This window comes from Nostoc sp. (assembly GCF_036917815.1).
Taxonomy (GTDB): Bacteria; Cyanobacteriota; Cyanobacteriia; order Cyanobacteriales; family Nostocaceae; genus Nostoc.
In genome coordinates this window covers 1-57671 of sequence record NZ_JBALEK010000054.1, presented here as the reverse complement: position 1 = coordinate 57671, position 57671 = coordinate 1, and the positions used below count along the sequence as shown (strand labels likewise).

At 41.7% G+C, this 57671-nt stretch carries 61 protein-coding genes and 2 pseudogenes (1 of these 63 running past the window's edge); 28 read left to right on the top strand and 35 right to left on the bottom strand.

Going from position 1 to position 57671, the window contains the following annotated elements:
• Window positions 1–100 carry the beginning of a hypothetical protein gene (locus V7K97_RS15875; protein ID WP_334801993.1) on the bottom strand. 167 nt of this gene lie to the left of the window's left edge, so the window shows 100 of its 267 coding nt (coding positions 1–100); the start codon lies at window positions 98–100; the stop codon falls past the left edge of the window.
• A 438-nt stretch (window positions 101–538) separates the two neighbouring features.
• On the opposite strand from V7K97_RS15875, the gene V7K97_RS15870 reads away from it, so the two are divergent.
• From V7K97_RS15870 to V7K97_RS15855, 4 genes and pseudogenes are all read left to right on the top strand, one after another.
• Entirely contained in the window at window positions 539–916 is a 378-nt protein-coding gene (locus V7K97_RS15870) for a DUF1823 family protein (protein WP_334801992.1), read from the top strand.
• Window positions 917–1622: 706 nt separating this feature from the next.
• Window positions 1623–3281, top strand: coding sequence for an alpha-amylase family glycosyl hydrolase (locus tag V7K97_RS15865; protein ID WP_334801991.1), 1659 nt, complete (start codon window positions 1623–1625; stop codon window positions 3279–3281).
• Window positions 3282–3642: 361 nt separating this feature from the next.
• Entirely contained in the window at window positions 3643–4701 is a 1059-nt protein-coding gene (locus V7K97_RS15860) for a 3-deoxy-7-phosphoheptulonate synthase (protein WP_334801990.1), read from the top strand.
• An 18-nt stretch (window positions 4702–4719) separates the two neighbouring features.
• A pseudogene (locus tag V7K97_RS15855) lies at window positions 4720–4974 on the top strand (helix-hairpin-helix domain-containing protein); the annotation flags it as partial.
• A gap of 149 nt (window positions 4975–5123) precedes the next feature.
• Here V7K97_RS15855 and V7K97_RS15850 read toward each other — a convergent pair.
• Window positions 5124–6317 carry an energy transducer TonB gene (locus V7K97_RS15850; protein ID WP_334801989.1) on the bottom strand — a complete coding sequence of 398 codons (1194 nt, stop codon included), beginning with the start codon at window positions 6315–6317 and terminating at the stop codon, window positions 5124–5126.
• Window positions 6318–6502: 185 nt separating this feature from the next.
• Window positions 6503–6922 (bottom strand): NADPH-dependent FMN reductase, encoded by a 420-nt coding sequence (locus V7K97_RS15845; RefSeq protein WP_334802015.1) that lies wholly within the window; start codon window positions 6920–6922, stop codon window positions 6503–6505.
• Between the two features lie 75 nt (window positions 6923–6997).
• Between V7K97_RS15845 and V7K97_RS15840 the strand changes: the two genes are divergently transcribed.
• Both V7K97_RS15840 and V7K97_RS15835 read left to right on the top strand, forming a co-directional pair.
• Window positions 6998–7165, top strand: coding sequence for a hypothetical protein (locus V7K97_RS15840; protein WP_334801988.1), 168 nt, complete (start codon window positions 6998–7000; stop codon window positions 7163–7165).
• Between the two features lie 101 nt (window positions 7166–7266).
• Window positions 7267–7449: a hypothetical protein gene (locus V7K97_RS15835; protein WP_334801987.1), complete on the top strand. Its 183-nt coding sequence runs from the start codon at window positions 7267–7269 to the stop codon at window positions 7447–7449.
• 44 nt (window positions 7450–7493) lie between these two features.
• On the opposite strand, the gene V7K97_RS15830 is transcribed toward V7K97_RS15835, so the two are convergent.
• The 3 genes from V7K97_RS15830 to V7K97_RS15820 all read right to left on the bottom strand — a co-directional run bounded on the left by V7K97_RS15830 (window position 7494) and on the right by V7K97_RS15820 (window position 8689).
• Window positions 7494–7982: a hypothetical protein gene (locus V7K97_RS15830; RefSeq protein WP_334801986.1), complete on the bottom strand. Its 489-nt coding sequence runs from the start codon at window positions 7980–7982 to the stop codon at window positions 7494–7496.
• A 245-nt stretch (window positions 7983–8227) separates the two neighbouring features.
• Window positions 8228–8416 carry a hypothetical protein gene (locus V7K97_RS15825; RefSeq protein ID WP_334801985.1) on the bottom strand — a complete coding sequence of 63 codons (189 nt, stop codon included), beginning with the start codon at window positions 8414–8416 and terminating at the stop codon, window positions 8228–8230.
• A gap of 51 nt (window positions 8417–8467) precedes the next feature.
• Window positions 8468–8689: a hypothetical protein gene (locus V7K97_RS15820; protein ID WP_334801984.1), complete on the bottom strand. Its 222-nt coding sequence runs from the start codon at window positions 8687–8689 to the stop codon at window positions 8468–8470.
• 38 nt (window positions 8690–8727) lie between these two features.
• Between V7K97_RS15820 and V7K97_RS15815 the strand changes: the two genes are divergently transcribed.
• The 3 genes from V7K97_RS15815 (at window position 8728) to V7K97_RS15805 (ending at window position 9739) form a co-directional block, all read left to right on the top strand.
• Window positions 8728–9126: a hypothetical protein gene (locus V7K97_RS15815; RefSeq protein WP_334801983.1), complete on the top strand. Its 399-nt coding sequence runs from the start codon at window positions 8728–8730 to the stop codon at window positions 9124–9126.
• 103 nt (window positions 9127–9229) lie between these two features.
• On the top strand, window positions 9230–9457 hold the full coding sequence (locus V7K97_RS15810) for a hypothetical protein (protein ID WP_334801982.1): 228 nt from the start codon (window positions 9230–9232) through the stop codon (window positions 9455–9457).
• Between the two features lie 87 nt (window positions 9458–9544).
• Window positions 9545–9739, top strand: coding sequence for a hypothetical protein (locus V7K97_RS15805; RefSeq protein ID WP_334801981.1), 195 nt, complete (start codon window positions 9545–9547; stop codon window positions 9737–9739).
• Here V7K97_RS15805 and V7K97_RS15800 read toward each other — a convergent pair.
• From V7K97_RS15800 to V7K97_RS15780, 5 genes are all read right to left on the bottom strand, one after another.
• Window positions 9713–10966, bottom strand: a complete 1254-nt coding sequence (locus V7K97_RS15800) for a DUF1501 domain-containing protein (protein WP_334801980.1) — start codon at window positions 10964–10966, stop codon at window positions 9713–9715. The two genes, V7K97_RS15805 and V7K97_RS15800, sit on opposite strands and share 27 nt — an antisense overlap.
• Window positions 10967–11185: 219 nt before the next feature.
• Window positions 11186–12703 (bottom strand): DUF1800 domain-containing protein, encoded by a 1518-nt coding sequence (locus tag V7K97_RS15795; protein WP_334801979.1) that lies wholly within the window; start codon window positions 12701–12703, stop codon window positions 11186–11188.
• A 4-nt stretch (window positions 12704–12707) separates the two neighbouring features.
• Entirely contained in the window at window positions 12708–13178 is a 471-nt protein-coding gene (locus V7K97_RS15790; RefSeq protein WP_334801978.1) for a Spy/CpxP family protein refolding chaperone, read from the bottom strand.
• Between the two features lie 12 nt (window positions 13179–13190).
• Window positions 13191–13541, bottom strand: coding sequence for a hypothetical protein (locus V7K97_RS15785; RefSeq protein WP_334801977.1), 351 nt, complete (start codon window positions 13539–13541; stop codon window positions 13191–13193).
• The gene (locus V7K97_RS15780; RefSeq protein ID WP_334801976.1) at window positions 13538–14134 is read right to left on the bottom strand and encodes a sigma-70 family RNA polymerase sigma factor; all 597 of its coding nucleotides are present in this window, start codon (window positions 14132–14134) and stop codon (window positions 13538–13540) included. The genes V7K97_RS15785 and V7K97_RS15780 overlap by 4 nt, the downstream gene beginning before the upstream one ends.
• A 1003-nt stretch (window positions 14135–15137) precedes the next feature.
• On the opposite strand from V7K97_RS15780, the gene V7K97_RS15775 reads away from it, so the two are divergent.
• Entirely contained in the window at window positions 15138–15392 is a 255-nt protein-coding gene (locus V7K97_RS15775; protein WP_334801975.1) for a hypothetical protein, read from the top strand.
• Between the two features lie 318 nt (window positions 15393–15710).
• Here the strand turns inward: V7K97_RS15775 and glgB are convergent, their stop codons facing one another.
• The 4 genes from glgB to V7K97_RS15755 form a co-directional block, all read right to left on the bottom strand.
• On the bottom strand, window positions 15711–18002 hold the full coding sequence (glgB, locus tag V7K97_RS15770; RefSeq protein WP_334801974.1) for a 1,4-alpha-glucan branching enzyme: 2292 nt from the start codon (window positions 18000–18002) through the stop codon (window positions 15711–15713).
• 186 nt (window positions 18003–18188) lie between these two features.
• A complete protein-coding gene (locus V7K97_RS15765; RefSeq protein WP_334801973.1) occupies window positions 18189–18521 on the bottom strand; it encodes a hypothetical protein in 333 nt (110 codons plus the stop codon).
• Window positions 18466–18780, bottom strand: coding sequence for a hypothetical protein (locus V7K97_RS15760; RefSeq protein ID WP_334802016.1), 315 nt, complete (start codon window positions 18778–18780; stop codon window positions 18466–18468). The genes V7K97_RS15765 and V7K97_RS15760 overlap by 56 nt, the downstream gene beginning before the upstream one ends.
• A 402-nt stretch (window positions 18781–19182) precedes the next feature.
• Window positions 19183–19398, bottom strand: a complete 216-nt coding sequence (locus V7K97_RS15755) for a hypothetical protein (RefSeq protein WP_334801972.1) — start codon at window positions 19396–19398, stop codon at window positions 19183–19185.
• 496 nt (window positions 19399–19894) lie between these two features.
• On the opposite strand from V7K97_RS15755, the gene V7K97_RS15750 reads away from it, so the two are divergent.
• The 6 genes from V7K97_RS15750 to V7K97_RS15725 all read left to right on the top strand — a co-directional run bounded on the left by V7K97_RS15750 (window position 19895) and on the right by V7K97_RS15725 (window position 30043).
• Window positions 19895–20575: a hypothetical protein gene (locus V7K97_RS15750; protein ID WP_334801971.1), complete on the top strand. Its 681-nt coding sequence runs from the start codon at window positions 19895–19897 to the stop codon at window positions 20573–20575.
• A gap of 77 nt (window positions 20576–20652) precedes the next feature.
• Window positions 20653–22491 carry a peptidoglycan D,D-transpeptidase FtsI family protein gene (locus tag V7K97_RS15745; protein ID WP_334801970.1) on the top strand — a complete coding sequence of 613 codons (1839 nt, stop codon included), beginning with the start codon at window positions 20653–20655 and terminating at the stop codon, window positions 22489–22491.
• A gap of 679 nt (window positions 22492–23170) precedes the next feature.
• Window positions 23171–24235 (top strand): vWA domain-containing protein, encoded by a 1065-nt coding sequence (locus V7K97_RS15740; RefSeq protein ID WP_334801969.1) that lies wholly within the window; start codon window positions 23171–23173, stop codon window positions 24233–24235.
• Window positions 24236–24300: 65 nt separating this feature from the next.
• A complete protein-coding gene (ligA, locus tag V7K97_RS15735) occupies window positions 24301–26343 on the top strand; it encodes an NAD-dependent DNA ligase LigA (RefSeq protein WP_334801968.1) in 2043 nt (680 codons plus the stop codon).
• A gap of 275 nt (window positions 26344–26618) precedes the next feature.
• Window positions 26619–28835 carry an FUSC family protein gene (locus V7K97_RS15730; RefSeq protein WP_334801967.1) on the top strand — a complete coding sequence of 739 codons (2217 nt, stop codon included), beginning with the start codon at window positions 26619–26621 and terminating at the stop codon, window positions 28833–28835.
• Between the two features lie 560 nt (window positions 28836–29395).
• Entirely contained in the window at window positions 29396–30043 is a 648-nt protein-coding gene (locus tag V7K97_RS15725) for a hypothetical protein (RefSeq protein ID WP_334801966.1), read from the top strand.
• A gap of 153 nt (window positions 30044–30196) precedes the next feature.
• On the opposite strand, the gene V7K97_RS15720 is transcribed toward V7K97_RS15725, so the two are convergent.
• Entirely contained in the window at window positions 30197–30415 is a 219-nt protein-coding gene (locus tag V7K97_RS15720; RefSeq protein WP_334801965.1) for a DUF433 domain-containing protein, read from the bottom strand.
• Here V7K97_RS15720 and V7K97_RS15715 point away from each other — a divergent pair.
• On the top strand, window positions 30414–30554 hold the full coding sequence (locus V7K97_RS15715) for a hypothetical protein (RefSeq protein ID WP_334801964.1): 141 nt from the start codon (window positions 30414–30416) through the stop codon (window positions 30552–30554). The genes V7K97_RS15720 and V7K97_RS15715 overlap by 2 nt on opposite strands.
• A 121-nt stretch (window positions 30555–30675) precedes the next feature.
• On the top strand, window positions 30676–30927 hold the full coding sequence (locus V7K97_RS15710) for a type II toxin-antitoxin system Phd/YefM family antitoxin (RefSeq protein WP_334801963.1): 252 nt from the start codon (window positions 30676–30678) through the stop codon (window positions 30925–30927).
• A 166-nt stretch (window positions 30928–31093) separates the two neighbouring features.
• Here the strand turns inward: V7K97_RS15710 and V7K97_RS15705 are convergent, their stop codons facing one another.
• Together V7K97_RS15705 and V7K97_RS15700 are read right to left on the bottom strand one after the other, a co-directional pair.
• The gene (locus V7K97_RS15705) at window positions 31094–31447 is read right to left on the bottom strand and encodes a DUF5615 family PIN-like protein (RefSeq protein ID WP_334801962.1); all 354 of its coding nucleotides are present in this window, start codon (window positions 31445–31447) and stop codon (window positions 31094–31096) included.
• A 2-nt stretch (window positions 31448–31449) separates the two neighbouring features.
• Window positions 31450–31776 carry a DUF433 domain-containing protein gene (locus V7K97_RS15700; protein WP_334801961.1) on the bottom strand — a complete coding sequence of 109 codons (327 nt, stop codon included), beginning with the start codon at window positions 31774–31776 and terminating at the stop codon, window positions 31450–31452.
• Between the two features lie 153 nt (window positions 31777–31929).
• Here V7K97_RS15700 and V7K97_RS15695 point away from each other — a divergent pair, with 153 nt between their 5' ends.
• Both V7K97_RS15695 and V7K97_RS15690 read left to right on the top strand, forming a co-directional pair.
• Complete coding sequence (locus tag V7K97_RS15695) at window positions 31930–32079, top strand: hypothetical protein (RefSeq protein ID WP_334801960.1); 150 nt, start codon at window positions 31930–31932, stop codon at window positions 32077–32079.
• 159 nt (window positions 32080–32238) lie between these two features.
• Window positions 32239–32490, top strand: a complete 252-nt coding sequence (locus tag V7K97_RS15690; protein ID WP_334711422.1) for a type II toxin-antitoxin system Phd/YefM family antitoxin — start codon at window positions 32239–32241, stop codon at window positions 32488–32490.
• Window positions 32491–32739: 249 nt separating this feature from the next.
• Here the strand turns inward: V7K97_RS15690 and V7K97_RS15685 are convergent, their stop codons facing one another.
• Together V7K97_RS15685 and V7K97_RS15680 are read right to left on the bottom strand one after the other, a co-directional pair.
• Window positions 32740–33375 (bottom strand): Uma2 family endonuclease, encoded by a 636-nt coding sequence (locus tag V7K97_RS15685; RefSeq protein WP_334801959.1) that lies wholly within the window; start codon window positions 33373–33375, stop codon window positions 32740–32742.
• A 57-nt stretch (window positions 33376–33432) separates the two neighbouring features.
• Entirely contained in the window at window positions 33433–33609 is a 177-nt protein-coding gene (locus V7K97_RS15680; RefSeq protein WP_334801958.1) for a hypothetical protein, read from the bottom strand.
• Between the two features lie 275 nt (window positions 33610–33884).
• On the opposite strand from V7K97_RS15680, the gene V7K97_RS15675 reads away from it, so the two are divergent.
• Window positions 33885–34832, top strand: a complete 948-nt coding sequence (locus V7K97_RS15675; RefSeq protein ID WP_334801957.1) for a glycosyltransferase family 2 protein — start codon at window positions 33885–33887, stop codon at window positions 34830–34832.
• A gap of 117 nt (window positions 34833–34949) precedes the next feature.
• Here the strand turns inward: V7K97_RS15675 and V7K97_RS15670 are convergent, their stop codons facing one another.
• Both V7K97_RS15670 and V7K97_RS15665 read right to left on the bottom strand, forming a co-directional pair.
• The gene (locus V7K97_RS15670; protein WP_334801956.1) at window positions 34950–35666 is read right to left on the bottom strand and encodes a ParB/Srx family N-terminal domain-containing protein; all 717 of its coding nucleotides are present in this window, start codon (window positions 35664–35666) and stop codon (window positions 34950–34952) included.
• A complete protein-coding gene (locus V7K97_RS15665; RefSeq protein WP_334801955.1) occupies window positions 35663–37048 on the bottom strand; it encodes a ParA family protein in 1386 nt (461 codons plus the stop codon). Before V7K97_RS15665 ends, V7K97_RS15670 begins: the two co-directional genes overlap by 4 nt.
• A gap of 232 nt (window positions 37049–37280) precedes the next feature.
• Between V7K97_RS15665 and V7K97_RS15660 the strand changes: the two genes are divergently transcribed.
• Window positions 37281–37649, top strand: a complete 369-nt coding sequence (locus V7K97_RS15660; protein WP_334801954.1) for a zinc ribbon domain-containing protein — start codon at window positions 37281–37283, stop codon at window positions 37647–37649.
• Between the two features lie 741 nt (window positions 37650–38390).
• Here the strand turns inward: V7K97_RS15660 and nblS are convergent.
• The gene (nblS, locus tag V7K97_RS15655) at window positions 38391–40337 is read right to left on the bottom strand and encodes a two-component system sensor histidine kinase NblS (protein WP_334801953.1); all 1947 of its coding nucleotides are present in this window, start codon (window positions 40335–40337) and stop codon (window positions 38391–38393) included.
• 219 nt (window positions 40338–40556) lie between these two features.
• Window positions 40557–40796 carry a XisI protein gene (locus tag V7K97_RS15650; RefSeq protein ID WP_334802014.1) on the bottom strand — a complete coding sequence of 80 codons (240 nt, stop codon included), beginning with the start codon at window positions 40794–40796 and terminating at the stop codon, window positions 40557–40559.
• 276 nt (window positions 40797–41072) lie between these two features.
• On the opposite strand from V7K97_RS15650, the gene V7K97_RS15645 reads away from it, so the two are divergent.
• On the top strand, window positions 41073–41882 hold the full coding sequence (locus V7K97_RS15645) for a prohibitin family protein (protein ID WP_334801952.1): 810 nt from the start codon (window positions 41073–41075) through the stop codon (window positions 41880–41882).
• Between the two features lie 101 nt (window positions 41883–41983).
• Here the strand turns inward: V7K97_RS15645 and V7K97_RS15640 are convergent, their stop codons facing one another.
• On the bottom strand, window positions 41984–42445 hold the full coding sequence (locus V7K97_RS15640; protein ID WP_334801951.1) for a hypothetical protein: 462 nt from the start codon (window positions 42443–42445) through the stop codon (window positions 41984–41986).
• Window positions 42446–42530: 85 nt separating this feature from the next.
• Here V7K97_RS15640 and V7K97_RS15635 point away from each other — a divergent pair, with 85 nt between their 5' ends.
• Window positions 42531–42800 (top strand): hypothetical protein, encoded by a 270-nt coding sequence (locus V7K97_RS15635; protein WP_334801950.1) that lies wholly within the window; start codon window positions 42531–42533, stop codon window positions 42798–42800.
• A gap of 267 nt (window positions 42801–43067) precedes the next feature.
• Here V7K97_RS15635 and V7K97_RS15630 read toward each other — a convergent pair whose 3' ends face one another.
• Window positions 43068–43625, bottom strand: a complete 558-nt coding sequence (locus V7K97_RS15630) for a DUF1634 domain-containing protein (protein ID WP_334801949.1) — start codon at window positions 43623–43625, stop codon at window positions 43068–43070.
• 1 nt (window position 43626) lies between these two features.
• Entirely contained in the window at window positions 43627–44463 is an 837-nt protein-coding gene (locus V7K97_RS15625) for a sulfite exporter TauE/SafE family protein (protein ID WP_334801948.1), read from the bottom strand.
• Window positions 44464–45211: 748 nt separating this feature from the next.
• Here V7K97_RS15625 and V7K97_RS15620 point away from each other — a divergent pair.
• Window positions 45212–45865 carry a hypothetical protein gene (locus tag V7K97_RS15620; RefSeq protein ID WP_334801947.1) on the top strand — a complete coding sequence of 218 codons (654 nt, stop codon included), beginning with the start codon at window positions 45212–45214 and terminating at the stop codon, window positions 45863–45865.
• 424 nt (window positions 45866–46289) lie between these two features.
• Here the strand turns inward: V7K97_RS15620 and V7K97_RS15615 are convergent, their stop codons facing one another.
• From V7K97_RS15615 to V7K97_RS15590, 6 genes are all read right to left on the bottom strand, one after another.
• Complete coding sequence (locus tag V7K97_RS15615; RefSeq protein WP_334801946.1) at window positions 46290–47057, bottom strand: phosphatase PAP2 family protein; 768 nt, start codon at window positions 47055–47057, stop codon at window positions 46290–46292.
• Between the two features lie 50 nt (window positions 47058–47107).
• A complete protein-coding gene (locus V7K97_RS15610; RefSeq protein ID WP_334801945.1) occupies window positions 47108–48535 on the bottom strand; it encodes a WGR domain-containing protein in 1428 nt (475 codons plus the stop codon).
• A 416-nt stretch (window positions 48536–48951) separates the two neighbouring features.
• Window positions 48952–49686 (bottom strand): redoxin family protein, encoded by a 735-nt coding sequence (locus tag V7K97_RS15605; protein WP_334801944.1) that lies wholly within the window; start codon window positions 49684–49686, stop codon window positions 48952–48954.
• 76 nt (window positions 49687–49762) lie between these two features.
• Entirely contained in the window at window positions 49763–50692 is a 930-nt protein-coding gene (locus tag V7K97_RS15600) for an alpha/beta fold hydrolase (RefSeq protein ID WP_334801943.1), read from the bottom strand.
• A gap of 22 nt (window positions 50693–50714) precedes the next feature.
• The gene (locus V7K97_RS15595) at window positions 50715–51539 is read right to left on the bottom strand and encodes an SDR family oxidoreductase (RefSeq protein ID WP_334801942.1); all 825 of its coding nucleotides are present in this window, start codon (window positions 51537–51539) and stop codon (window positions 50715–50717) included.
• Window positions 51540–51692: 153 nt separating this feature from the next.
• The gene (locus V7K97_RS15590) at window positions 51693–52178 is read right to left on the bottom strand and encodes a glutathione peroxidase (RefSeq protein ID WP_334801941.1); all 486 of its coding nucleotides are present in this window, start codon (window positions 52176–52178) and stop codon (window positions 51693–51695) included.
• Window positions 52179–52568: 390 nt separating this feature from the next.
• Between V7K97_RS15590 and V7K97_RS15585 the strand changes: the two are divergent.
• A pseudogene (locus V7K97_RS15585) lies at window positions 52569–53044 on the top strand (ammonium transporter); the annotation flags it as partial.
• A gap of 343 nt (window positions 53045–53387) precedes the next feature.
• Window positions 53388–53843, top strand: coding sequence for a DUF2141 domain-containing protein (locus V7K97_RS15580; protein ID WP_334801940.1), 456 nt, complete (start codon window positions 53388–53390; stop codon window positions 53841–53843).
• Between the two features lie 137 nt (window positions 53844–53980).
• Here the strand turns inward: V7K97_RS15580 and V7K97_RS15575 are convergent, their stop codons facing one another.
• The gene (locus tag V7K97_RS15575; RefSeq protein WP_334801939.1) at window positions 53981–55138 is read right to left on the bottom strand and encodes a peptidoglycan-binding protein; all 1158 of its coding nucleotides are present in this window, start codon (window positions 55136–55138) and stop codon (window positions 53981–53983) included.
• Between the two features lie 199 nt (window positions 55139–55337).
• Complete coding sequence (locus V7K97_RS15570) at window positions 55338–56405, bottom strand: DMT family transporter (RefSeq protein WP_334801938.1); 1068 nt, start codon at window positions 56403–56405, stop codon at window positions 55338–55340.
• A 357-nt stretch (window positions 56406–56762) separates the two neighbouring features.
• On the opposite strand from V7K97_RS15570, the gene V7K97_RS15565 reads away from it, so the two are divergent.
• On the top strand, window positions 56763–57050 hold the full coding sequence (locus V7K97_RS15565) for a hypothetical protein (protein ID WP_334801937.1): 288 nt from the start codon (window positions 56763–56765) through the stop codon (window positions 57048–57050).
• The last annotated feature ends 621 nt before the right edge of the window (window positions 57051–57671 follow it).

Genomic DNA, 57671 nt, shown 5'->3' with positions numbered 1-57671 from the left:
AGGTAAATGAAGCCCACTCTTCATCATCCACAGATGCCCACAACTCTGTAATTGTTTGTTCGGTATCATTGGTAACGGTAAAGGTGAATTGGTCTGACATAAATATCCTTTTAGCGATAAATAAATTGCAGATTGTCAGTCACCGATTATACTGCCACTTTTTAAAAAAAATTGTCATAATAACCGCCAGAACATTTACTCAGAAGAAGTTTCAAGCTTTTTTTGCTCAATTTAAATTTATTAAAGAGTATTAAAAATATCACCGACTCATATTGATTGAGGGGGCGCGGGTATCTTATAATACTTCCAACAGTGGAGCCGCAGGGGATATTAGATTTCAGACTGACCAACTCTTAATGGTGCTGGTACTGGGCTTTTGCCACTAAAACTGTGGGTTCTACGGGCAAAGGCGGTAACATTACGGTGGGAGCAAAAATGGCTTTATTCCAGGATGATGCCGCGATCGCAGTGGGTTGTTAACAAAACTGCTGTAATTTAATCAGTAGTCAATTTTTCAACTTAGAATTTTGAATTTCTTATGTCTAACCTGCCACCACTCAATACAGAAACAATTTGGGCAATTCTTGACGAAAAGCTTGATGATGCCACAGTTAACCAGTTGCTATGGCATTATTTAGGCTATCGCTATGATTCCTCAACTGCACAATGGGACACTAGCCAAGTTGCATCAGAATGGCAGAATGAGTACCCACAACCACCAGATTTCATTGAATCTCGCCCCGCAACAGTCAAGTTGACTCGTTCCATTCCTGCTGAAAATAAACAAATGCTAAAAGAAAAACTGGGCTTCAAAGGTTACAAAATTGGGGAATTTGGGCCTCGGCAAACTCGCAGGGCAACGGCGGCGAATTGGTTATTAAGTTATCTGCAACAAACTAACGGCAAAATAGAGTAATTTTATCAGGAGATATTTGGCAAAAAATATCCTAGTTTTACCGAATATCTGCTGTATTAGAATTTCATAAAAAACTATTAGTTTATTGCAGTTGTATCCAATAGTATTTAAAAATATTAGACAAGCATGCAAAAGTCCCCTAACACCCCACCCCCAACCCCTAAGAGCTTGCGGGGAGGGAAGACTTTGACGTAAGTTATAGCAGTTATCGTTTACGTGAGTTACACCCGTAGGGGCACGGCATTGCCGTGCCCCTACACCTCGTGATGTAACGTTGTACTGCATCTGAATGGGAACCGCTATAAAGGCGGGGTGGGGTTCTTTTTTTTGATTTATGCAAGAAGTCTATTAGTTTTAAGTAGCTAGGCGTAAATAATTAAAGTTTGTAGTCAGGACTTTAGTCCTGATAATTGTTGTTTCGAGCGATGAATCGCTCACTACGAAATAGGATTGTATTTTATGTTTAATTAATTATGCCTACCTACTTATAGGCAAAATTTGCAACATAGCAAATCTATCTATTAGTCAATTAATAAATGCTACAAAAAGCTAAAAAAAACCAACATAGTTAAATTTTATAAAGTCTTTATCAGTTATTCCTGAAGATAGAAGCGCTCGCGATCTAATTATTTCTCTAGAGCGATTTGCAAATTCAATTGACCATCAGAGAATACTTCTATCAACCCTTGATATTACAAACACTTCTATGGCAAAGCCAATTGAATTCAATTTATTTGCACCTTACAACAAAGGAGCCGCATTAATTGGTTCTTTTTCTGATTGGCAAGAAATTCCAATGGAAAGAGGTGATGATGGTTATTTCCGCACAAGTGTTGAACTAGAAGATGGCGTTTATAAATATAAATTCCGCGTCCAGTCAAATTCATGGTTTTTTGAACCAGAACAATGGGTTGAGGTTACAGACCCCTATGCAACTGATATAGATGAACTGAGTGGAAAAGATGATGGTGTTATCCGGGTCAAAGATGGCGAAAGGATAACTGATACATACCTTTGGCAACATGATGATAAACCTTTACCTGCTGACCACGAATTAGTAATTTATGAATTGCACGTCGGAGACTTTTCTGGTGGTGAAGATGATCCTTATGCACGAGGTAAGTACAAACACATCATTGAAAAGTTAGATTATTTGTCTGAACTGGGAATCAACGCTCTTGAATTGATGCCACTTAAAGAATATCCTGGTGATTATAGCTGGGGTTATAATCCACGCCACTTCTTTGCAACAGAATCAAGTTATGGTTCGACTGCTGAGTTGAAACAATTGATTGATGAGTGTCACGCCAGAGGTATTCGTATAATTCTTGACGGAATTTATAACCACTCAGAAGCATCTGCTCCCTTAACACAAATTGATCACGATTATTGGTATCATCACGAACCTCGTGACCCTGATAATAACTGGGGACCTGAGTTTAATTACGAACATTATGACGAAAAATTAAAGATTCATCCAGCGTGGAAATTTACTGGTGAGGCAATCCGTTTCTGGATATCAGAATATCATCTTGATGGTATTCGCTATGATGCAGCACGGCAAATTGCTAACTACGACTTCATGCACTGGATTGTTCAGGAAGCCAAAAAAACTGCTGGTGCGAAGCCTTTTTATAACGTTGCAGAACACATTCCTGAAACTACCAGCATTACCAATGTAGATGGGCCAATGGATGGTTGCTGGCATGACAGTTTTTATCATTGCATTCTAGAACATATCTGCGGTGATACATTTGATTTAGAGCGTCTAAAAGATGTCATTGACTGTAAGCGCCAAGGCTTCTTGGGTGCCACCAATGTAGTAAATTACCTCACCAATCACGACCATAACCATATCATGGTCGAACTGGGGAACCGTGAGATTTTTAACGAAGAAGCCTTTAGGCGGGCTAAATTAGGAGTGGCCATCCTAATGACTGCTATTGGTGTACCTTTGATTTGGATGGGAGAGGAATTTGGTGAGTATAAACCTAAACAACCTGAATCATCGAAAATCGATTGGACGCTGTTAGGGAATGAGTTGAATCGTAGTTTATTTGAATCCTACAAAGGCTTAACCAACCTGCGTAAAAATAATCATGCTCTCTACACAGAAAATATTGATTTTATCCACGAAAATGCCGATACAAAAGTATTAGCTTATACTCGTTGGAATGATCAAGGTTCTCGTGTAGTCGTAATAGCAAATTTCTCAGAAAACTTCCTAGCTGGCTATCATGTTCCTAACTTTCCTAGCCCTGGTACATGGCACGAATGGACAGGCAATTATGATATAGAAGCTGGTGACGATGGCATCATAACTGACTTAGGGCCATACGAAGCTAAAGTTTTTGTATGGCAGTAATAATATACACTACCACTGAGTCAGTATAGCAATAGCAAGAAAAAGGGGGGAAATATTTCCCCTTTTTCAGTTATTATTTGATTCAAGTACAGTGTGATCTAGGACTAGCCCTTTTAAGGTCACTCAGAAAATCTCTGATTTCCTCTCTTTGCCTATGTAGTTTAAAAGTAATTTATCTAACCACAGAGGCGCAGAGAACACAGAGTAAAGAGGAATTCTTTGACCAAAATTTTTACCCACCTTGAAAGGGCTACTCCTATAATTATAAACTTGTCAAGCATAAAACAGGCTGTTTTAAAATCTGATAGGTTTGTGTTACACTTCTCATGAAGTGCGTATGTAAAACTGCCAGAGCATCACCATGCACAATAAATTATTTAATAGTAATATCGACAACGCTAACATCGAGAACGATCGCATCTTGTTAACTCCCAATGAGGTCAAATCAAAATTACCTTTAACACCATTAGCCGAACAAAGAGTTTTAGAATATAGGCAGGAAATAGAACATATCCTGGATTTTCAGGATCGCCGAAAATTTATAGTAGTTGGACCCTGCTCAATCCACGACCCCAAAGCAGCGCTCGAATATTCTGAAAGATTAAAAATCTTGGCCGAGCGAGTTGAAGATAACCTGCTATTAATTATGCGAGTGTACTTTGAAAAACCAAGAACAACCGTAGGCTGGAAAGGGTTAATTAATGATCCAGATATGGATGATTCTTTCCATGTAGAGAATGGTTTATTAATTGCACGGGATCTACTATTAAAAATTACAGAATTGGGATTACCTGCTGGCACAGAAGCACTCGATCCAATCATACCTCAATATATTAGTGAACTGATTACATGGTCAGCAATTGGGGCACGCACGACCGAATCACAAACTCACCGCGAAATGGCAAGCGGACTTTCCATGCCTGTGGGTTTTAAAAACGGTACTGACGGCAATATTCAAGTAGCTTTGAATGCTTTACAATCAGCGACAAACCCGCATAATTTTCTGGGAATTAATCAAAACGGACAGGTTAGCGTCTTTCAAACTAAAGGTAATGGCTACGGTCACGTAATTTTAAGGGGAGGTACTCAACCCAACTTTGATGCAGCAAATGTCAAACTGGTAGAAGAGAAATTAAAACAGGCAAATTTACCACCGAGAATTGTTATTGACTGTAGCCACGGCAATACCAATAAAGACTACAAATTACAAGGTGCTGTCTTAGAAAATATTATTCAGCAAGTAGTGGATGGTAATACATCAATAGTTGGCATGATGCTGGAATCCCATTTGTATGAAGGTAGTCAACCAATTACTGGTAAACAAGATGAATTAAAATATGGTGTTTCTGTAACTGATAAATGTATTAGCTGGGAAGAAACCGAAAAAATTATTTTGGCTGCCCACGAAAAACTTAAATAAATACCATAGTGGGGTAAGCAAGCGATCGCTACTGTTACCCATAACCCCTACCAGCTAGCAGCCGATATCTACGGGATCAGTTTTCTGACTGCTGATAAGATTGCCCGTAACTTAGGAGTTGCACCCGATTCCGAATTTAGATACTGCCCTGGACTTGTTCATGCTTTGAGCGAAGCTGCCGAGGACGGGCATTGTTACTTACCTCAAGTAGAACTGATTGAGTCAGTGATTAAACTGCTGACTACTGAGGATCACCAGCCAACAGAAGATGCGGATATGGCATTAAGGGATTAGCCAAGCTTTCGGTATTTTGGGATTTCTCTGACTAGCACAGCCAGCATTATACCAACAGCCCATCAACCTTGGTTATATAGCAGATTTCATCGATATCACCAACCAGGCAGCACTCTGTTTACCTGTTGTTAGCCACCATCCCTCGATAAATTTAGCTGGCCATAAACGTTGATACTAAATGTAAATTCAATATCAATGTAGTTCTTGCGATATCCTGTGGGCAAAGGTGCAAAAGGTGCAGATCGCTGTATCGCATTCATTGCTACTTCATCAGTCACACGAGATCCAGAGGTTTGTACAATATTGAGATTGTTAACTTCACCTGAACGATTAATAGTGAAGTTAAGCACCGTTCGCCGATTAGACTGGCTCATTCCTGGTAGCCACTGCTGCTGAACGCGTTGCTTTAATTTGTTTAAGTAAGAGGTGAGGTCTACATCTTGACTGCTGGCATCAACACCAGAAGTCCCAATGCGATCGCGGTTGGAATTAGGCACAGCTGCAAGTTGATCGCCGCGATAATTCTGACTAGATACACCCACAGTACCACCCAACAAACTTGCTGCACCTGTTTTTAGAGATGACTGAGCTTGAGTCGGTGTTCGCCTACTGAATCCAACTCTCGACTGCCTTAACTTCTTCGGACTCCTGGGTACTGGTAGTGTTGTAGCTCTTTCAAGTGCTGTTTTTCCCAATTGTGCTGGCTGTGGCGTAGTAATCGGTGCTACTGCAATTTTTTGAGCGTTAGGTACTTGTTTTGGGTTAAGTACTAAAGGTGTTGTCAAAGGCGCTGTTTTCAGAAGCGGAACTGGCTGTGGCGTAGTAATCGGTGCTACTGCAATTTTTTGAGCGTTAGGTACTTGTTTTGGGTTAAGTACTAAAGGTATTTGCTTTGGGTTAGGTGCTGTTTTAAAAAATGGAACTGGCAGTGGTGTGGTCATTGGTGCTACTGCAATTTTTTGAGAGTTAGGTACTTGTATCTCGCTTGCAGATGCTGATGCCGTTTTTGGAGATTTGAATTGCGGTTGTTGACCAAATCGATTTGGTAATTCCGTTTTCTGCTGCTGCCGTCCTGTCTGGAGTACCTTGAGAGGAGATGAGGCTGTTAAGTCAAAAGAACGCTCATTATCGGCTTTCTGTCCTGCCAGATTCCCTGACTTCACCCCCAAAACAGGTCTTTCTGGCAAAGCTTTACCACCGGCAAGAGAATTTTTGGTAGCCCTCAATGAGGTTTGAGGAGTTATGTCTGTTTTCTGAGGAGGAACTTCAACTATCTCGATTGGAATCTCTTGGCTAATTTCTTGCTTCGGCTCAGGTATCAAAGCTCTGTACCAATATTTGCTCCCCACTAAAAAAATAGAGTGTAGCAGGATAGAAGTAACTACACATTGGAGCATATTGAGAGGGCGCACACTCCGATGGTACAGAAATTTATCAGATGAAGCCATGTGATTGTACTTTCTTTAATAGCATCCTCAGCAGTCTATTTATAGAGTACAAGTTTCTGTTATTTTCGGTTGTCTATAATTCCTCGCACAAGGGCATCAAGGAGAAATTTGAGCGACTGCACCGTGTTCAAGTCAGTCAGTTCCCCATTTGCGTTTAGTTTTTTACCAATAAACGAGATAGTTACTGACCCACCTTCGACAAGATTTGCGGCTAAGGCAGTCAGCGTCAGCACTAGTGAAGCATGAGCTTTTGAACCTCCCAATTCTGAAGGAGATGCACTGATAGTAGCTACTGGCTTGCCTACTAACTCACCTGATGAAACGATCCAATCCAGTGCGTTCTTCAGGACACCTGGCATTCCGTAAGCATACTCCGGTGTACTAATTATTACTCCATCATATTTCTCCAGCACCGCGCGCCAATCTCTTACAGACGTGGGCAAAGTATCACCATCAAGTTCAGGAGTAAAGTGTGGCAGATCAGCTAACCCTTTGGTTGACTGCGTTGCGGTTAAGATTGTGGTTTCTTATATTGCAACAACAGAGCTAGCAACATGAAGCCATCGTGGAGAACTGGCATCATTTTAACCGCGATCGCCGGAGCTATCATCACCGCTATCTTGATTTTCCAAAGAACTAACCAGCCATCGATTGCGCTTACTGAAGAATGGATAGCTACTCAAGTGGCAGATGGGGAAAGCATCATAGTCCGCCTTTCCTAATGGCAGCCAAATGTCAGTTGAGCTTTGTGGAATTGATGCCCCGGAATGGTAGCTAGCTTGGTGCACTTCTCTACGAGACGCTCCGCGAACGGCAAGGCTCAGTGACCACCGTAGGCATCGCCCCCTGGACTAACATTTACTCGCTTGTATTTTGGGCGATCGCTGGAATGTTTTTTCATAACATCAACTTCTTGCCATTGCTCCGTGTCATTGCTTTCCCATTTTCAAAGAGGAAAGGAGCGATCGCACCCATTCTGAAGGGAAGACTAACAGTAGGAGCGTAGCTTGCCGCCAACTCTTGGAGACGCTCTGCTGGCCCATTCAGTCTCTATTTATGATGTTGAACATCGTAAAGGGCACGCTTAGTCGCTTTGAGTGCAGCATCGATATGCACAAGAGAACGATGTTGTAAGCCCCGGGCTGTTGGATCGTCTTCCTCACGCCTGACATCGGAATGCACTTTCTTCAATATTTCTTCTGCCTTGTGTAACCGTCCAGGATGATTATTGGGGACATCGACATTTGGATGCTCGTGGATGTCTTTGCCATCATCAATAGATGCCTTCTTAATGTCGTTAATAGTGTAATCTATCTGCCCAATTGCAACATCTTCTTGTCTACTAACGGCAGCATCGCCTGGGCGATGTTCCAGCAACCACCGTGCAGTGCGTAAATCAGTCAGGGCGTGCAGGTAATAAGGATGCTTCCCTGGCAAGTCGGCATACGCAGATCCCGAAGTCATCAAGAGACTGTTACCTAGAACGACTGCTACTAGTCCTGTGAAGATACTAATCGAAGGAACTTTATGCTTGCTCATATTTGTGAATGATGGATTCAAAACTTGTCTACATTATTTAGACTTCCTGGTTTCACAAAAGGTTTAATTAGATTTACGTCAATGTGATGTAGTTAATATGTCAATCTTGTGGCTCGTGCCCTCTGCCTGATTTGGAAGCAGTTATGTAATAAATTTGACTAAAATTGTGCTTTGCTCCAGAAAGGCAGATGGCGTGCGACGTGGCTCAATCTCAAATCCGAAATCCCAAATTGAATCACTCACCTTCACTCAAGCGAACGCGAGCCGCGTTTCATAGAGAGGAAAGCATCCAAGCGATCGCTCTCCCGATTCCAGCGAGGAAAACCCAAGCGATACCTGCGGTGGGCTATTCGGCGTCGCTCCTCAGAATTCACCACTCGTTTAGAGACAGTATTAGGTAAAGTGGCAGTAATTTGATTGTGTTTATCCTTCACTTTAGCTAGCTTATCTAGTACAAAAGCACTCCTCTGGTAGCGAATGGGGAATTAGGTGTTACACGATCGCTTCAGTTCTTTGAAAAGCAACCGACAACCGTAGGCGGCTGTTTGGGAGATCACCAAATTACCAAATCCCTTCTTGACTTGGTTTTGTTTCACCCCAGGGGCGATATCTTCTGCGGACATCGATGCGGTTAAACTCAACTGCATGGTTTGGAGTGTGAGTTTAAGAGTTGCTTCTAGCTGTGGTTGCAAATCCTTTGACACCATTGGAATCAGATTTTTGATTTGGTGTCCGACTACGTAATATGAGCAAGAAGTATGGCGAGGCCAAAGAAGCTGGCGGACGACGCAAAGAACGTGTCCCTATTCCTAAGCAAGAAGGATTGGGATCTATTCGAGACGCGGGCGAAAGCGATGGGATTGAGCAGGGCGGACTTGGTAGCCAAGATAGCGAGGGGGGACATACCGTTAGGTCAGGCATCTCCCTCGCTGGAGAAAGCGATATTGGAAAAGTATTAGAGCGACTTGAGTTATTAGAACAAGGTTTCAAATTTTATGTTGGTTCTCATCGCCAACGTCTTGAAGCTCGACTTGACGAGAATAAGAATTTTGCAGACTCATTTGACGAAGGAATGAGACTGATCAAGACAGAACTCTACAACATAGCCGCTCAGTCGCTCGAAAAACCTGAAGAACCCGAATAAAACCGTCCTGCCTGCAAAGGTAAGACGGTTTTGTTTTTTGCGATCGCACCTCGGCTTCATACAGTGCGATCGCTTTTGACCAATGACTAATAACTAATGACCAATGAAGAAAAAACCAGTAACTCTCCGAGTAGCTAAAAACCTGGCTCTATTTGAGCTACAAGACTTTATCGACTTTCTTCACGCGGTCGATCCGGAATTAAATCCCGATGAACTGACATCGCTAACAGCGTTTGTAGTACACAGTTTACCGAAAATGTTTACAACCAGCCCCGAAATGCTAAATCTTCTCAAGGAGATAGCGCAAGCTATAAAGAATCAGCGCAAGTAGCGCGAATGACTATTCAAAAGAAAAACAAAAAGCCACCTGTAGATTTAGCGATTAAGGTGGCTCTCTGAACATTAGCTAATAGTAATTATGACACAAAACGCATTAAATAAATCACTTCCTTGGACTGAAGAACACGAGGCATTCTGCTACAAACATCATATTTGCCCTGCTGCTAAATCACTTTGGCAATGGCTAATGCGACAGGGTTTAATCGCAGAAGAAGTAGAGCCAGATTTATCAGAATTCAATGCCATTTTATGCCGGCATTGTGGAATTGCCTAGTTTAATTTTCTGGGGATTCTGAGTAGAGGCGTAATTTGGCAACACTTGATTTAATTTTGCTTGATTTAGATGCAGATGATCTGACAACACGGCAGAGATAACATCCCGAAAATCAGTGGTAATAGCTAAGTCCCTACCTTGGTAAAGTTCGGCTGTAGATAGACCAGGCCATTCACCATAAACTTTACCACCGCGAATTTTACCGCCCAAAACCCACATAACATTCCCATGACCGTGGTCAGTACCACCGTTATCATTTTGCTTGACTGTACGACCAAACTCGGACATGACAACAATGGTTGTATTCTGGTAAACGCTCCCCAAACCATCAACCAAAGTTGCTAAACCTGAACCCAATTTTTTTAAGTTCCGAGCTAATTGTCCTTGAGTGCTACCTTGATTCACATGGGTATCCCAACCCCCCAAAGCCATAAACCCTAACTCAATTCTGGGGTCTTTGACCATTAGTTGCGCCAATCGTTGGGCATCACTGGCGAAGCCATCAGGTAAAGGCGCACCATTATTCGCCATTTTCATTTCACTATCCAGGTCATTCACGATCGCTTGATGCGCCATCCGTCCTTGGCGATAGGTCTGACTTAGGGTATCATTACCCCCATAAAGCTGGTCAAATGCTGCTGCTAATTGAGGACGATCTATTGGCAGAGGTCTGGTAGCATTTCTCCCTGATGCGATGTTAGCTACAGGCATCCGACCAGAAAAAATCCAGGGTGTTGTTTCTCCGACACTTATTGCTTGGATGGGTGTTTTTTGAGAAATTACCCCTAGTAAACGATTCATCCAACCATCCTGAGTATGTTTGTCACCAGGGGTAGCGTTTTCCATGTATTGTTGAGCATCAAAGTGAGAGCGAGTTGGATCGGGGGAACCACAAGCATGAACAAATGCTAGACTGTTCCCCTTCCAGAAGGGCATCAAAGAATCTAACGCTGGATGCAACCCAAAGCGCCCATCTAAATCTAAGACACCCCCTTCCTTCCCTGGTTGGGGAATGGCAATTTGCGGTCGGGCTTGATAGTAAGCTGTTTCTGAATAAGGAACTACAACGTTTAAACCGTCTACTGCCCCCCGGAGGAAAATTACAATTAAGCGTTTGCGATCGCTATTGTCGGTAGCGGATCTAGCTACAATAACATTGCTACCTATGGCTGTGATGGCGGCGGCTGAAAAAATTCCACTTTGGATGAGAAAATTACGTCTTTTCATCTTTAAAAGTACTGAATTATGACTGTTTTCAATTCGGTAGAATACAAGTGATCTGTGCTAGGAAGGCATATTGCATCTCAGCTGCTATGGCTGAGGTACAAGAACCCCACCCCCAACCCCCTCCCCGCTCTTCGAGAGGGGACTATGATGTACCTAAATATTGATTAGGTAAAGAAAACGCTATATATTGAGTTATGAGTTTAGTTTTGTAACTGATAACTAACGCTGCATAAATTCTGGACTGCCCAAAATTAAAGCACTACGGATTTGAGAGTCACTAGAGGCGATCGCCTTTTGGGTTTTCACTGAAAAAGAATTGCCCAATGTATTGGTTAGTTGCCAAGCATCTACAGGAATACTGGGAGACTTTTGTAGTGTTCTGTCACCCTGTTGCATATCTGTTGGGATGCTTGATAAGGGTAAATTGCCATTGGCGATCGCAGTCGCAAAGCTCAGGCGGCGGTTCATCGCATCAGGATTTAACCACACATCTGCTGTATTTTTGTAACCGTCTGGAGTTGGACACCGATATAGAGGCATTGCTAACTGTTGCAGCAGATTAGAGATTGGTTTGGTGTTATTCACTTCCATACCTGTGGCTCGCACCGCCGAGATCGCGTATTGATATGGTGTTTTAAACTTGGCATTAAAGTTTTTTGTATCCCAGAATTCCTCGCTGTGGAATAGGGTGTTGAGAACCTCACGAATATTGCCATCAGTGGCAAGATAACGTTGTGTGAGATGATTTACCAGGGTAGTGGGGGGGCGATCGCTAACAAAATATTGAGCTATTTGATAGCTGATGTGACGTGCAGTTGTTGGACTTTGAGCCAAAATATCTAGAGCTTCCTCACCTTCGGCTTCACCACCGCCTTTAATTGTGTGTCCCAGAAAAACTTTATCGCTAGAATCATGACGCTTCGGGTTGAAATAAAATCCGAAATTATTATCTGTCTGCTGACCGGCACGACTGAAACCCCAGCCACTCAAAATCCGCGCTAGAGCAATTACATCTTGCTGAGTATAACCGCCATCTACGCCGAGAGTGTGCAATTCCATCAATTCGCGGGCATAGTTCTCATTCAAACCTCGGATATTTCCCTGAGCATCGGGGCGGCTGTCAGCCCGATTTTGGAAGTTGTCTAGATAATACTGCATAGCTGGATGATGAGCTGTTGCCCCCAACAGATCACGAAAGCGAGCTAAAGCGTAAGGTCGAATCGCCTGTTGTTCATAAGCTCCTACCCAGAGGCCATCGCGTCCTTTACCAGCATCGACATTAAAATGGTTATACCAAAACTCCACCATCACTTCCTGGAGTTGTCGGGGACTACTAGTTGCCTCTAATAACCGCGCCTGGACTGCCTGATCTAGCACCTGTTTAGCCCACTTGTTGGCAGCTTTTATTTCTTCCTGGCTGGGTTTTTGTCCTGGGAGATGAGTTGTGCCATGTTCTGATAGTTCCACTGGATTCAAGTGGAGAGTATCTAGCTGGTTTAGTTGGCTGGTGAGACTTTGCGGTTCGGGAATGGAATCAGGTGAGAGTTGCTCTTGAATGTATCGCTCTACACCCATAGATTCCACTCTTTGCACATCACCGGGGCGAGGGCCAAAGCTGAGGCGATTAATTATATGTAATACTTTTGGCTCAACAGGTGTGGAGGCTGCATAACTGGGGTCAATTCCCCCCAGTAAGATAAACAGCAACAACACCCAATATTTAGGCTTCACAGTCATAGAGTTAATTGTGCTGTGCTGGGGGTGGAGGATTTTTCTTATACATCCGATCGGCAAATTTCAGCCGCTGCTCTGGGTTCAAGATTTCCCGAATCGCAAGGGTATTTTCAAACTGGACATCAGCAAGCTGCTGCTTTACAAGCTTGATTTGGTTATATTTACCAAGCACTTGCTCTTTAGTAGCTGTGCCGGCGATCAAGTCATGTAATTCTTGTTGCTCTTGACGGATCATCTGTGATTTTTCGGCTATCTGTTGTTTGGATTGATTATGAATTTGCTTAATCTGTTGCAATTGCTGGGATGTCAAATTTAAATCCTTGAGCCATCCCCCTGATTTACCAGCATTTGTCCGAGGTACGCTTGTGGGGGTTTGGGCAATGATTTGGCGTGAAAGTAAAGTTGGCTTGGCTAGAGTAATGGTGCTACTCAGGGCAATCATGGCGATCGCCAAAATGGAAACACGACGTATTAACATCAAAGCGATCTCCTATTCACTATCTAATTCTGTAAAATGCCATATATCACTTCCCAGATGTTCGCTACTGGCTGTAGCTTGCCAATTGCTTTCAATAAAAGTTTCCAATGAGGCCAGTTCAGCCGGACTTGGTTGAGGAGGTATCAAGGCACGGTAGCCAACTATTGCAGCAGCTACTAATCCAGCAGCAAGAGCAGGCAGAACTAACCTCAGCCTGGAATAGTTGCGTAAGGGTGCTTGAGGCCAAGTTTTCACCTGTTGTAAAATTTGTTGTTCTAAATCAGGCGAGGCTGGCGGAACTTCTGGACAATGTTGAGATAGAAAATTAATTAGGTCAGAATCATCATTAGGTAAATGAGTCATAGCTGCACCCCTTGGTTTTGGAGAAATTGACGCATAGCAGCACGAGCATGGAATAGTCGTGATTTGACTGTTCCCAGGGGAATATCCAGGATTTTTGCTACCTCTTTTTGAGGTACTTCTTCCAAATCATGCAAAACCAAGATCGTGCGATGGTCAAAGCTGAGATTTGCTAGTCCCCGTTGCACAAGGTCTTGATAATGCATATTCATTAACTCTGGGGCTTCCTGTTGGGTAGGAGTTTTTTCACTCAGAATTTTTAATTGAGTTCGCCTTTGAACATCTGCCTGTCGCTGGTCACAAGCCACATTCCAAGCGATTCGGTACAGCCAGGTAGAGAATTTTGCTGTTTGGCGAAACTTGGGCAATCCTTTCCAGGCTTGCAGAAACACATCCTGCACTACATCGTCGAGAGACGCTGGAGTGCATAGTTTGTAGAGGATTGACCTCACTCTTTGCTGATGGCGACGGTAAAGCTGACCGTAGCTTTGGGTATCACCCCGTAGGCACTGCTGTACCAGATAACTGTCAGATTCGCTTTCAGATTCGCTAATGAATTGATTTCCTTTTGAAACCTTGGCTGGCACAACTAACACCTGAGGCGTTCTCCCCTATCCGTTTCGTTGCTTGTATTTATTAGACCGGATGAATGAGAAAAAGGTTCAAATGGGTTAGAAGTTTTGGCAGAGGCAAAATCTGTTCAAGGTAACTGTGGCTCTCAAGAATTACTGATCGTTTATCGTACTCAGTACTGAATCCTGAGCGAGAAATATAAAAAGAGCTAAAACGTGTAATTTCTGAATATAAACCACGTCTATTTTGAAACCCGTAGTTCTTCGGTGATGAAAAGGATTTACCCTCATCCCTCAACCCCTTCTCCCAAATTTGGGAGAAGGGGAGCGAATTTCAAAGTCCCTCTCCTAAGCTTGGGAGAGGGATTTAGGGTGAGGGCGAAAACTACATGCAGTTATCAACTTCGATAAGGTTTACAGCAGATTGCGCTCTCATCGAATACACGTAGAGACGTAGCAGTGCTACGTCTCTACAAGGTTTTGGGTTTTATATATGTACTTCATTTACCTGAAATCTGCTGTATATGACGATCCAGAGCCACGCGACACAACAAGCAATTAAAAACACGGCTGATATCTTTTGAACAGAAATGTTTCGTGCAGTCCCCACCTAAAAATACTATAAAAATATCTACATTTGAGGTGGGGTAAGCGAAACCAGTATAAAACGCGCAGCAACAGCTATTCTTTCATGCTATTATTCTAAGAATTAGTTTTTGCGGTACTGTAAAAGCTTTATAGCTGGAGACATAGACCAATTTCACTAATTATTTATAATCAGTAAAAAGTATTACTAATAATGACTTTTTACTAGGGTGTTCGGAAGCGAAAGTTCTAACGACACACTGAGAACGCCAGTAGCCCTGGTAACGCTCAAGAAGTATTTCAGCTTCTTAGCGCACTAATCCCCATGTATAATCTTTGATTTAGATGGGGTGCGTTCAAATAGGTCTCCCGTAATTGAACCTTTTGTGAAAGAAAGAAGTCTAAAACTATAGATTTCTGGTTCAATCAAAGGTATATCTTTATGAACATGAAAAGAATTCTCTCATCTTGTTTGTTAGGCGTCTTGCTAACTTCGAGTGTTTTAGCAGAGCGTGCATCTGCTCAAGTAGAAGTCATTTTGGGAAACAATCATCGACATGAGTGGCGTGAACGAGAACAAGAAAGGCTAGTATTTCTACGTAGAGAGCGTGAAGAACGTGAGCGCCGTGAATGGCGACGTAGAGAACATGAGAAACGTGAATGGCGTGAGAGACATGAGTATGAGCATCGGTACTAAATCACTCTCAGTTAAGAGATTAGCACTGAATAGACTAGACTGATAAAAAGTAGAAGGGGGAAGCAGTAATTAGTCAGACACAATTAGTTAAACGATGTCATTGCAAAGGTCGCGTTCGCGGTAGCCTCTAGTAGAGAAGCGGAATGAAGTAATTATTTCTTCTCTACGAGAGGCTATGCCAACCCTCGTAATGACTGTAAATATTTGGTCTGATTACTTGACTTCCCTGTGTAGCCGCGAATGACTTTCGCCCTAGCTTAAGTTCACTGCCGTGAAATTTTGATTACGATTGGGTGGGGCAGTGCCCACCCTTAATTGTTATCCAATTATCTCAGCAGTCTTTTGTTTATCCAGCTTGAGAATCAACACACCCAAAGGTGGTAGACACAAATCTAGCGAATAGGGACGACTGTGCAATGACCAATCATCCGTCCACTTACCACCTAAGTTACCCATATTGCTGCCGCCATACGGACGTGCATCACTATTGAACAACTCGGTATAAAATCCCTTTTGTGGTACACCGATGCGGTAGTGAGAATGGGGTTGGGGTGTAAAATTGCAAACGACGATCGCAAAATCATCAGAATCCTTGTCACGACGGATGAAGGAAACTACACTATGGCGGTTATCGCTACAGTCAATCCACTCAAACCCAGGTTCAGCAAAATCCTGGGTGTACAAAACTGGTTCAGAACGGTAGAGATGGTTCAAATCGTGGAAAAATGTTTTTAACCGTTGGTGGGCTTCATGCTCCAATAAATGCCACTCCAAATCTGCCCAAGCATTCCACTCACTCCACTGCCCAAACTCCATGCTCATAAACATGGTTTTCTTGCCTGGGTGAGCAAACATATAGCTAAATAAACAACGCACATTCGCTAACTTCTGCCATGTATCCCCCGGCATTTTACCGATGATATTGCTCTTACCATGCACCACTTCATCGTGGGATAGAGCCAGCATGAAGTTCTCGCTGTGGTTATACCACATACTAAAGGTGATATTATTTTGGTGGAATTGACGGAACCAAGGGTCCATGCTGAAGTAATCCAGCATATCGTGCATCCACCCCATATCCCACTTCAAGTTAAAGCCCAGTCCGCCTGTGTAGGTAGGCCAAGATACCATTGGCCAAGAAGTGGATTCTTCTGCAATTGAGAGAATACCAGGGAAATAGCTAAAGATAATGTGATTTACCTGACGCAGAAAATCTGCTGCTTCTAGGTTTTCTCTGCCACCATACTGGTTGGGCAACCATTCTCCTGGTTCGCGGCAATAATCGTTATAGAGCATCGAGGCAACAGCATCGACACGAATCCCATCAATGTGGTATTTATCAAACCAAAACAGGGCGTTTGCTGCTAAGAAATTACTAACTTCATGGCGACCGTAGTTGAACACCAAAGTACCCCATCCTTTGTGTTCACCTTTGCGGGGGTCAACGTGTTCGTATAGGTGGCTACCATCAAAGAAAGCTAAACCATGTCCATCTTTGGGAAAGTGACCGGGAACCCAATCCACAATTACCCCTATATCATTTTGGTGACATTTGTCAACAAAATACATGAAATCTTCGGGGGTGCCAAAACGTGAGGTGGGGGCATAGTACCCAGTTACTTGATAACCCCAAGAGCCATCAAAGGGATGCTCCGCAATGGGCAGCATTTCTATGTGGGTGTATCCTAATTCTTTGACATAAGGAATGAGTCGGTCAGCTAGTTCCCGGTAGGTAAGGAAGCGTGCGCCCGGTTTCAGTTCGGAAACGATAACTACAGGTTCAGTTTCACCATTTGGCAGTTTAGCAGGTTCGGCACTGGAAGCGTGTAACCAAGAGCCTAAATGCACTTCGTAGACTGAGACGGGCTGGTTAAGGGGGTCAGTGCGACGCCGCTTTTCCATCCAGTCTTTGTCACTCCAACTATAAGCATCTAAATCAGTGACAATGGATGCCGTTTTCGGGCGCGGTTCCTGCTGGAAACCGTAGGGATCGGATTTTTCGTAAATGTGTCCTTCAAAATTTTTGATTTCATATTTGTAATGCTCTCCCACACCGATTTCCGGAATAAACAATTCCCAAACCCCGGTGGGGCCTTTACGCATCTGGTTTTTACGCCCATCCCAGAGATTGAAATCTCCCAGCAATGAAACATTGCGAGCATTGGGTGCCCAAACAGCAAAATAAACGCCTTTAACGCCGTCTATTTCTGCGGGATGCGCTCCCAGTTTTTCATATATCCGGTGATGGTTGCCTTCACTAAACAAATGCAAGTCAAAGTCTGTCAAGCGGGGAGAACGGAAAGCGTAAGGGTCATAAGTGACACGCTCACCTTCTCCTTCTTTAATCCGTAACTGGTAGTTTGCCAGTTGTGGAGTGTCAATGGTGCATTCAAAAAAGTGGGGATGATGCACTGTTTGCATTGGGTATTCCTTCCGTTGTTCAGGAAGAACGACCCATACGGCACTTGCATTTGGTAGATAGGCGCGTACAGCCCAGACAGTTTTGCCGTCTTGTTGTATGGGATGAGAACCTAGTATTTCAAAGGGATCGTTATGCTGATTCCAAACGATGCTGTTAACCTGTTCAGGGGCGATCGTGGTCATGGACATGAAGCTACCTAAGTGAAATAACGTGATTGACTAAATCTACTTTTTTAATATCTATATATATTCTTTACATTTATTTGCAAATTTTGTCGCCACCGTTATCCTACATCAGAATGGGGACTGGGGACACTTCGACAAGCTCAGTGCATCGCCAGGGACTGGGGTAGAGGATGACTAATGACTAATTTGTCAAAAATTTAAAAAGGGGAAAAACTGAAATAATGTTTTGCGTAAGCGAAGCAAGTAAATCTGTTCCCGAATTTTGGGGTCTAGTTTTGGTGGTGGGGCTTCTTGTAGCTGGGCTTGCAATTGGATGTATTCGGCAGCTGTTAGGAATTTCCCATCAATAGGCGATCGCGCTTCTATAATAATCTGTGTCCGTAATATTTCTTCTGGTGTATCCTCTGGTGGCGGTAATGCTATCACCGATGACCCCCAATAGCTACTTAACGCAAACAATATTGCACTAATCACAATTAAGCTCAGTAATTTTATCGTTTTTATCGCCTTCACTCTCCCCATCTTCTAAACTGCATTCACAACGCAGGATGAAAATCTTTTTTCCCATGCCCACTTGCCCTGAGCGTACCCCTCCGGGGATCTTGCTACGCGTAGCGTCTCGTAGAGAAGGGATGCCCAATGCCCACTTGCCCTGAGCGTACCCCTCCGTGGATCTTGCTACGCGTAGCGTCTCGTAGAGAAGCCGTTCGCGTAGCGTCTCGTAGAGAAGGGATGCCCAATCCCCAATGCCCAATAAAAATCTGGCAATATCTAGTGACATTACCAGGTCTCTCCTGATATGGAATAGATGACAGCGAATGCTCAAGAGCAATTGCCAGCGATCGCAATAAATTGTTTTGCCCTCTCAAAACTCAGTAGTCTCAGCAATTCAAAATACCAAATGAGGGAAGTATCTTGCCTGCAAAATAGCTGACATTCACTCAACTGCCTTGGACTGCAAACAAGGTTTTATCAGGCGGACACTTGGTTGAGGACGTAACCCTCTTTACCAGTGTCCTCTACTTCCTGGTCTACTTAGCTGATATTTTAGTAAACTTTAGGCTCTGATAAACCAATACAAAAATGCAGGTTTCTACATGAACCTAATTAATCCAAGCTATTTAGTGAGGAACGCTATCACTAAGCAGTTCTGGGCGGGATTTAAACTAAAGTTTAAGATGCCTTATTTAGGAGTTGCTGCGGGAGTAGTAGCAGGAGTCGCGGCGGGAGTCGCGGCGGGAGTAGTAGCAGGAGTAGACCCAGCAGGAGGTGCATCAGTTGGTTCACCTGTAGCAGCTGGAGTACTGGCACCACCACCAGCATCACCACCACCATCACAGGCTCCGAGAATTGCAGCCAGACTTAACATTAGAGCCAAACCAAAGATTTTTGTTTTCATAACTCCTCTTTCACCAATTGTGGCTAGAACAATTTTTCGCCTGTTGAATACGATACCGTATTTATTGCTTTTTTTTAATGCTACGAGATTACATACTTAAAAAAACAATCTTTTGGGGTATTATTTTTGGGATTACGCATCAGACAGCCATCTGATTAGTTTCTCTTAACTCAGGAGCAAAACGGAAATTACTAAATTCTTTAGCAAAGCGAGCTATCATAGCAAAAAATTTTATTTTTTTCACAGAGTATTGCACCTTGCCGCCCCCCATTGTCATACTTTAGGTGCGATACCTAAAAGGTAAGCTGTCCAGTTTCTAATCGGTGATTGTAAACATTGCATATCTAAGGGGATGCAATGTTTGGTACAGCTACCTATCAGAAAAGTTAAAAGGGTATAGTCTGTTATGTGTGCTGGTTGCACAGAAGGTAATTTTAACCTTAGCAAAACACAGACAATCAATCTAAAGTACAGTATTTCTCATCTAAAAAAATTTATGGTACTTACTCGTAAATCTGCTGTTTCTACAAGAGGTAATTGGTTCCGCCGAGATTCTATCTTTTCTTTAGGGAGGCGACGCTCTGCGCCTATGGAGTCAGCAGCACGGAGCTATTCTACATCAGCATCTTCTCAAAGACAACGCCGTTCCTCGAAAAAGTTAGGGGTTTCTCCCACAAATGAGGCAGTTATAGCCAAATCGGTGAAAGAGTTGGGTAGACAACAATTGCCAAATCTCAATGAGCAGTCGAGTCCGAACCAGAAGAGTGTGGGGGTAGGTTTTCTTCCCCTTCCCACAATGCCTAATTCTGGAACACTACCTTTGTGGTTGCTGCGCTTGTACACTTTTCATCGTTATTCGTCAGTTTTGGCATTCTTGTTAGTAGCATCGACACTTGCTGTTTATGGCTGGACGGTATATTCTCAAGAGCTTTGGGGTCAGTCATATCGCAGACTGCAAAACCTCCAACGTCATGAGCGGCTGCTAACGACAACCAACGCGACGCTGACAAATAAAATGGCTGAGGAAGCAGAACAACCAACAGCAGGACTGGTATCGCCAACTCCTGAAAGGATGATTTTCTTGCCTCCCGGATCTCATAGTCCTAAGCCCGCATCGTCTAACACAACGCCAAATCCAGAAACGCAACAGCAAACACTCTCGCCACTGGGATACTAATTCGTAATGACGCTCTCTACGAGACGCTGCGCGTAGCTTGCTTCTGGGCAGGAGACAAATGACAAAGGACGAACCCAATGCAGAAGTCACCAAGTAGAACAAAATTCAGAAAGTTTCGGAATCCAAGATTCACAAAGCGACCAAAGGATTATAAACGAGGGCTTTTGGGAAAATTAGTCTCTAATATCCAAGACCAAACATCCAATAGCAAGTCCCGATTGTTCATAGTATGGGGCGTATTAATGGCATCAGGGTTGGGGTTGGCTGTCAACTTGTATAACCTGCAAATTGTCAAGGGGAAAAAGTTAACAGAACAAGCACGAAACCAGCAAATGGTGAATTTGCGACCTTTTATGCCCCGTCGCCCGGTGGTAGATCGCAATAGTAATCTGTTGGCGATTGACCGTCCTGTATATACTTTGTACGCTCATCCCAAGCTGTTTGATAAGTCTAATGAAGATATGGCAGAGCGACTTTCGCCAATATTGGCAAAAGATCCTGCTGAATTGGTGAAAACTTTTCAAAGCAAAAGAAGCGGAATTATACTTGCCCCAGCCCTACCGGAAGAAATGATCGATCGCGTCATTTCTTTGCGCTTAAATGGCTTGGAGTGGATTCAAAAATATTCTCGATATTACCCACCAGACGATTTGGTTGCTGATGTGGTAGGTTATGTGAATGTTGACCGGCGTGGTCAAGCAGGTGTGGAATACTCTCAAGAAAAGTTGTTAGAACGTCCTGTGCAAACGGTGCGGCTCAGTCGGTCGGGTAATGGGGTACTGATGCCAGATCATGCACCCGAAGGTTTTTTGCATTTTGATGATTTGCGACTGCAACTTACTATCGATAGCCGTCTGCAACGAATTGCTCGGACTGCGCTCAAACAACAGATGAGTAAGTTTGACGCTAAACGTGGAGCGGTAATTGTGATGGATGCCTTGGATGGTTCCTTACTCGCCCTCGTTTCTGAACCTACTTATAACCCAAATGAATACGCTAAAGCTGATATATCGCTGTTCAAAAACTGGACAGTGGCGGATCTTTATGAACCAGGATCGACTTTTAAGCCTTTGAATGTGGCGATCGCTCTGGAAAATGGCGTCATTAAACCAGATGATATGTTTAATGACTCCGGTTCTATTCGAGTCGCTAATTACACCATCCAAAATGCTATGCACAATGCTAATGGGCGAATCAGCATCGCTCAGATTTTGCAATATTCCAGCAACATTGGTATGGTGCAAATTATCCAACGCTTAAAGCCTTCAATCTACTACAACTGGTTAGAACGGTTGGGGCTAGGACAAAAAGTTGATACAGATTTACCTTTTGAAGTTGGTGGCCGGCTCAAAAGTCAAGAAGAATTTATCGCTTCGCCAATTGAGGCAGCTACTACTTCCTTTGGGCAAGGCTTTTCTATGACACCGTTACAACTGGTGCAAATGCACGGGGCTTTAGCCAATGGCGGTAAATTGGTAACACCTCATATAGTCCGGGGGCTAATTGATAGCAAAGGGCAGATGCATGATTCACCCAATCGCACCATCCCACGCCAAATTTTCACAGCCGCAACAACCCAAAAGGTTGTGGAAATGATGGAGACTGTTGTTAATGAAGGTAGTGGGAAGGCGGCACGAATTCCGGGATATCGCATTGCTGGTAAAACTGGTACAGCCCAAAAAGCTAGTCCCAATGGCGGCTACATCAAGGGTGCTAGAATGACCAGTTTCGTGGCTATTTTGCCCGTGGAATCTCCTCGCTATGTAGTGTTTGCACTGGTGGATGAGCCAAAAGGTGAAGGTGCCTACGGTTCTACTGTCGCTGCGCCAATTGTCAAGTCGGTAATTGAAGCACTGATTCCTCTTGAGGAAATTCCGCCCAGTCAGGAGGTTGGGCAACAGACACCAGCGCCGTAGGGGTTGGGGAGCAGGTGGCTGACTTAATGCACTTCAAAGGCTGATAACTTTCTGACGGCACTGTTAGAGTGAGGTTTGCCCTTGAAGGCTGCAAATAAAATTACAACAGCAGCGAACGACAAAATAGGAACGCCTGAAGTTGGTTCAGCTACAGAGACAGATGAGATTGGGTCAATAAGAAGGCGTGTAATTCACCATTAACTGCACCATGGCATTGAGTCAGAGACTCAATGAATGCATTCCCAGTCGGAGACTGGGAACGAGGAACGAAGAAAGTCTTATCAAGCTAGGTTTTTAGGACTTGTGTGTACACCGTAGCCTTAAAGGAAGAGAGACTTTGAATTTTCCCTCTTCCGTCGCAGGGAAGAGGATTGGGTTTTTTGTGACTTTTCCACATAAGGGACTGACAAATAAAAAAATATCCCAAAACTGACGCAGAAATCCTCTCTATTTCTCTTCTCTCTGTGTTCTCTGCGCGGCAGTCGCTCATGGGGGAAACCCCCAAGACCGCGCTGCCTTGTCTCTGTGGTTCGTTTCTTTGGATAATTTATTTCTTGGAAATCCCTAACGTGAAAAGTCAGAATAATAATTGGGGATTTACCTGTAAAATTTTTAACCATGATTGCGTGCCATTCGGAATTTTGTAAGTTAAAAATTAAATATTAATTTAGGTGAGCGGATGACAAGTAATAACATTGAGGTTGTTTTTAGCTTCGATACAACTGGAAGTATGTATCCTTGCCTTACCCAGGTACGGCGAAAAATCAAAAATACCGTTACCAGATTGATCAACGAAATTTCCTTGATTCGGATTGGGATTATTGCTCATGGTGACTACTGTGATGAAGGCTCAACTTATGTCACTAATACATTTAACCTATCTGGTGATGTTGATGCTATTTGTGATTTTGTCCAAAATGTAGCACCTACTGGCGGTGGAGATGCACCGGAATGTTACGAATTAGTATTACATGAATCCCAATCTTTATCTTGGTCAAAGTCAGCAACAAAATCACTGGTTTTGATTGGCGATGATATTCCCCATCCTCCAGCACACAATCCGAAAAAACTGAATTGGCGCAAAGAGTTAGATAAATTAGCTGAGGCGGAAATTACAGTGTACGGGGTTCAAGCACTCAATCGCGCTCATGCGACTCCTTTTTATCAAGAACTTGCACAAAAGTCTGGCGGTTTTCATATTAATTTAGACCAGTTTTCCTATATTAGTGATTTGTTTTTGGCGGTTTGCTATCAACAATCTTCTAATGAACAGCTACAAGCTTATGAACAAGAAGTAATTGACCAAGGACGGATGAGCCGTGGGTTAAATAAAATATTTAACACCATGATGAACCGGGAAGCAACATCCTATTACGAATCGGCGGATTTACGGGCAGTTTCTCCAGGGCGTTTCCAGATTTTAGAGGTTGAACAAGATATTTCAATTAAAGCGTTTGTATTAGAAAATGGTTTAAGTTTTAAAGTTGGGCGGGGTTTCTACGAATTTACCAAAACAGAAACTATCCAGGCTCAAAAAGAAATTATCTTGATGGATCGGGCAACTGGTGATTTATTTGAAGGAGGTGCTGCACGAGAAATGTTAAGTCTACCGATGGATGCAACGATTCGGATTAAACCGAGTAACCTAGAAAAGTATGTTGTGTTTGTCCAAAGTACCTCTGCTAATCGTAAACTGATTGGTAAAACTCGATTTTTATATGAAGTCGAAGACTGGGATCGCTAAGTTTACGCCTACAAGAACAAAGCCTGTTTATGCAGGCTTCATCGTCTGATTATTTTATAAGTCTAATGACCCAGATTAAGCCGGAAGTAAAACGTACAGAAGAATTGCGCCAGTTATTGCAACAAGCTAGCTATGCTTATTACGTGCTAGATAATCCAATTATGGAGGATGCAATCTATGACCAGCTATATCGAGAATTACAACAACTAGAAATTCAATATCCAGAGTTGACAGCACCCGATAGTCCGACTCAGCGCGTGGGTGAGAGGCCAGCAGCGCAGTTTAACTCGGTGCGCCATAACATCCCCTTGTACAGTCTGGAGAATGCCTTCAATATTGATGAGTTGCAAGGATGGGATCAGCGTTGGCGGCGACAAGTACCGAAAATAGATTCAGTGGAATATGTCACTGAACTTAAAATTGATGGTTCTGCTTTGGCTCTTACCTACCAAGATGGCATTCTAGTTAGGGGGACAACTAGGGGTGATGGGGTGACAGGTGAAGATATCACCCAAAATGTACGGACAATTCGCTCAATTCCCTTACGTTTGAATTTTGAAGGTTTAGAAATTCTGGAAAGGGTGGAAGTACGCGGCGAGGCGTTTTTGCCGTTGGAAGTGTTTAAACAAATTAACGAGGAAAGGCAAAAAGCAGGTGAGCAATTATTTGCCAATCCCCGTAATGCCGCAGCTGGGACACTCAGGCAACTAGACTCCCGAATTGTGGCTAAACGGCGGTTAGATTTCTTTGGCTACACTTTGCACATTCCTGGTAGAGATGACACTAGTATTGCTCATACTCAATGGGAAGCGTTGGAGTTGTTAGAAAAGCTCGGTTTTCGAGTCAACCCCAACCACAAACTGTGTGCTTCGATCGCAGAAGTGGCAAAATATTATGAATACTGGGATACGGAACGCCTGAATTTACCCTACATGACTGATGGGGTGGTAGTAAAGCTGAGTTCTTTTAAACTTCAGGAACAGCTTGGGTTTACGCAGAAATTCCCCCGTTGGGCAGTAGCTTTGAAGTACCCAGCTGAAGAAGCGCCTACCCGTGTGGAAAATATTGCTGTGAATGTTGGGAGAACGGGGGCGTTAACACCGTTAGCCGAGATGCGCCCGGTGCAACTGGCGGGAACAACAGTTTCTCGTGCTACTTTACATAATAGCGATCGCATTGCTCAATTAGATATCCGCATTGGCGATACTGTCATTGTCCGCAAAGCTGGAGAAATCATTCCAGAAGTGGTGAGGGTACTCAAAGAACTCCGTCCCGCCAACACCGAACCCTTCGTGATGCCTACCCATTGCCCAGTCTGCGGTCAACCTGTGGTGCGAGAATCAGGTGAGGCGGTGATTAGGTGCGTCAATGCTTCCTGTGCAGCGATTCTCAAAGGTTCCATTGAACATTGGGTAAGTCGTGATGCCTTAGATATTAAAGGTATGGGCGAAAAACTGGTGTATCAACTTGTTGATAAAGGTTTGGTGCATTCCGTTGCCGATTTATATGAGTTGACAGCAGAGAAGTTATCTGTATTAGAAAGAATGGGGAAAAAGTTGGCAGAGAAATTAGTGGATGCGATCGCTCAATCAAAAAATCAACCTTGGTCAAGGGTATTGTATGGTTTAGGCATTCGTCACGTTGGCAGTGTAAATGCCCAATTGTTGACTCAGAAATATTTTACTGTAGACCAGTTAGCTACAGCCAAGCAATCAGATATTGAAGGCATTTATGGTATCGGTGCTGAAATTGCCCAATCTGTGTACCAGTGGTTTCGCATTGATGCCAACCAAACCTTAATAGAACGCTTGCAAGCAGAAGGATTGCAATTAACTGCCACAGAGGAAACAAAAACAGTTGGTGATGGTAATCAAAAGTTCGCAGGGAAAACCTTTGTAATTACGGGAACCTTGCCAACCTTAAAGCGCAATGAAGTAAAGGCTTTGATTCAAAAAGCTGGTGGGAAAGTGACTGATTCAGTGAGTAAAAAAACAGATTATTTAGTGTTGGGAGAAGATGCCGGTTCTAAGTTAGAAAAAGCGGTTTCCTTGGGAATTATGCAGTTAAGCGAGGCGGAATTGTTGGAGATGATTGAAGAAACAGAGTAGGGGCAATTCATGAATTGCCCCTACTCCGACTAGGGCAAATTATTTGGATCAATACCCTGACATTGTAAATAAGCAACATGAATTTATTTTTAATCTTATCGCTTTCAGGAGGGCTATGGAGGCGATGCCACTATCAAAAAAAAGGGCTGGAAACTAGCCCTGTATTTGACATTGAGTTTTAAGCTTTGGGAACTTCTCTATAAAACCCTGATTTTAATGCTATAGCATAAGGGTAGCGGTAGAACCATAAAAATTTTGTTTGATTAACAAAAACAATGCAGCTGAATCGAAGTAATTTCCTCAAGTTTCTGATCCAGTCAGAGCCAGGAAAACCAGCAATATCCAACGGCTTGCGAGCTGCTTTAGGGTTAGGGGTTCCCATGCTAATTGGGCAACTGATCAACCAAAGAGAAAGCGGATTATTAGTTGGTTTAATGGCTTACTTTGTCAACTTAGCGAATGTTGGTGGCCCTTACCAAATCAAAGCTAAGGCGATGGCATCGGCTACTTTGGGAATAGCTGTTTCGGTATTTGTGGGTACTATAGTCGCTAAAGTTCCAGTGCTAACTGTGGTGCTGACATTTCTCTGGGGACTTGCTTCCGGTTTGGCATCGCTGTATGGTAATGCTGGTGCAAGTGTCGGTCTGGTGGTAGGGATATCATTTATTACCACGATCGCCCAACCAGGAGACTTAGAAACTGCACTGATGCGATCGCTGCTATGTCTAATTGCAGGTGGATGGGCAATGCTAGTTTCCTTGGTAATGTGGCCTTTTAGACCTTATGACCCACTACGCATAGCTTTGGCTGACTGCTTGAATGCGATCGCTAACTACATTCAGGCATTTCTAGGTAAAGTGACAACCAGTGAAAATATTCTCGAAATTAGAAAAGCGTTAGAAACAGCACGCACTACTTTAGGTACATTACGGATTGGACAGTCGGCTCGGAGTTGGATGAATGACCAGTTATTGGTACTAATTCAGGATGGCGATCGCTTGCTTGGCTCAGTTATTGCCTTAACAGAATTACTAGAAACTCACTTCCAACAACAGCAATATCACGCAGTTCAGCAATTAGTAGACGATGCCCTCGCAGAAATATCAGTTATTCTTCAAGCTATAGCGAAAGTCATATCTCGCAAGTCTGCTAGCATCGATCTGGGAAATCTCAACCGCATCTATGAGGCACTGAAGCAACAAGAAAGTCTGCAAAGAAAAGCAATTGCTGGGAATGAGGCAGACTACACAACTCTCGTTGCTCTCAGTAACCTGGTGCTGATGATCGAAAAGCTAATCAAGCAATTGCAATACACGGCTCAGACAGCTAAATCTCTGGCAGATCGTCGCAAAATGAGTGGCAGAGATGTAGATAGATTTCTTTTAGTTGCAGACGAACAGCGATCGCTCTTAAATTTACTCAAAGAAAACCTCACCTTAGACTCTGCAATCTTTCGTCATGCTCTCCGCATTGCTGTAAGTCTAACTATAGGCGTAATATTTTACACTATTACGAATTTACCAATGGGGTATTGGGTAACGCTGACAATTATGCTAGTCCTCAAACCGAACTTGGGTGCAACTTTCCAGAGGTTTTTCCAGCGAGTTGGCGGGACTATTTTGGGAGCCGTGTTAGCAGCTGTCCTACTTGCAACTATCACAAGTAAAGTTGTATTAAACACAATCATTTTGCTGACAGTATTTTTTGGCATTTCCCTGATCAGTTTCAATTACGGGTATTCGGTGGTTTTCTTATCAATATTTGTCTTATTGATTATCGATATTGGTCATCCTATTGGTTGGCAATTTGCTGGATTTCGGGTATTAAATACATTAATTGGGGCGGGACTGGCTTTTGGGAGTCATTATTTTATCTGGCCAAACTGGGAACGCGATCGCTTACCCAGTCAACTGGCCACCGCCCTGCGAGAATGTCACAAATACTTTAGCGATGTCATGGCTGTTTATCAGGGAACAAAGGAGCGTGACTCTACCATTATCAGTCAACGGCGACAAACTGGACTGGCAATTGGCAATGCCCAAGCCTCCTTCCAAGGATTGTTACGCGAACCGAAAATGCACAAAGAATTAGTAGAGCCAGTGATGACGTTGCTGATGTACATGGGACGCTTTACTAACGCCGTGACAGTTTTGGCAGTACATCTTGAACATTTTCAAGCAACGGTGCCACTTCCAGAATTAGAAACCTTTATCTGCCAAATTTCGCTACTTTTAGAGCAGTTAGCTGATTCAGTACAGCAGGAAATTCCCCCACCGCCCTTACCTGACTTGGAAGAAACGCTGCAAAAAATCCAACCGCACCTGCAAGCACTGCGTACAGCCCGCATAGAAGAGTTAGCTGTCAATCAAGGACATACACCGATTCGTCAAGCAGTCATTGATTACAGCATATTAGATTTGGAGATTGATCAGATTGTTCGGCGCTTGACTGCGATGCACTCAGCAATGGTACGGTTGATATCAAGTAAATAAAGCTGCCATTGTCAAACAAATTGGGGAAGCAGTCGGAGTTGGTTCGCCACTGCTGTTAGACCAAAAGACAGCCTATCCAGATGTTTCTGATCAAGTCAAAGATTTTCGCCCACAGCCATTAACGGTTACATCTGCTGAAGACCTGCAAAAACCTTTACCTCCAGGTGATTACAGTCTTTCTGTAATCGCTTATTGTACACAATTCTCGATCCATGCGCCAGGGCGAGGACTACCCTATAAACTTGCTCCTTTGACAGGAAAACAAGCACCTGCAATTAGACTTAAGGAAATCCAACGTTCATTAGCTCAAATAAAGTGCGATCGCTCTCAACAATGGTTTGCTTAAAGGAGCGATCGCCCTGATTCTAGATATCTGTAAAATCCAGCAAGAGCGATCGCATAAAAGCACGAAACAATGACACGAATTCCATTCACAGAAGCTCCAGATTCATTAGCTTAAATAAAGTGCGATTGCCTCCTCTTGCAGGGTAAAAATCATTACTTGATTTTGCCGTTATGAATAATTATTAGATTTTTTAACAAATTTACGAGGTTTATTTATGGCACAAATATCTTGCCCTAACTGTGGGAAACAAAAAAATCAAAAAATAAGAATTTGTCCACATTGCAAAAATGAATTCTTCCCGTGTCGCAGATGTAAGACGCTTTTATTGATCAATGAATATAGATTTATTGAGGTAGTGAAAGCCTCAAACATAAATGAAATTTATGAGCCACGGTTTGATGACATAGGAAGATTAGAAGAAAATTATAGATATGTCATAGATCATGGAGAAAGCTTTATAAGGGATAGAGCCTGTCCAAATTGCGGTAATCAAAAACCTCTTAAGCGGTTTGGAAATACTTTTATTGGCGGCATAATTATATTTATAGTGAAAAAGCTTTTAATGGGTTTATTTTTATTAATTCCGGCAACACTCCTATTGTGTATAGAAGCTTCCGATCTGTTAAGAAGTATTACGCATTTAAGTATTAATAATCATTGGATACCTTATTGGAGTGATAAGCAAACATTTTTAGGTGGAGTGATGTTGTTTGTTATTTTACTGTTTTTTACACAAATTTTCATATTTGGGGCTTTAAATATAATATTTCCAGATGTGTGTGGAGTTAATCCAGAACTCGGAGTCCGTATCACTTGGGATATGAATCAATATCGAATTAAGCGGGGAAAAGAACTATTATAAAATATTGGTGGGACATTAATTAGGACAGAGTAGTAAGTGATACACAGTACTGTGGTCGGGCTACAAGCTCGAATGAGTGTAATACTTCGTCCTCCAAAGCAGAAAAGCACAAAACAATGACAGGGATTCCATTAAACGCAATTCCAAGATTCATTAGCTCAAACAAAGTGCGATCGCTTCCAAAATTTGCAATACTGGTGTTTTCAGATGGGGAAAGTCTTGTAGAAACTCAGCCAAACCTGATTCACCTTCTAGGTAATCAAAAAAGGTTTGTAAGGGAACCCGTGTGCCAACAAAGACAGGAACTCCGCTCATAATTTCTGGATTGGTATGAACAATCCCTTGACGATCAAGAATTTGTTGGATTTTCATGACGAGTTCACTGAATCGGATTAATGAAATCCTAGCACTTGGTAAGCCGCGATCGCTAATTTGTAGCGTTGAATCAGCAATTGTGCGATCGCTTAATCTGATAGCAACTATCTTAAAGGTCAAGCGATCGCCAGAATGAGAGAAAATTTGCTCAGGTGATCGTTATCGAATTATCATCATTAGCTCAAACAAAGTGCGATCGCACTGATTCTAGATACCTGTAAAATTAAGCAAGAGCAGTCACATAAAAACACAAAAAAATGACACGGATTCCATTAACAGAAGCTCAACTTCGTTTACCCGAACTGATTGCAAATCTGCAACCCGGTGAAGAAGTGCAGATTTTTGTAGGCGATGTCTACGACGGGCTACGCCTACGCACTGTCGCCAGACTAATTGCTGAACTCCAACCACCCCGCAAGCCTCGTCAGCCGGGTAGTGCGATCGGAACCCTAACTATCTTGTCCGAAGACGAAACCCACTTGGAAGACTTTCACGACTATATGCCATGAAGTTTCTGCTCGATACTCAGGCATTCCTCTGGTTTGTACTCAACGATCGCGCCCTTAGTCAAGTCGCCCGTGATTTGATTGTCGATCCCCTCAATGACATCTTGCTCAGTCCTGCAACAATTGGGAAATTGCGATCAAGGGCAAAGGGGCGATCGCGCGCTTCACCTCATCCATTTCTTTCCGCAGCCGGGCGATTGACTCGCACCAGTTTTCCAAACAAAGATTCTTCAGCCACAATTGCCTCATGAATCCGGGCGGCTAATCGCTGTCGATCCAAATCTTCTGTGCAAACAATGATACCTGCATGGTCTGGACTCATGCGATGCAAGCGGATAAAATCATCTCGATTCACTGTCAGCATTGCCCGCCGCTGAGTCGTCGCAAATGCAAGCACTTGATCGTCGGGAATTCGCTGGTTAGCTTGTCCTGCTTCTTGTACAGTCAGTACATCGTGACCGAATTGACGCAGTAATCCCGTAACCACCTTGGGAAACCCCTCATCTGCATAAAGCAATGCCATGCTTAAGCTACCTCTTGCCGTGCGATCGCCGCTTCAATTTCTTCGGGATAAACCTCTGCATACAGCCACGCATTCACCAAATCAGCTGCGGTTAGGCTTGGGTAATCTTCTAACAAATAGACTTCACTAGCCCCTTGATGGCGTAGGCTAACCAAAAGCCAAACCGGAATTCGAGTTTGCCGAATACAGGCATCGCCTCCCATCACGCCCGGTGTTTTCTCAATGCCAATCAATCCATTGCCCAGACTTGCCGCCAAAATCTGAATTGCCTGTGCTTTTTCTGGCAAAGACAGGGCTAAAAGTTGAGATTGTAGCTCTTTCAGTGTCATTGTGGGCATCAAGCTGAATACTTGAGATGACAGTTGTTATCCATTATAGGTAAGAATAAACGAACAAACTGACGATCAAGAATTTGTGGGATTTTCATGACGGGTTTAGAATATCGATAACAAATAATTAGCGCCGGAATGCGGAGAATGGCTATGGTTTACCCTAAACTTAGCGGCGAAGAAATTACTCGACGGGGCAAAAAACATTATGAAAATCTCCGTATTCAAATTGAGACAGCAGAAAATATTGGCAAAATTATTTCTTGTAGCGTTGAATCAGCAATTGTGCGATCGCTAATCTGATAGCAACTATCTTAAAGGTCAAGCGATCGCCAGAATGAGAGAAAATTTGCTCAGGTGATCGTTATCGAATTATCATCATTAGCTCAAACAAAGTGCGATCGCACTGATTCTAGATACCTGTAAAATTAAGCAAGAGCAGTCACATAAAAACACAAAAAAATGACACGGATTCCATTAACAGAAGCTCAACTTCGTTTACCCGAACTGATTGCAAATCTGCAACCCGGTGAAGAAGTGCAGATTTTTGTAGGCGATGTCTACGACGGGCTACGCCTACGCACTGTCGCCAGACTAATTGCTGAACTCCAACCACCCCGCAAGCCCCGCACGCCCGGTAGTGCAATCGGAACCCTAACCATCCTGTCCGAAGACGAAACCCACTTGAAAGACTTTCACGACTACATACCATGAAGTTTCTGCTCGATACTCAGGCATTCCTCTGGTTTGTAGACAATTGGTACACTAAATGAGTGCTAGTAATCGCCACCGCCTGCAACAAGCTAGCATCCCCAATCGTTTCACCGAACCTCAGACGAGGAAATTTTCAAATGCCATTGGCTGAACTCATATCACAAATCCGGGGGCTTCCAAAAATTGACCAAACAAGGAAAAAGGAAAAAGAAAGAAAAAGAACAATGTAACATTCGGCTGATGGTGCTGTTAGGGTGATAAGTTCATTTGAGCCGCAAAAATTTCTTCAGCCGTCAGATTTAATTCTGGAAATGTAGGTGATTCTATGCGGTTATTTCCTCTAAATTGTTTACCTTGATATTCACCTTCATCATTGAAAGAATAAATAGTAATCGTAGGCTGTTTATCTTCTCCTATCAGTGATTTATTAGCAAAAGCACCATAATCTACAATCCAGTATTCGCGTATTCCCATTTCATCATAATCGGCAAGTTTTTTGAGATAATCATCTCTCCAATTAGTACTAACCACTTCTATCACCAAAGGTATTGACTCAGGGTTACTGACAATAGACTCTTCTTGCCAGCGTGGTTCGTGTACTAAATTGGAGAGATTTAATACAAGAATATCTGGAAAGTATCCAGATTGTTTATTTTCCGGCTTCAATAGTCCTTTATTCGATATGCCGTATTTAAGCTTAATTCTTACAAATTCGTATCCTAAAATTGCTGCTAAAAAAGCAATAATTTCTTCATGCTTTCCTTTTGGTTGAGGCATTTCAATAATATCTCCGTCATATAATTCGTAGCAAATATTTTCATTTTGAACTTTTAAAAAATCTACAAATTCATCGAATGTAAATAATTTTTGTAGTGCTTGCGTCATAGTTGAATCATGTCCTAGTTTAATTTCATTTTACGTTAAATTGAGTTTCATCGTCAGCTATTGCAGCATCAAGCTCCTTACTAACTCTCGGTGTGGATAACATGGAGGTAGTTCGCGATCGCTAATTTGTACCGTTGAATCAACATCTGGTGCGATCGCCCTGATTCTAGATACCTGTAAAATTAAGCAAGAGCTATGGCTTTGCCAAAGCCTTTGGCTAACGCATAGAAGCAATGATACGGATTCCCTTAACAGAAGCTCAACTTCGTTCGTTTACCCGAACTGATTGCAAGACAACGCCCAATAGCGTCAGGGTTTCGCCAGATTTAGATTATGTGTATATTGTTAATTATTTGGGAATAATAACTTAGAAAACAACGATAAGATTATTTGCGATCGCTCACCGGATAAACTTCAAAGAACTATCCGCTAAATATAGCTTTGTTGGCGATGCATTAAATTAGCAATTGATATAAATTTTCTACTTACTCCAGTTATGAGTATATAATATGCCTAAAATTACTGTTTGCATTCCTACTTTTAATCGTGTTCATCTCCTCCCTTATGCCATTGACAGTGTACTCAACCAGTCTGAGCAAGACTTTGAGCTAATTGTCTGTGATGACGGTTCTAGCGATCGCACACCTGAGTTAATGTCACAGTATACAGACCATCGGATTAAATATATCCGTCATCTGCAAAATATTGGTAAAAGCAATAATATGCGCTCCGGCTTTGATGCAGCCAGTGGTGAATATTTTATTAAATTTGATGATGACGATCGGCTCACACCCGATTTTCTGGCAAGTACCGCAGCTATTCTTGCTCAAGACTCTAGCATTGATTTTGTTGGTACAGACCATTGGATAATTGATATTAACAATGTGCGGGATGAGGCAAAAACTCAAGAAAATTCTCATCGTTGGGGTAGGAAAAATTTACCAGTAGGTGTTGTAGATAACTTGTTGGAAGTCGTATTTATTCAGCAAAGCTTTCAAGTTGGGGCAACATTATTTCGCCGTAAAGCATTGCAAGAATTAGGATATATGCAGCCAAATCTACAAAATTGTGAGGATAATGATTTATTTGTGCGTCTGGCTTTGGCTGGAAAAAAGGGCTATTACTTACCAGAATTATTGATGGAATATCGCTACCATGCAGAGCAGCAAGGTATCAATCGAGCCATTCCTTATTTATTTGATAAAATCCGGTATTTAGAAAGTTATAAATTTGAGTCTGAAAAAATAGAGACAATCAGGAAAAATCGTCTAACTGAAACGCAATTATTATTAGGTTTGCGTTTAATTGAAAAGGGTGAAACACAAAAAGGCAGGGAATTGGTTTTGGCCGGAAAGTCTTTTTCAACTCCTAAAGCTTGGACTGGTTTAGGATTATCGCTGTTACCAGTTGGGTTGCGAGGTAAGGCGTTTAATGCACTGAGACAGGTGCGGGGATGAAACCTAACCCCCCAGCCCCCACAAAGGAATGGGGAGCTACGTAGGTTGGGTTGAGGAACGAAACCCAACATTAAACCTTAATCGTTGGGTTTCACTTCGTTTAACCCAACCTACTAGCTAACTTTTTGACCACTCATCAATAATAGTCAAAATTGTTTTATCACCCAAGTTTTTAACAGATTTTACCACATCACGATAATCTTCAAACTCTTGCTTTGGCTTCTTATTTCGAGCATCTTCTATAGCTTTGGCAAGTTTTTCAGCCCCAGAAATTCTAGAGCGTTGTAACTTTATACATAACTCATCTTTATCCAAAGAGTTCAACAAACTAAGTGGATTACTATGTTCACCCTTTGGAGGAATAAGGTTTTCAAGTTGCTTGAATTGACTATCTATTCTCTGTCTTTCTTGTATAAATTCTGACTTAAACTCATTAAATTGCTTCTCAAGACGTAATTCTAAATTTGCCAGACGTGGTTCTAATTTTGTTGTTTCAGGCTGTGATGTTACTTGTTTAGTAGAAGAATCAATTTCTTTGAGAGATGCAACTTGCTTTACTACTAAATCCTCTAATTTTGGGGAAATTACAAAAGCATTAACCATTTCACCTTGCCGAGGATTTTTTTCTCGTGCCCTAACAGCAGCATAATATTCAAAGTGTCCATCAACTACCGTATAACTTTCTACTCCTATCATTTTCACAACTAATGGTCTGATAATTCCTCCAGTTTCTATAATTATGTCTGCGAGGTTTTCCAAATCAGCCTCTGAAAAATTTGAGCGAGGTTCAGTAGAAGTAATACTTTTTACATCTACCAAAGAAAAATTCATCATTGATTTAAACCTATTTCTATTAATACTTCATCTGCTAAAATATCAAATTCCATAGCAGATTTTTGAGCATCTGATTTTACTTCTTCTGCATATTTAACAACAGATTTGGGATCAGGATATTCTAAATCCCCAACTGTTATAGTCTGATTCATGCATTCGGATAGTACAGTTCTATCATAAATTACTGCTTCCATCAAAGGCAGATTGTAACGTTCTGAAATCACACTCCTTTGCTTAGGAAAAGTGTATTGTAAAAATTTAGAATTAGTAGAAATTTTTGAAGCCAAGATACCCATTAATATAATGTGTGGTTTTCCGATCATTTCTCTAAATTCATTAACTTCTATAATAAAGTTTTTGACACTTAACAATCCTTGGTTTGCAAATGGCTTTAAATCTGAAGGAATTATCAGGTAATCAGCAGCAACAAGTGCAACTTTAGCATATAAATCTCTAGATGGAGGTGTATCAATAATAACAACATCATATTCTTGCTCTACTTTTTTTAATTTCGTAACTAACCTAGTTTTACTAGCATCAATTTGATTAAGTTTATACTGTCCTTCTATTAAATTAATATGTGCAGGAATAACATCTAATTCAGGATTGTTAAAATAATGTGATTTTCGGTTAACATCCGGTATTAAGTAAAAATCACCTGATTCTAATAAATGATAGATATTAGAATCTCGTAAATCATCATCTTCATCAAATTGAAATTTTATTAATCCTGTAGCAAAAGTAGTATTTGCCTGAGAATCTATATCAATTAATAGTACTCTTTTACCTTTTTTACTCAATGCTGCGGCAAGGTTGACTGCAACTGTGGTCTTACCAACACCGCCTTTATTGTGGTAGATTGCAATGGTTTTCATTGAATGTTGCCTCTTTGTTTCAAAATTTGAATTATTTTCAGTTATTTGAACTTCTGGTTGATCTACCAATTGTCCTTCTTTTACACTCTCTCTACCAATTAAACGTTTAATATTCTCTAATTTCGTTTCAACTTCTTTGCCGGAACATTGAAATAATAGCTTAATATCGCCTTGTACTTTTTCAAAAATTCTGATTTCTTTGCCATTAGTCAGCAATCCATACCTGACATTCAAGCTAGTTAAATAATGCCTGAGTCGGGGGACATGATTATTTAAGTTTTGCTTGGGATGCTTTGCCTCCATAACGACACTCAACGGCGAGTTGGCATCTAAGACAAAGGGAATTACCTGTGCGGCAAATGCTAAGAAATCCAAGCGGATGCTACCAACAGCAACTTCTTGATGCCAGCTGTCAGGAGTATAACCTAGCTGCGGTAGCAAATATTGCACTATGAGTTTGCTTTCAACTTCACTTTCGTTACGGCATAGCTCAGGATTAAAAGGCAATATTTTTCTACCTCTCAATAATTATTGGACTTAGGACAAAACCTAATGTTTGCTAGATTATGCCATACCCTTAATTATTCTGAGTGATAGAAATCACTTATAAAAATATAAATGATCATCATAAGATTAGTACTTTTGCTGATATAGTCACCACTTCTGACAGCTATTTTCCCATTACCCTTGTAAATGGCTAGAATCAAAGTGTTTACTTAACCAATCTGCCCTAAAGGTTTTGGCTACTGTATCTTGTCCCCACTGCCATCAACTCGTTGATAGTCAAGCTATTAATTGTCCCTATTGTCGGACAACGCTTAAAGCTTACGGCCATCCCGGTATTCCATTGCACCGCGCTATTGGGGACGGGTATCTGTGCGACACCTGCACCTATCACGCTGATGATACTTGCAATTTTCCCCAGCGTCCCTATGCCAAAGACTGTACTCTGTACCAAAATATTGAAGAGACAAAGTTAGAGTTGAAACAGCAGCGTTACACTAACAGTTTTGCAATAAGTGTGAAAATTTGGGTAAAACGCAATCAGGCTTTGCTGTTAATTTTGGGTTTATTATTGGTCTGTTTGTTCTTCAGTCTGGTAACTTAGGAACGTGGATTAAATAAAATGCAAAACTTCATCTTGTCTCTAGCCTCCCTCTCCTTTATAAGGCTACGGTGTACACACAAGTCTTCTAACATTGCCCTACAAGCTTTTGATCCCCCCAACCCCCCTTAAAAAGGGGGCAAAAGCCCTTCAAAGTCCCCCTTTTTAAGGGGATCTTCAACGATTTGGGTTTTCTACAAAGATGTGTGTACACCGTAGCCTTTATAAGGAGAGGGATTGAGGGTGAGGTAAGCCAGGGACATAAATTGTATGTTATTTAATTCTTGTTCCTTAGTACAGAATTTCATAAGAGGTAGGTTGGGTGGAGCGGAGCGCAACCCAACATATATAGCGGTTCTCGGTTGAGTGAGGTACAAGAACCCCACCCCCAACCCCCTCCCCGCTCTTCGAGAGGGGGCTTAAGATGTACCTCACTAGATTGAGAAACGCTATATCAGGATGTTGGCTTTGGCAAAGCCTCCACCCAACCTACAATTATATGGAGGAGTATTTGTTGCAAAGCATTAAACATTTGCTGCAACTGGTTATATATTTGCAAGAAATATTTAAGCGTTTCTGATGAATCAAGTAACGTTAGCTGCAAACGTTTAAATTTGAAATATAGACATAGAGTGGATTACGGCTTTAGCCTAACGCACCATGTTATCTAGTAATACGTTAGGCGCTCCTATCAAATTGATCGTGACAATTAGATCGCAACGAGATATGCCCGATCGCTAACCTTCAAGTTGTGGTAATTTTGGATGCTTCTGCAATAGGTTCAACTTGTATCGGTGGCGCTTTTTCTTCAAAGGCAGCTAAATCGAACCAGAAGGTGGTGCCAATGCCGACTTCACTCACTAGATGAACTTTACTATGATGTCTGTCGATGATATTTCTGACAATCGATAAACCTAAACCCGTGCCTTCTAGGGTGTGAACTCGGTTTTCTACGCGGAAGAAGCGTTCAAAAATTGAGTGTTGATCTTCTGTGGCGATGCCAATTCCAGTATCGGAAATTTCAATCCGCACTGGAGAAGATTGGGTGTGACTAGGTTTAAAATCTAGTTGGTAGGCGCGGATTGCTACTTTACCACCGGCTTTTGTGAATTTAAGGGCATTACCAATCAGGTTGCCAAAGACTTGTACTAACAGATCATAATTACCCAATACCAGGGGCAAATTAAGAGCAAGTTCTTGAACAAGTTCAACACCTTTATCTTTAGCATTGAGTTGGTAAGTACGTAGTGTTTGCTCGATCGCTTGGGCTAAATCTACCCCATCGAAGTTATACTGGCGACCAGACTCAAGTTTTGACAAATCCAAAACATCGTTAACTAAACGGGTTAGGCGATCGGTTTCATGGTTGACTGTTTGCAGAAACTCTTGCCGTTCTTGTAAAGCTAAGTCTTCGCCGTAGTCGTGCAGGGTTTCAATATAAGTTTTGATGTTGAATAGAGGCGTTCGCAGTTCGTGAGAAACGTTGCTGATAAATTGACTTTTTGCATCGTTTAATTCGACCTCACGGCTAATATCTTGGACAGTAATGGCAATACCTTTGATGCTTTCTCTTTGCAGGTTGAGTACTGTAGTCAAGAGAATGCGGATCGTCCGTGGGATAGGTTGGTTAATAAAAATTCGGAATTCGGCGCTTTCACATTCGCCTGCTGCCATTTCGTACAAGGGACGGGTGATTTCCATTTGTACCGATGAGGGCAAGTGATGTAATACATTGCAGCCGACTACATCAGTAGTTTCCCAGCCAAAAATTCGCCGCGCTGTGGGGTTGACTAAAATCACCTGCATGTTGTTATCAATCAACACAGCCCCATCTGCGATAGTGGAAACTAAAGTTTCTAGCTTGGCTTTTTCTGCGGTCAATTCCTCAATATTCTGTTCTTCGTAGCGCTCTAATCGCTCTGCCATTTCATTAAAGCTTAAAATTAACTCCCCCAGTTCACCCCCTAAAGGTAAATTAATGCGCTGCTTGAAATTCCCGGTAGCAATTTGCTTTACCCCCACCAACAGTTCTTTAATGGGCTTGGTGATGGTCAAGGCGTTAATCACTCCTGCTAAAATCACCATTACCCAAATCGTGATGAAAACGGCAATGGTGACATCGCGGGTAAAATTGGTGGAAATGATCGCAGTCTGATTGGGGTTGATACCGATCGCTAATACACCTAAGTATTTCTTATTGACGATCAGGGGAATAAATACATCGGTGACTATGCCATCTGGGGTTAGATGTTGCCGCACCATCGGCTTTTCCCCATCACCAGGATAATCTTCTGGTAATTGTATCCGCCGTTTAATGGTGAGGGAATTTTCTACCTCGGCTTCCCAAAAAGGAATGCCAAAAAAGATTTCTCCCCTTTCATCGGCGTAGAGCATATAACGCACACTAGAGGTGCTGCTATAGAAACGTTGAGAAAATTGGGCAACCTCAGTCAGATTATTTTCAGCAACTAGGGGGGCAACATTGGCAGCAAGTAGCAACCCTAAGTCACGCCCGAAGCGGGTGTCATTCATCCGGGCATCCTGCTGAATTGTATTCACAGCCCAAAAGGTCAGACCACTCATCACCAATGAAACTACCATTGTCGCCACAGCCAGCAGTTTAGTCTGGAGTGTGAATTCCGACCACCAACTAGCGATCGCATCTCGAATTGTTTTGAACAGACTTAGCATCTTATATAAAGTTGTTAGTAGTCTTTGTTATAAAGCCCAACAACTTAAAAATTAACAGTTAATTCGACAAATATGTTAGGGAATGGGAAATGGGAGAATGCAAGGCTTTCAAATTTTGAGCTAGTTATCCGGCTCAGGTTAGCAGCCGCTAGTAAACTTGAACTCAGTACCAAGATATTCCTACCGTCAGCCGCACCGCATTGTCAGAAAATGCCACAGCTACGATGCAACTGCAAAATCTGTGTACTGACGCATTTTTGGCTCATGGAATGCCAAAACTATATCTTCCTTGGCAACACCTGCACGAAGTAGGTCAGTTGCGATCCCATCTTCAGTCCAGTCTTCCTCAATCCAGAATTTGCAATCTTGAATCCGAACGTAGACGGTTATACCAATAATACGTTCGCCATTTTGCCAACCAAGGTTCATCCAAATATAGTGACCCTTTAGCTCATCTATAACGTCTACTTACTTAGCGCTTCTCATTCAAACGAGAATTATTATCAATACTGCGTAGGTTTTGGCTAAAAAATAAAGATGTGTAGGTTGGGTTTCGCTGCGCTCAACCCAACCTACGAATATTCTTAACCCAGTAGTATTGGAAGCGCTATTTGTTACCTTGGCTAGAGTGACATAGGAATTGACTTCGAGCCAAAGTTATAAGAGCATAACAGGAAGAAGCCCACAACTCCTAAATATGTGTCTCCATGCCAGACGCATATATGTTTCATCCAGATGAAAAAAATTACAACTTTTAACAGTGCTGGTAAACTGACTGCTCTTTTGTTCCTGATAACTCTCCTCCTGACGCCTTGTGTGATTGTAAATGCGGGTGAACGCGGCGTATTGATGAAATTTGGCGAAGTCCAAAACCAAATATTAGGAGAAGGACTTCACTTAATTATTCCTGTAGTCAATACTGTGAAAAAGTTGAGTATTCGAGTCCAAAAACAGGAAATTTCGGCTGAGGCTTCTTCCAAAGATTTACAAAATGTTTTCGCCGATGTCGCTCTTAATTGGCATATTATTCCCCAGGAAGCAAATACTATTTTTCAAGAAATTGGAGATGAACAAAATGTAGTTACTCGGATTATTAACCCAGCCGTTGAAGAAATACTAAAAGCAGTCATGGCAAAGTATACTGCTGAAGAAATTATTACTAAACGAGGAGAAGTCAAAGGGGGAGTAGATGATGCATTGTCCACACGACTGGGTAGCTATCACGTTGCAGTTGATGATATTTCTCTAGTTCATGTCCATTTTTCCGAACGATTTGGGGAGGCGGTGGAGGCGAAGCAGATTGCTGAACAAGAAGCAAAACGAGCAGAGTTTATCGCGCTGAAAGCAACAAAAGAGGCTGAGGCTAAAGTTAATTTAGCCAAAGGAGAGGCTGAGGCGCACAGATTATTACGTGATGGTTTAACTCCAGAAATCCTGCAAAGGCAAGCAATACAAAAATGGAATGGTAAGCTGCCATTAATTGTAAGTAAGGAGGTTCCAAAATTGTTAAATTTAAGTGAATTTTTAAAATTTGATGAAAATTGATCTTATTTTTCACTGATTTGCTCTCCACGGAGAGGCTCAAATCCCCGACTTCTTGAAGAAGTCGGGGATATTTTTGTTCTGTAGAAAGGTGATAAACTAAATTAACCCTTGGAAAATAAAATGGGAGAATCGAGAATCTTCAACTGGATCAATAGCATAATCAACAGGGTATAAACTGTTGAAGAAATTAGACCCGTAAGTAATTCTTTTTTGAGGTTATGTTCTTGAGGTTCTTTTTGAAAAATGTCCTTAGAACCGAATTGCATCAAGAGAATTCCCACAATATTAGAGAGCCAGTACCCTATAATTGAACAAGGTAGAAGTAATTTTGGCGAAAGTAAACTACAAGCATACCCAAAACCATAAGCTATTGGCAGATTGAATAGTAGGTCATTCCACCAACAGAGGGGTGACAATAAATATCCCAGTACCAGAAAAAATCCACCTCGGAGTTTTTTGAAAATGTCTTTTTTGAACTCTTCTGGAGTAGACTGTTGTAATTGCTCCAGGGCTGTATCTCCTGTGACATTCAACTCTTGACTGACGTTTTGGAAACTTTCCATAGAAACCCGCTATTCATATCGGCTTAGTGTAGTTTAATATATAAACTAAGCCAAAGTCTAGTATCAGAAGTGATAAAATCGGAAAATGACAGATTTAACTCCAAATAGCACATTTTTAATAGCAGGAATTGTTTTTATAACGATTGCTGTGATCGGGCAATCTAAATTAGGTTTTATTGAAATTAATCCCGGTTGTTTTGGGAGATTATTGGCTCTATTTATTGGTATTTCGAGCCTATTATATGCTTTGGGATTACTTAATCTTTCAACCCAAAGCCTTGACTTATTAATAACTTCTCTGACGGAACAAATTAAACAGGGTATAAGTTCAATAAATAAGCTTTTGCAAGGTTAATAATAGGTCGAAAAAATTATTTCTGGGAGCATATCAATACTTTTGTTTTACAGCACTTTGCAAGTAAATGAAGTACACCCTTCCCTTGCTTGGGGCTACGGTGAATTACCCCCCTTAATCCCCCCGATATATTGGGGGGAAACAGCAGATATAGTTCCCTCCCCTTTATAAGGGGAGGGTTAGGGTGGGGTATTTTTGTACCTCAGTAACTCGCAATCTGCTGTAAGGGTAAAGGTTAATTTTACCCCTTAACCTTTGAAAATATTACTAATAATATGCTCCTACAAGACTGTAAATTAGACTAGAAAATACTAAGAAGGTAACAATTACATAGATAAATTCTCGCTGGAGTAGAAAAGCCAATAGGGAAATAAAAACGCGGATAATTGGAGTAGCAATTAGTAGTAATAGTCCGAGTTGAATAATACCGCGATCGCTACCTGATAAAACTGCATTAACTACACCTACTGGTAAGCGAAATTCTGATGACACTGCCTGAAAAAAGTGATATCCCGCAGGTTCAGCACCGTGATGAATCAAGTAGAGTATACCTCCCAGCAAAACAACAGCGCTAGATATCAAAACACCATATTTCATCAGGTTACTGAGCAAATATTCCAAATGCTGTTCACTTGATGTTTTGGTCAGATTCTTGTTAACATCAAGTGAGCAGCTATTAGGCAATTGCGCTACTGTGCTAGTGTGCGGCTCTTTTAATTGTTCGATATTAGAGTCTGAATCTTCCTGTGGTAAGGTTAGTGTCACCACTTCCCTATCTGGCTGTGCTAATAATGGCCAGCGAAAACTAGGATTAAATTTATACATTTTACAGCCCCCCTATTAAACTGTTGTAGACCATTTTCAAAGCCATTACCACCAGCACAACACTGAAAATAATTCTCAAACTCTCCGTTTTAGCGCCTGTAAGGACTCGTGCGCCCAAGAAAGCACCAGGTAATACCCCCAACATCACCGGCATAGATAGTCCCGGATCGATGTAGCCTCGTGCTAGGTAAACTCCAGTTGATGCTGCTGCTGTCACGCCGATCATAAAATTGCTAGTGGTGGTAGAAACTTTGAAGGGTAGACGCATGGCTTGATCCATAGCTAATACCTTGAATCCCCCGGAACCAATACCAAGCAATCCCGAAAGCACCCCAGCTATTAACATCACACCAAATCCCATTGGTACTGAATGAACTTGGTAAGACATCACTCCATCAGGAGTTGGATAACTGTTATTCAGTTTGAGATAATTTGCGATGGGATCTGCTACTTCATCTTCAGAGTGTTCGATTCTGGGTCTTTGTGAAATGTATGCTGAATAAATCAGGACGATCGCTAGCACGATAGTTAAGGCTTTCACAGAGACAAAAGTCGCGATCGTTGCGCCTGCGATCGCACCAATGGTTGTGGCTACTTCTAAAAACATTCCCAATCGTAAATTAGTATAGCCTTTTTTAATATAGGTAGATGCTGCACCCAAAGAAGTAGCGATTACAGATACCAGTGAAGCACCAACGGCATATCGAATATCAACGCCAAATACCGAAGTTAATAAGGGAACAATTACTACTCCACCGCCTAACCCAGTTAGCGCCCCTAACAAACCAGCGCTAAATGAACCAATCCAAATTAGTAATGAAAATTCTAAAATAGTCAAATTTAATTCCTCTCTTTTTATATGTATATCAAGATACCAAAATATTTTTTTATTACTGAAAAATTAATTTTCAAATTTACTACTGACTTATGGGTTAGCTTTTGAGTAAAATTTCCTCTTGACTAGTACAGTTCGGCGGAAATAGAGCAACCATTTAAAATTCCTAAAGAGCTTATTCCATAATACTTTTGACTTTTGACTTTTGACTTTTGACTTCCGCCTTGCGGTACTAGTCTCTAACTTCTACTTAACAGATATCGATATATCTCTAACTTAATGAATATATCTTTGGTTCTATTTCTAAAGATATATTTAATAATACCCAATGTATTTCATAGAATCAAGTATTAGTAAAAATCTGATCTTCCTTTTTATTCACTATGTATTTTAGGGTGTGTTAGAACGGAGTTCGGAACGCACCATGATCGAGGGCTTGGTGCTGTACTCTCGGCGATAAGGCACCCTACGCATCTTTTCAGAAATTAAACCGGATTCCTATATCTAAATATATAAAGACAATTTGATGTGACATTCTTACTTAAAAGATAAATGTATTAAATCGACTAAAGGTAATATTTTCAAAATGCGGTTGAAATGGTAAGGTAAGAATTAAAGTTGATGCTCGATAAAAACGAAGTATTACCGCAAGAATTTTTTACCAAAAATCAATATTTAATATTAGTTATAATGTTGAGAATACGGTTTAAATAGCTAAATGCTGGAATTTGTAAAAAATTAGGACAAAAAAATGAAAAGTTTCAGATACATTTTGATGGTAGTTGTATTATTCACAAGTTTAGTATTTGCTCAACCTTCCTTAGCCGATCGCCCACAATATAGCAAAAACCCTGATTATATAACGCTGACTCAAGAATTGAATAATTTGAAAACTGCGGAAAAAACCCAAACTCAATTAGAAGGTTATACCCCAGAGCAAATCGACCGGAAAATCAACGAATTAGAGTTACAACAATATGCTTTTGAGTCAGGAATCGACTGGGGTCAGTGCAGTAATCAAACAGGAAAGACTCTAGCTATCTACGGTCCAGAACCAAATATTGAGGATGACGAATATTCCGAGGGGGCTGCACTGTATTTTCTAGGGAATGGTCAGACAACTAAAGATAGATGGAATTGCAAGGGAGTTTATCTACCAAATGACGCTAAATCCCTGACTTTGGGAATAGACGAACAAGGGCAGGAATCACCAGGTGGTTTTGTGATTAAGGTTCCCAATGGAACTAACTTAGTTTTGAAGACAAATCCAGATACAGGGGTGATTGAATTCAATCAAGCTGGTACTAAAATCTTGAAACCCGGCGAAGTGAATTGGTTTATCCCGAACGTATCGCAAGAAATTGTAGATGCACAAGTTACCAATGCACCTACTAATAAAGCGTAGAAGAGATATATAGGAATTAATCTAGATTTAGATCCCCAATTTCTTGAAGAAGTCGGGGATATGGGCAGAAACTTTTGTTTAAGTAAGTACCATTCCACCCTACTAGTACAGCACGGCGGAAATAAACCACCCATTGAAAATCAATGAAACGCTGACGCTGTATACCTAGTTTGAATTCCGCCTTGCGGTACTAGTAGTCCGTCAAGAACTAATTGACGGGTATTAATTTAGTTCGTAGTTGCGCTTTAGCGCTAAAGCGCAACTACGAACCCCTCAAAACTAGCTTGACAAACTACTAGTCTGTCAAGTTTAAATTGATGGATCAGCAATTTTTTAGTAAGGACTTGAGTGCTTAGAAAATAAGGACTAAAGTCCTTACTACAAACCTTTAAAACTAACTTGACAAAGTACTACATACATAATGTTAATCTTCAGTTATCAACTTTCTTTCTTCAGGGAGTAAGGTAGTTTCATCTTCAGGGCGATCGCCATCTAGAGATTGGGTTTTAGTTATATACGGTTTGATAATGAGACTGACACCAATTGTCCAACCTAATGCAACCATCCAACCCGCGAGAATATCACTGGGAAAGTGAACCCCCAAATAAAGACGACACCACGCAATAGCTATTACATATAAGCTGCCGAATATGAGAACCAACCAGCGCCAGGAGCTAGCCCAAGTTAAGAATAACAAAATTGCTACTAGAGTTATACTGGTCATGGCATGAGCGCTGGGAAATGCAAAACTAGACTCAGGTGCAATAGACTGCCACAATTGTGGACGCACTCGATGCATTAATTCCTTAGCGGCGCGGTTGATGATAATGCTTCCCACTGAGGCCGTGAGTAAATAAGCTAGCGATCGCCAGCGTTTTTGAAGTAGTAAGATGAGTGCGATCGTACCCAAAATCGGTATCGCCGTCCAAGGCAACCCAATTATAGCCAGCGTCACTGCTAAAACATCTAATTGTGGGTTGGCTGTAGAATGAACTGCTAACAGAATCGGCACATCCCACGGTAAGCCTGCTTGATTCTCCCAGATATTCACTGTCAGGATTTCAAAGACCTGCAAAGGTAAATATACTCCGATCAAGAGGAGTAATAGCGATCGCCAACGAGCAATCAACAGGTTTTGCAGAAAAGAGAGAGGTGACTGACTCTCTTGATTGGCTATTTTCACTTTTTCCATATTTAAATTAAAAGTTTACTTGATACCTAAACAATCAAATTTTTAGCAATTTATTGCTGGCTAAATTTCTGAATTTCACCATAGGCACGGTAGAAACCACCGCGTGCCGATTCGCGTACTTCTTGAACAAGATAGCGCTCACCTTCAGTACGAATATCTTTAGGAAATTGCACTTTCCAACTTGAATTATATCCTGGGGAAACAACACGAACTCTTAGTTGAGTGCCTTCTCGAAAACACTCAACAACTACTCCAGAGCTTGTGTTTGTTGCTGTTTCCAGAACAGCAGAAGGTTTAGCTCCTTCACCCTTTGGTGCTTTAAAAATAGTTGCTTCAGGAACTGTTCCAGCTTGAGCGGCGGCAATGGCAGTTTCACTAGCATCAATACAAGCTAGAGTGCCATCAGTTGTAACAATGTAAATGCGATCGTCGAAAAACTGCATAGACAAAGCCGAGCCGCAACTAGTAGCAAGCTTCCACAGACGTTCACCTGCCTGATTGAAGCAATAAATTGAAGAACTGTTATCACCAGCAAACACATACTGCCCATTGAGTGCAGTCGCACAAGAGTAAACTGCCGCATCACAGTTGTAAATTGAACCAACCTTACCCTTCTTGCTAAAGCTATAAACTTTATTATCGCTTGTGCCGGCGTAAACAATTGACGCTTCCTGCCAGCCAAATAGTACGCTACCTTGAGTTTTTTGATGCCACACTACTCGACCTTCTTTTTGATCGTACATCGTCACGCCTTTGCTATGACCGTGATAGACACCGGATTCATCACAACGTACCATCCAGCCAGAATCACCCTGACTCAAACGAGTCCACTGTGATTCCTCATCATGATCGATTGTCGTCACACCGCCGTTAGCATCAGAAACTGCCAACAAACCATCTTTGATATCTAACCAAAAAATATCCACCTGATCGTCAATCTTGTAAGTCAAACGTGGTAACTTACCAGTTAAGTCGTAGACATTGCCATCATCACAGCCAGCATAAATCCAAATATCATCAGCAACTAAACATTTGACCCCATCAGGAAGTTTAAACTGATTGATAACTTGACCCTGATGATTTAAAGCAAAAATCTGACCTGCTTGATTACCTACCCAGCAACGTTTAGCATCAATAAAAATCCCAAAAGCAGCAGAGGTAGAAGCAAATTTCCACACAATGGGGGCTTGTTTTGCTGTTGAAGTGGTACTGCTGATTTCGCGGCGTGTCACAGGACGCTTTTGACGAACACCTAAAATCGCTACTTCATAACCTTTACCCAGCTTTTCTTTAATTTTCTTACTTGCTTCTGCTTTAGCTTTGTCCGAAGTAGGATAAGTTTTTGTCTGAGTTTGTCCTAAGTCACCAATACGACCATAGCGTATAGTTAATTCACTATCATTAACTATAACTTCATAGAATTTATGAGAGCCTCCATTCACTTCTGAAAGCTCTAAATATGTTTTTTCTTCAGGCATAAAATTCTCTGATCATAAAACGGCTAATGTCAGTTTACTTAGTATTTCAGGACTTATGCAACTGGCACATAGTCCGCGAAAATGCGTAGCTTGCCGTCGTCAGCATCGCCCTACTTAGTGCAAACGCATTATTAGACCTCTTGCAAAAATAAATTATGGTAAAATGGGTAACTTTAAAAATTTGCTTTCTATCTCTATCAGACATCCCAATGAGGTAACAAAAGTTATCCGTATAGATTCTGATATGGATTTTTTCTAAAACCCTTAAGCTTACCACAAAATAATTATGCAAGAGGTCTATTAATGATCAGAAAGTGATTTATGACTCAATACGCTTGGGTTAAGGAAAATTGTAGGTTGGGTTATGAAAAGAGTGGCAAGGGGCGCATAGCTAGCTATACGCCCCTACTGAAAATCTATTTAGCCGCGAAGTAGGCTTCTAGTGCCTCAGAACCACCAATTAATTTACCATCGATAAACACTTGGGGAACTGTTGTCGCACCTGTAACCGCTCGTAAAGAGCGTGTGGTGATATCCTTACCCAAGGTAATTTCTTCGTAGTTAATGCCATGTTCCTTGAGCATCGCCTTAGCACGCGCACAGAAGGGACAACCAACTTTTGCAAACAGGGAAACTAGTTCGGGCTTCACTGCTTGGGGGTTGATGTATCTGAGCATTGTCTCAGCATCGGACACCTTAAAGGGATCTCCTGGCTCCTCTGGCTCAATAAACATCTGGTTAATTACACCATCTTTCACCAGCATAGAATAGCGCCACGAGCGCTTGCCAAACCCCAAGTCTGATTTATCTACCAGGAGACCCATACCTTCAGTAAATTCACCATTTCCATCGGGAATTAGTGTAACATTTTCTGCTTCTTGATCCTTTGCCCACTCGTTCATCACAAAGGTATCATTGACAGAAATACAGATAATGTCATCGACACCATTTTCTTTGAAAACCGGAGCCAACTCGTTGTATCCAGGAAGATGGGTTGATGAACAAGTGGGTGTATAAGCACCTGGCAAAGAGAAGACAACCACTGTCTTATTAGCAAATAGATCATCGGTTGTCACATCCGCCCACTCGTTGTTATTACGAGTATGAAAAGTGACGTTGGGAACTCTTTGTCCTTGGCGATTGGGCAACATAATTTTGCTTCCTGAAGTAATCAATTCCAGTCATAACCTATCATGGAAGAACTAGTACAATGTAATTATCAATCAGCTAAAAAACTTCATTAATAAAGGTTGCGATCGCTGCGACAAATTCGGCGGTTGATTCATAAGGTAAAACATTACGCCCATTTATTTTTATACCTCGACCTTGAGGCAAACAGGCTAAGTAGTGAGCCAAGCGTTCATCTGGGGTTTCTTTTTTATTGTCTTGGCTAATACTTGATGCAGTTTCCCCCATAACCGCTAATGTTGGTTGCTGAATGGAGGCAATAAAACTAGTATAATCATCTCGCCAAAACCCTGCTAAAAAAGAAAACACCGCATGGCGACTAGCAGGGTTTTCTGCACCTGCAACTAATGTATTCAACCACTCTACATCCACAGTATTCTCAGAAGCAAAGAGTTGACGAATCGAGAAAGAACGTAAAAATTTTGGGGTGCGTGCATAGCGATAAAAAGCACTGCCAAAAGGCGAATCTAATACATTCCAAAGGAATTTTTCTTGCCATTCTGGTGATTTATTTGTCATCAAAGCCCACGTTGGAGGCGCAGAGAGTACAAGTCTGGAAATTAAGTTTGATTCCTTTTGAACTAATGCGAGCGCAACTGGTAATAAAGCACCTTGTACAACTACAATCACAGGCTTTTGTACTACTGTTTGTAAAAAGTACTGTAACTGTTCTGCCCAATCATTAGGAGTATAAGCCAGATGAGGCATATCACTCTCACCACATCCTAGTAAATCAGGGTTGTAAATGGAATTAGGCTGACCTGCATTATACCATTTGCGACAAAATCGTTGCCAAAATTGCCGCGACAATCCCACGCCAATGGGATGAATTAAAAGTAAGGGAATGCCCTCAGATGTTGCATTAATTGGTTGATGAACTTCGTAAGCACAACGATAATTCTGCCAACTGTAAAACTGGCTAGGAAATGCTGTCAAATTGTTCGTGTTAGCTACAGCAGATGGTTGCATAATTCCTAGTTTTTAATCCGTGCTAAAAAATTATCTGTGGATGAATCAACTTGTATCCAGCCTCTTTGAGCTTTTCATTAGATACCCAAGCATTATATGGGCGAGTATTCTTAATAGAAGTATCCCATTTTACTTTGGGTAAATTATGTTTTTCAAATAAGCTATCTAGCAAGTCTCGGCTGGTGAGATGTGCATCATCTACTAGATTGTAAATCCCTTGCAAACGATGGTGACGGGCAAATTCTATCGCAGCAACAATATCATCTAGATGAATCCAATTTGTGATATCCTCTCCATTCCCCGGACGGGTTTCACCAGAATATCTACTAAATATTTTCACCAGTTCCCTGCCAGTCCCATAAATCCCTCCTAAGCGGAAGATACAAACGCGGAGATTTTCGTTAGATGCTGATAGCAATACATCCTCTGTTTTTCGGAGAATTTGTGCATTTAAATTAGCGGGTGCAAGGGGTGTTTCTTCATCTACCCATACACCATTTCTATCACCATACACGGCATAACTACCTGTGTATATTAATTGTTTTACACTCTTAATCTGCTGCAAGGATGAAACTAAAGCTTGGGCAGTTTGTAGATAAGTTTCTTCATAAACTTCTCCACCTTTTGCACCAACACTCAAAAGTACAACATCTTGATTGTGCAAAACTGATTTTAGACTATCTAGGTCATTACCGCAGGTAACTAAAACTCGTTGGGATACTGATTGTAGTGCAGGGACACGCTCAGGGGAAGTTGTGGTTACACTGACAACAAAATTCATCTTTTGCTGCCAATATTGAGCGACTTTATAACCAACATAACCGCAACCAATAATTGCAACGTTCATGACAAATTAGACACAAATAAATTAAACTACTCATTGAGACAATGTTCTCAATTAAGAAACTGGACGTAAATAAATTTAACAGCCCCAAGCTCACAGTCTATAGTTAATAGTACGGAAAATTCTACCTAATGACCAATGACTAATGACTAATGACTATTTTGCCAATTCTTTCTCAATTGTGTCAATTATCTCTGGTGAATTTGGCTCGACACTACTATTAAATCTAGCTACCACTTCACCTTGCTTATTAACTAAAAATTTTTCAAAGTTCCAAGCAACAGTTCCCGTTGGCTCAACGGCTTTGGTAAGTCGCTCATAAAGTGGGTGTTGCTGTGAGCCTTTGGCATGAACTTTATCGAATAGTTCAAAGGTAACACTATATTTACTCGTGCAGAATTGCACAATTTCTTCGTTGCTTCCTGGTTCCTGCGCTCCAAAATCGTTACAAGGGAACCCCAAAATACGTAATCCTGCTTCCCCATACTTCTGGTTCAACTTTTCTAACCCCTCATATTGAGAAGTATAACCGCAGTAGGAAGCCACATTCACAATTAAAAGTACCTTCCCGATATAGTCGTTTAATTGCTTATGTTCACCGTTGATAGTTTTGACTGCAATATCCGAAATTGTCTTATTCATCTTAAATCTGATTTATAAGGAATATTACTAAGTCTCCCATATTACAGGTACTCTAAACCCAGTTTCTTTAAGGAAATTAGCTTTTTTAGCCTTTAAGATAGCGATCGCCTCTGACTATACACTTACCTGCGTGATAACTCTTCTATAAATAAGTCGAGTAATCCTCTATCTTAGGATAGGTCTTGGAAATCTGCGTTGCTTTTGATATAATTTTTTCTAGCAGAGACGAATTAACGCACCTTTAAAGTAACAAGCAATTAACTTTTCGTATAAAAATTTAATAATATTCATAATTGCCCGATCCTGATATCGGAAAATACCTAGCTATAAGGAATACAGTTGTTTGATATATTGCATTAATATCTATGCTTCATAGGAGAATTCAAAAAAATGGTTTATTGTCTGAATGGTTCGCTAGCAGGATTAGTGGCAATTACCACTCCTTGAGCTGATGTTGCACCTTGGGCTTCGGTTTTGATTGGGTTAACAGGTGGTATTTTGGTGACTCTGGGAGTGGATTTGATTGAGTCACTCCACATTGATGACCCGGTGGGGGCATTTGCCGTACACGGGATGAACGGGATGATGGGTACTCTCTCCGTTGGTTTCTTAGGTCAATCAGAACTCACTCTCAACAAAAAGGCAGGGTTATTTTTAGGTGGTGGCTTTGATTTATTAGGTGTACAACTTTTAGGCGTGGTGGCGATCGCAGTTTTACCGTCGTCTTCACCTTTTTGATGTTTGGTGGTCTAAAAGCACTGGGACGCTTACGTGTCGATCCCGAAGCCGATCGCGTTGGTATCGATATTTATGAACATGGCGCGTCAGTATGGCCTGATGTTTCTGCGATCGAAGTAAGTGTTTAACCGAACCTGATATTACAACTCCCTACCGTATTTTTTTTGGCGATCGCAGCGCAACCTTTTTAGTGTTCTTCATGAACGCTGGTTTTTGGATCTTATAAATCGGCAGAATGCTTGCGAGTATTGACCGAATAATGTCACTATGAATCCGCGTGATCTGAATATAGCGCTTCTCTGTTGAGTGCAATACAGACCTAACAAGAACAGCCCCAACCCTTGTAGCGTTGGGGAGCAAGATTCAAAGCCTTTCTCCTAAAAGGAGAGAGGTCAAAGTGTATTGCATCCATTCGAGAACCGCTATAAAAACTTAGTTTCAGCAAAATTTCTTTTATCGTGTGAAAATTTTATGGTTAAAGGCTTGAGAGTTAGTATCCTGCTATTGGCAGTTCTAGGAAATCTGTCCTGGTCATTTAGTGCCAAGGCAAATTTCAACGGCAAACTCACCGTGGAAATTGATGGCTTGAAGAATAAAGAAGGACAAGTCTGTGCCAGTTTATTTGGTAGCAGTGAAGGATTTCCTAGCGATGGCGATCGCGTCTTACAAAAGCAGTGTATCAAGATTACTGACATTCCCTTAACCATCACCTTTGAGAACTTGAAAGCAGGTAGTTACGCCGTTGCTGTCTTCCACGATCAAAATAATGACCGCATTCTCAATACCAATATTTTGGGTATCCCAAAGGAAGGCTTTGGATTTTCCAGAAACCCAGAAGTCCGCACCAGAGCGCCCAAATTTGGCGAAGCAGCTTTTTTGGTCGCAGGCCCGGACACCGATATCCAAATCCAGTTGAAATATTTTTAGGCTGACAGCAGACTCTAACTTGGTGAAATACACAACTAGACATCAAAGCCAGATATAAATGTGACTTTACTCATAACTCTGACAATTTGAGATTTTGGATTTTGGATTGAATGAAAAATCTAAAATCCAAAACTGAATCAATTCTGCTCTATTTGCGAATCGTCGTGTGGATCTTCTGGTAGAGTTTGTTGTTCCGGGAAGCCACGCATTCGATTCATCTGAGTTAAAGCATATCGTGCTGTTGCTTGAACTTCGGCATCTGGGTCTTCTAGTGCATGGCGTAACATTTGACTCATTTGACCCATCATATCATAAACGCGCGTCAGGTCGCGGATTGCATTTTGCCGCACTTGTGGACTTTCATCTTGGATTGAAATTGCTAAAGCACGGTGCATCGGTTTGAGTGTGCGGGTGCCAATTTCTGCCAAAGCTGCCAAAATTAAACTGCTTTCTTGAGAATCAGCATCAATCATCAGCTCAACCAGATGCTGAATTGCCCGCGAATCTCCCTGCTGACCCAAATCCCAAATAGCCTTGCGCCGCTTTATGGGGTCAGAACTGTGTAAGTCTTGAATTAGTTCTTCAACGATATTGAGTTTAGCAAGACGGGAAGTTTTTTCTGGTAGCAGCAATTGTGTGGCGAGTGGTGGCGTAGCTGTTTGTGGATTAGTTGCTGCCTCTGGCAAGGCTAGTCTAATCGGCTCTTTGTTAGCTTCAATCAAAGTTTTATTATCTAATATTTCGGACTTTTTAACTTGTTTGACCTGACGAAACCACCTCAACAGGTACAAAACTGCGCCAATACTTCCTAGAACTCCAATGGTAAATATTAACCACCAGACAAAACCTCTCTCGGTTGGCTTGGGTTTTGCAGTTGGTTTAGAAGTCGGAGCCGGATGTCTGACTATTGGAGAGGTGACAATCTGATTTTTCTTTTTGGCAGCCACAGCTGCTTGCAGTCTCTCCCTAGTGGTCAAACCCGTAAGACCATCTACTTTTAAACCTTTTGCTTTCTGGAATTTAGCTACAGCAATTTCTGTACTGACGTTGTACTGTCCATCTATCACACCACTGTAGTATCCCAACTGCTTTAATTGGGTTTGTAGCTTTTGCACATCTGATTTTCGACTACCATATCTCAAAACAGCCGGACTAGTATTAACTCTCGAACTAGCTTGTGCAAGTTCTAAAATTTCAGGTGCTAGCTTAGGTGTGGCTGCGCTTGAGCGATTTGGGTAAAAACCCACGCAAGAAAAACAGGTAAATATCAGAATTGAGGAACGGCATAGCCTCATATTGCAACTTTCAGCCTGAACGTTCTTTTAAAGTGTTCAATACCACAATAACTTCTAGATTACCAAATGTTAACTGTCATTTGTCAATTGGGCATTGGGCATTGGGAAAGAGGAGGCAGGAGGCAGGAGGCAGAAATAAATTCTTTAATTTTGAATTTTGAATTTTGAATTTTGAATTAATTTCTCCCGTTTAACTAAATTAGGGTAAAATTTCTGGTTCAGATTCTCTGACTGCTATGCTGATGGGGTTCAATTTTTTAGCAGATACTTCTAAAACTGGTTGCTGTATATTAGCTATTTCGCCGACAGTAATTGTGTCCTTTTGTCCTGCTAAAGTATCACGTTGGTTAATGAGATAAATGCTGATTAAAGTGAGAAATACTCCTACCCACTGCAACGGACTAAGGACTTCTGAGAGGAAGAGATTGCCGAATAGTAGGGCAAATACGGGTGTAAGGAAGGTGAGGGAACTAAGACTCGTGAGACTGCCACTAGAGGCAAAGTAGAAAAATAATCCGTAGGCGATCGCACTCCCAAATACGGTAGCATAACCCAAAGCTACTAAATCAGATCCTCCCAGATTCTCCCACTGCTGGGATTCGACAACTGACGAAATTCCCCATAGTGGCAATCCGCCCAAAATCATGTGCCATCCTGTAGCTGTTACTGGGTCAGCATGTCGGCACACAAACCGAATTAACACTGTTCCCACTGCCATTGATAGCGCGGCTAACAGCATCAACCATTCGCCACTAGCAAACAAATCTTGCCAGTTACCAATTGTGATATTTGCGCCTGAATCAAGAAGTTGAAAAATCCACTCATCAGGTAAGCCAATTAAACTAATACCTGTGACACCCAAGCCTAGCCCCAGCCATCCCCAAAAACCAATATGTTCTTGGAATAGCCACAACGACAGCAAGGCAACAGCCAAGGGTTGGGAGTCAATCATCACAGACCCTAACCCTGCACTAGTTTTGACTAATCCCTCTGCCAAAAAGCCTTGAAACAGCGTTCCATCTATTAGAGCAAATAAGGCAATCCACAGCCATGCAGCCCAACCCTTCGGCTGGGGTTTACCCATAAATGCTGCTGCAATCAGAATTAACATCCCTGCTGGGATCAAACGCACACCCGCCATGAATAGCGGTGTGGTATGGGGTATCACTCCTTTCATGGCTACCATTGCCGTCCCCCATAGGAAAAAGGGGGCAATTAACAGCATAGGGGCGAAGGGAAGTTGAGATGCACTGAGTTTCAGTTGCATGGGTTTGCTGATATCTTTGTTTAACAAGCGCAAAAATTGCTTTACACAATTTTACCGAATTATGTAGTTTTGCGATTGCGTTGCGTGGATTTAGGGGGATTTAAACGTTTTGCTACTTTCAAACATCCTCTAAGGATACAGGAGAGCCTTGCTGATAATATCTTTGCTGGCTATCTCCCAAAATGAGAAGACTCCCTATCAGTGACGCACATCGCCAAAATAGACCTAAATTAAAGATTTTGCTAATGGCTGTTGATTCTGTAGTTTTCAGGCTGACAAGTGGGAATTTTAGGAAGAGGGCAAACTCCCCAAAACTGAGTCAGCATAATAGCCAGCACTTGAGGTTTCGAGCAAGGAATGAAAATTAGTCAAAAATTAATTTCGGGTATTCTCGGAATGGCTACTCTCTCAGCAAGTATTGGTGCGATTAGTGCCCATCAACAATTGAATATAGCTAAGTATTTTGCCCAAAAAGAGGCTGAAGAAGTTGCTGGACTACTGGGATATTTTGTCAGTTATGAGCTTGAATACCATCAAATGCGATCGCAATACCTATCGGTAAAAATCAGCGTAAGTGTTTTTCAGCCCCTAAGAGGATGTTTGAAAAGTTTTTTGTATACGCCTAACCCTTGGAGATCCCCCTAAATCCATGCCACTTGCTCTACTTGGGGAGACCCCAAGTAGAGCAAGTGGCTCCCCTTAAAAAGCAGGGCTGTTTCATTCGTTCAGATCAGAATTTTGTCAAGAGTATCAACCAGAAAATTTAGTGAGTTGGTAATCGAAAAATTACTGTTTCAATCGGTAAATTTAAGTGCGATCGCCTGGTTTTTGACCCAATTAGAGTGTTTAAAAACCTGATTTTTTTGACTGATACGCTTGTAAATTAAGGTCTTTTAGGGAATGAATCAGCCCTGCCTTAAAAAGGGGGGACTTTGATTCCGGTTCCCCCTTTTTTAAGGCAGGGCTGATTCATTCCCCAAAGAGCTTGAAAAATCAAGGGTTATAGCAATTAAAAATTGGTTATTTTGTTACCAGCGTGCCGAGAAAATAAACTATTTTACTGATACTTAAGTGCTTAAATGTTCATCTCCTCGTCACGCTTACTTACAATTTTCTCGCTAACCATCTTGACAAATCCTGTTTGAAATGGAATGAATCAGCCCTGCTTTTTTAAGCTATCCATTATAAACATCTTTCTTAACAGAAAATTTGACAGAAGTAAGGAGTTATGCAGTAGAGGAGGAAGAAAAAAATCAGCAATGATGC

Coding starts and splice junctions, on each gene's coding strand:
- V7K97_RS15870 (WP_334801992.1), top strand. CDS start 539: ATGTCTAACCTGCCACCACTCAATACAGAAACAATTTGGGCAATTCTT.
- V7K97_RS15865 (WP_334801991.1), top strand. CDS start 1,623: ATGGCAAAGCCAATTGAATTCAATTTATTTGCACCTTACAACAAAGGA.
- V7K97_RS15860 (WP_334801990.1), top strand. CDS start 3,643: ATGCACAATAAATTATTTAATAGTAATATCGACAACGCTAACATCGAG.
- V7K97_RS15840 (WP_334801988.1), top strand. CDS start 6,998: ATGAAGCCATCGTGGAGAACTGGCATCATTTTAACCGCGATCGCCGGA.
- V7K97_RS15830 (WP_334801986.1), bottom strand. CDS start 7,982: ATGAGCAAGCATAAAGTTCCTTCGATTAGTATCTTCACAGGACTAGTA.
- V7K97_RS15820 (WP_334801984.1), bottom strand. CDS start 8,689: ATGGTGTCAAAGGATTTGCAACCACAGCTAGAAGCAACTCTTAAACTC.
- V7K97_RS15815 (WP_334801983.1), top strand. CDS start 8,728: ATGAGCAAGAAGTATGGCGAGGCCAAAGAAGCTGGCGGACGACGCAAA.
- V7K97_RS15810 (WP_334801982.1), top strand. CDS start 9,230: ATGAAGAAAAAACCAGTAACTCTCCGAGTAGCTAAAAACCTGGCTCTA.
- V7K97_RS15805 (WP_334801981.1), top strand. CDS start 9,545: ATGACACAAAACGCATTAAATAAATCACTTCCTTGGACTGAAGAACAC.
- V7K97_RS15800 (WP_334801980.1), bottom strand. CDS start 10,966: ATGAAAAGACGTAATTTTCTCATCCAAAGTGGAATTTTTTCAGCCGCC.
- V7K97_RS15795 (WP_334801979.1), bottom strand. CDS start 12,703: ATGACTGTGAAGCCTAAATATTGGGTGTTGTTGCTGTTTATCTTACTG.
- V7K97_RS15790 (WP_334801978.1), bottom strand. CDS start 13,178: ATGTTAATACGTCGTGTTTCCATTTTGGCGATCGCCATGATTGCCCTG.
- V7K97_RS15785 (WP_334801977.1), bottom strand. CDS start 13,541: ATGACTCATTTACCTAATGATGATTCTGACCTAATTAATTTTCTATCT.
- V7K97_RS15775 (WP_334801975.1), top strand. CDS start 15,138: ATGAACATGAAAAGAATTCTCTCATCTTGTTTGTTAGGCGTCTTGCTA.
- glgB (WP_334801974.1), bottom strand. CDS start 18,002: ATGTCCATGACCACGATCGCCCCTGAACAGGTTAACAGCATCGTTTGG.
- V7K97_RS15765 (WP_334801973.1), bottom strand. CDS start 18,521: ATGGGGAGAGTGAAGGCGATAAAAACGATAAAATTACTGAGCTTAATT.
- V7K97_RS15760 (WP_334802016.1), bottom strand. CDS start 18,780: ATGTCACTAGATATTGCCAGATTTTTATTGGGCATTGGGGATTGGGCA.
- V7K97_RS15755 (WP_334801972.1), bottom strand. CDS start 19,398: ATGAAAACAAAAATCTTTGGTTTGGCTCTAATGTTAAGTCTGGCTGCA.
- V7K97_RS15750 (WP_334801971.1), top strand. CDS start 19,895: ATGGTACTTACTCGTAAATCTGCTGTTTCTACAAGAGGTAATTGGTTC.
- V7K97_RS15745 (WP_334801970.1), top strand. CDS start 20,653: ATGCAGAAGTCACCAAGTAGAACAAAATTCAGAAAGTTTCGGAATCCA.
- V7K97_RS15740 (WP_334801969.1), top strand. CDS start 23,171: ATGACAAGTAATAACATTGAGGTTGTTTTTAGCTTCGATACAACTGGA.
- ligA (WP_334801968.1), top strand. CDS start 24,301: ATGACCCAGATTAAGCCGGAAGTAAAACGTACAGAAGAATTGCGCCAG.
- V7K97_RS15730 (WP_334801967.1), top strand. CDS start 26,619: ATGCAGCTGAATCGAAGTAATTTCCTCAAGTTTCTGATCCAGTCAGAG.
- V7K97_RS15725 (WP_334801966.1), top strand. CDS start 29,396: ATGGCACAAATATCTTGCCCTAACTGTGGGAAACAAAAAAATCAAAAA.
- V7K97_RS15715 (WP_334801964.1), top strand. CDS start 30,414: ATGACGAGTTCACTGAATCGGATTAATGAAATCCTAGCACTTGGTAAG.
- V7K97_RS15720 (WP_334801965.1), bottom strand. CDS start 30,415: ATGAAAATCCAACAAATTCTTGATCGTCAAGGGATTGTTCATACCAAT.
- V7K97_RS15710 (WP_334801963.1), top strand. CDS start 30,676: ATGACACGGATTCCATTAACAGAAGCTCAACTTCGTTTACCCGAACTG.
- V7K97_RS15705 (WP_334801962.1), bottom strand. CDS start 31,447: ATGGCATTGCTTTATGCAGATGAGGGGTTTCCCAAGGTGGTTACGGGA.
- V7K97_RS15700 (WP_334801961.1), bottom strand. CDS start 31,776: ATGACACTGAAAGAGCTACAATCTCAACTTTTAGCCCTGTCTTTGCCA.
- V7K97_RS15695 (WP_334801960.1), top strand. CDS start 31,930: ATGGTTTACCCTAAACTTAGCGGCGAAGAAATTACTCGACGGGGCAAA.
- V7K97_RS15690 (WP_334711422.1), top strand. CDS start 32,239: ATGACACGGATTCCATTAACAGAAGCTCAACTTCGTTTACCCGAACTG.
- V7K97_RS15685 (WP_334801959.1), bottom strand. CDS start 33,375: ATGACGCAAGCACTACAAAAATTATTTACATTCGATGAATTTGTAGAT.
- V7K97_RS15675 (WP_334801957.1), top strand. CDS start 33,885: ATGCCTAAAATTACTGTTTGCATTCCTACTTTTAATCGTGTTCATCTC.
- V7K97_RS15670 (WP_334801956.1), bottom strand. CDS start 35,666: ATGATGAATTTTTCTTTGGTAGATGTAAAAAGTATTACTTCTACTGAA.
- nblS (WP_334801953.1), bottom strand. CDS start 40,337: ATGCTAAGTCTGTTCAAAACAATTCGAGATGCGATCGCTAGTTGGTGG.
- V7K97_RS15645 (WP_334801952.1), top strand. CDS start 41,073: ATGAAAAAAATTACAACTTTTAACAGTGCTGGTAAACTGACTGCTCTT.
- V7K97_RS15640 (WP_334801951.1), bottom strand. CDS start 42,445: ATGGAAAGTTTCCAAAACGTCAGTCAAGAGTTGAATGTCACAGGAGAT.
- V7K97_RS15635 (WP_334801950.1), top strand. CDS start 42,531: ATGACAGATTTAACTCCAAATAGCACATTTTTAATAGCAGGAATTGTT.
- V7K97_RS15630 (WP_334801949.1), bottom strand. CDS start 43,625: ATGTATAAATTTAATCCTAGTTTTCGCTGGCCATTATTAGCACAGCCA.
- V7K97_RS15620 (WP_334801947.1), top strand. CDS start 45,212: ATGAAAAGTTTCAGATACATTTTGATGGTAGTTGTATTATTCACAAGT.
- V7K97_RS15615 (WP_334801946.1), bottom strand. CDS start 47,057: ATGGAAAAAGTGAAAATAGCCAATCAAGAGAGTCAGTCACCTCTCTCT.
- V7K97_RS15610 (WP_334801945.1), bottom strand. CDS start 48,535: ATGCCTGAAGAAAAAACATATTTAGAGCTTTCAGAAGTGAATGGAGGC.
- V7K97_RS15605 (WP_334801944.1), bottom strand. CDS start 49,686: ATGTTGCCCAATCGCCAAGGACAAAGAGTTCCCAACGTCACTTTTCAT.
- V7K97_RS15600 (WP_334801943.1), bottom strand. CDS start 50,692: ATGCAACCATCTGCTGTAGCTAACACGAACAATTTGACAGCATTTCCT.
- V7K97_RS15595 (WP_334801942.1), bottom strand. CDS start 51,539: ATGAACGTTGCAATTATTGGTTGCGGTTATGTTGGTTATAAAGTCGCT.
- V7K97_RS15590 (WP_334801941.1), bottom strand. CDS start 52,178: ATGAATAAGACAATTTCGGATATTGCAGTCAAAACTATCAACGGTGAA.
- V7K97_RS15580 (WP_334801940.1), top strand. CDS start 53,388: ATGGTTAAAGGCTTGAGAGTTAGTATCCTGCTATTGGCAGTTCTAGGA.
- V7K97_RS15575 (WP_334801939.1), bottom strand. CDS start 55,138: ATGAGGCTATGCCGTTCCTCAATTCTGATATTTACCTGTTTTTCTTGC.
- V7K97_RS15570 (WP_334801938.1), bottom strand. CDS start 56,405: ATGCAACTGAAACTCAGTGCATCTCAACTTCCCTTCGCCCCTATGCTG.
- V7K97_RS15565 (WP_334801937.1), top strand. CDS start 56,763: ATGAAAATTAGTCAAAAATTAATTTCGGGTATTCTCGGAATGGCTACT.